This is a genomic window from Micromonospora mangrovicola, from assembly GCF_047200535.1.
Lineage (GTDB): Bacteria > Actinomycetota > Actinomycetes > Mycobacteriales > Micromonosporaceae > Micromonospora.
Genome location: NZ_JBJZOG010000036.1, coordinates 1 through 56,447, shown reverse-complemented (window position 1 = coordinate 56,447; position 56,447 = coordinate 1). Strand labels below are relative to the sequence as shown.

56 protein-coding genes (1 of these 56 running past the window's edge) are annotated in these 56,447 nt (G+C 73.9%); 43 read left to right on the top strand and 13 right to left on the bottom strand.

Going from position 1 to position 56,447, the window contains the following annotated elements; genetic code table 11:
- A protein-coding gene (locus ACL02O_RS16795; protein ID WP_412819014.1) for a DUF3040 domain-containing protein crosses the window boundary here: on the top strand, positions 1–48 show its 3' end. Its footprint begins 345 nt before the window's first position; 48 of the gene's 393 nt are visible here — the last part of the coding sequence; the start codon falls outside the window, past its left edge; its stop codon occupies positions 46–48.
- Between the two features lie 191 nt (positions 49–239).
- Here the strand turns inward: ACL02O_RS16795 and ACL02O_RS16790 are convergent, their stop codons facing one another.
- Genes ACL02O_RS16790 through ACL02O_RS16780 form a run of 3 tightly spaced genes read right to left on the bottom strand, consistent with a single transcriptional unit; the run spans position 240 to position 5,074 of the window.
- Positions 240–2,708 carry a transglutaminase TgpA family protein gene (locus ACL02O_RS16790; protein ID WP_412819013.1) on the bottom strand — a complete coding sequence of 823 codons (2,469 nt, stop codon included), beginning with the start codon at positions 2,706–2,708 and terminating at the stop codon, positions 240–242.
- Between the two features lie 16 nt (positions 2,709–2,724).
- Positions 2,725–4,023 carry a DUF58 domain-containing protein gene (locus ACL02O_RS16785; RefSeq protein ID WP_412819012.1) on the bottom strand — a complete coding sequence of 433 codons (1,299 nt, stop codon included), beginning with the start codon at positions 4,021–4,023 and terminating at the stop codon, positions 2,725–2,727.
- A 1-nt stretch (position 4,024) separates the two neighbouring features.
- On the bottom strand, positions 4,025–5,074 hold the full coding sequence (locus ACL02O_RS16780) for an AAA family ATPase (RefSeq protein ID WP_412819011.1): 1,050 nt from the start codon (positions 5,072–5,074) through the stop codon (positions 4,025–4,027).
- A 393-nt stretch (positions 5,075–5,467) separates the two neighbouring features.
- On the opposite strand from ACL02O_RS16780, the gene leuS reads away from it, so the two are divergent.
- A complete protein-coding gene (gene leuS / locus ACL02O_RS16775) occupies positions 5,468–8,308 on the top strand; it encodes a leucine--tRNA ligase (RefSeq protein WP_412819010.1) in 2,841 nt (946 codons plus the stop codon).
- Between the two features lie 178 nt (positions 8,309–8,486).
- Here leuS and ACL02O_RS16770 read toward each other — a convergent pair whose 3' ends face one another.
- From ACL02O_RS16770 to ACL02O_RS16755, 4 genes are read right to left on the bottom strand one after another with little or no spacing between them, the layout of a single operon-like run.
- The gene (locus ACL02O_RS16770; protein ID WP_412819009.1) at positions 8,487–8,696 is read right to left on the bottom strand and encodes a hypothetical protein; all 210 of its coding nucleotides are present in this window, start codon (positions 8,694–8,696) and stop codon (positions 8,487–8,489) included.
- A gap of 1 nt (position 8,697) precedes the next feature.
- The gene (locus tag ACL02O_RS16765; RefSeq protein WP_412819023.1) at positions 8,698–9,477 is read right to left on the bottom strand and encodes a TVP38/TMEM64 family protein; all 780 of its coding nucleotides are present in this window, start codon (positions 9,475–9,477) and stop codon (positions 8,698–8,700) included.
- Positions 9,417–10,139, bottom strand: coding sequence for a type 1 glutamine amidotransferase (locus tag ACL02O_RS16760; protein ID WP_412819008.1), 723 nt, complete (start codon positions 10,137–10,139; stop codon positions 9,417–9,419). The genes ACL02O_RS16765 and ACL02O_RS16760 overlap by 61 nt, the downstream gene beginning before the upstream one ends.
- The gene (locus ACL02O_RS16755) at positions 10,129–11,376 is read right to left on the bottom strand and encodes a Mur ligase family protein (RefSeq protein ID WP_412819007.1); all 1,248 of its coding nucleotides are present in this window, start codon (positions 11,374–11,376) and stop codon (positions 10,129–10,131) included. Before ACL02O_RS16755 ends, ACL02O_RS16760 begins: the two co-directional genes overlap by 11 nt.
- Between ACL02O_RS16755 and ACL02O_RS16750 the strand changes: the two genes are divergently transcribed.
- The 26 genes from ACL02O_RS16750 (at position 11,369) to ACL02O_RS16625 (ending at position 38,024) form a co-directional block, all read left to right on the top strand.
- Positions 11,369–11,515 carry a hypothetical protein gene (locus tag ACL02O_RS16750; protein ID WP_412819006.1) on the top strand — a complete coding sequence of 49 codons (147 nt, stop codon included), beginning with the start codon at positions 11,369–11,371 and terminating at the stop codon, positions 11,513–11,515. The two genes, ACL02O_RS16755 and ACL02O_RS16750, sit on opposite strands and share 8 nt — an antisense overlap.
- 216 nt (positions 11,516–11,731) lie before the next feature.
- A complete protein-coding gene (mraZ, locus tag ACL02O_RS16745) occupies positions 11,732–12,163 on the top strand; it encodes a division/cell wall cluster transcriptional repressor MraZ (protein WP_412819005.1) in 432 nt (143 codons plus the stop codon).
- Positions 12,164–12,370: 207 nt separating this feature from the next.
- The gene (gene rsmH, locus ACL02O_RS16740; protein ID WP_412819004.1) at positions 12,371–13,480 is read left to right on the top strand and encodes a 16S rRNA (cytosine(1402)-N(4))-methyltransferase RsmH; all 1,110 of its coding nucleotides are present in this window, start codon (positions 12,371–12,373) and stop codon (positions 13,478–13,480) included.
- A complete protein-coding gene (locus tag ACL02O_RS16735; protein WP_412819003.1) occupies positions 13,477–14,070 on the top strand; it encodes a hypothetical protein in 594 nt (197 codons plus the stop codon). The genes rsmH and ACL02O_RS16735 overlap by 4 nt, the downstream gene beginning before the upstream one ends.
- 3 nt (positions 14,071–14,073) lie before the next feature.
- Positions 14,074–16,284 (top strand): peptidoglycan D,D-transpeptidase FtsI family protein, encoded by a 2,211-nt coding sequence (locus ACL02O_RS16730; protein ID WP_412819002.1) that lies wholly within the window; start codon positions 14,074–14,076, stop codon positions 16,282–16,284.
- Between the two features lie 52 nt (positions 16,285–16,336).
- Entirely contained in the window at positions 16,337–17,899 is a 1,563-nt protein-coding gene (locus ACL02O_RS16725; protein ID WP_412819001.1) for a UDP-N-acetylmuramoyl-L-alanyl-D-glutamate--2,6-diaminopimelate ligase, read from the top strand.
- Positions 17,896–19,293 (top strand): UDP-N-acetylmuramoyl-tripeptide--D-alanyl-D-alanine ligase, encoded by a 1,398-nt coding sequence (locus ACL02O_RS16720; protein WP_412819000.1) that lies wholly within the window; start codon positions 17,896–17,898, stop codon positions 19,291–19,293. The genes ACL02O_RS16725 and ACL02O_RS16720 overlap by 4 nt, the downstream gene beginning before the upstream one ends.
- Positions 19,290–20,414: a phospho-N-acetylmuramoyl-pentapeptide-transferase gene (mraY, locus tag ACL02O_RS16715; protein WP_412818999.1), complete on the top strand. Its 1,125-nt coding sequence runs from the start codon at positions 19,290–19,292 to the stop codon at positions 20,412–20,414. The genes ACL02O_RS16720 and mraY overlap by 4 nt, the downstream gene beginning before the upstream one ends.
- Positions 20,415–20,653: 239 nt before the next feature.
- Entirely contained in the window at positions 20,654–22,069 is a 1,416-nt protein-coding gene (locus ACL02O_RS16710; RefSeq protein WP_412819022.1) for an FtsW/RodA/SpoVE family cell cycle protein, read from the top strand.
- Positions 22,069–23,175 (top strand): undecaprenyldiphospho-muramoylpentapeptide beta-N-acetylglucosaminyltransferase, encoded by a 1,107-nt coding sequence (gene murG, locus ACL02O_RS16705; RefSeq protein WP_412818998.1) that lies wholly within the window; start codon positions 22,069–22,071, stop codon positions 23,173–23,175. Before ACL02O_RS16710 ends, murG begins: the two co-directional genes overlap by 1 nt.
- 31 nt (positions 23,176–23,206) lie before the next feature.
- The gene (gene murC, locus ACL02O_RS16700) at positions 23,207–24,697 is read left to right on the top strand and encodes a UDP-N-acetylmuramate--L-alanine ligase (protein WP_412818997.1); all 1,491 of its coding nucleotides are present in this window, start codon (positions 23,207–23,209) and stop codon (positions 24,695–24,697) included.
- Complete coding sequence (locus tag ACL02O_RS16695; protein WP_412818996.1) at positions 24,694–25,512, top strand: cell division protein FtsQ/DivIB; 819 nt, start codon at positions 24,694–24,696, stop codon at positions 25,510–25,512. Before murC ends, ACL02O_RS16695 begins: the two co-directional genes overlap by 4 nt.
- Positions 25,513–25,773: 261 nt before the next feature.
- Positions 25,774–26,886, top strand: coding sequence for a cell division protein FtsZ (ftsZ, locus tag ACL02O_RS16690; RefSeq protein WP_412818995.1), 1,113 nt, complete (start codon positions 25,774–25,776; stop codon positions 26,884–26,886).
- Positions 26,887–26,895: 9 nt separating this feature from the next.
- On the top strand, positions 26,896–27,642 hold the full coding sequence (locus tag ACL02O_RS16685) for a YggS family pyridoxal phosphate-dependent enzyme (protein WP_412818994.1): 747 nt from the start codon (positions 26,896–26,898) through the stop codon (positions 27,640–27,642).
- A gap of 195 nt (positions 27,643–27,837) precedes the next feature.
- Positions 27,838–28,530, top strand: a complete 693-nt coding sequence (locus ACL02O_RS16680; RefSeq protein WP_412818993.1) for a cell division protein SepF — start codon at positions 27,838–27,840, stop codon at positions 28,528–28,530.
- Positions 28,531–28,557: 27 nt separating this feature from the next.
- Positions 28,558–28,863, top strand: coding sequence for a YggT family protein (locus ACL02O_RS16675; protein WP_412818992.1), 306 nt, complete (start codon positions 28,558–28,560; stop codon positions 28,861–28,863).
- A gap of 42 nt (positions 28,864–28,905) precedes the next feature.
- Positions 28,906–29,712, top strand: a complete 807-nt coding sequence (locus tag ACL02O_RS16670) for a DivIVA domain-containing protein (protein ID WP_412818991.1) — start codon at positions 28,906–28,908, stop codon at positions 29,710–29,712.
- Between the two features lie 72 nt (positions 29,713–29,784).
- On the top strand, positions 29,785–30,477 hold the full coding sequence (locus tag ACL02O_RS16665; RefSeq protein WP_412818990.1) for a hypothetical protein: 693 nt from the start codon (positions 29,785–29,787) through the stop codon (positions 30,475–30,477).
- Positions 30,474–30,779 (top strand): DUF167 domain-containing protein, encoded by a 306-nt coding sequence (locus tag ACL02O_RS16660; protein ID WP_412818989.1) that lies wholly within the window; start codon positions 30,474–30,476, stop codon positions 30,777–30,779. Before ACL02O_RS16665 ends, ACL02O_RS16660 begins: the two co-directional genes overlap by 4 nt.
- Positions 30,780–30,801: 22 nt before the next feature.
- The gene (locus tag ACL02O_RS16655; protein ID WP_412818988.1) at positions 30,802–32,304 is read left to right on the top strand and encodes a potassium/proton antiporter; all 1,503 of its coding nucleotides are present in this window, start codon (positions 30,802–30,804) and stop codon (positions 32,302–32,304) included.
- A gap of 222 nt (positions 32,305–32,526) precedes the next feature.
- Positions 32,527–32,946: a TraR/DksA family transcriptional regulator gene (locus tag ACL02O_RS16650; protein WP_412818987.1), complete on the top strand. Its 420-nt coding sequence runs from the start codon at positions 32,527–32,529 to the stop codon at positions 32,944–32,946.
- A 66-nt stretch (positions 32,947–33,012) separates the two neighbouring features.
- Positions 33,013–33,615 (top strand): signal peptidase II, encoded by a 603-nt coding sequence (gene lspA, locus ACL02O_RS16645; protein ID WP_412818986.1) that lies wholly within the window; start codon positions 33,013–33,015, stop codon positions 33,613–33,615.
- A complete protein-coding gene (locus ACL02O_RS16640; RefSeq protein WP_412818985.1) occupies positions 33,612–34,556 on the top strand; it encodes an RluA family pseudouridine synthase in 945 nt (314 codons plus the stop codon). The genes lspA and ACL02O_RS16640 overlap by 4 nt, the downstream gene beginning before the upstream one ends.
- Before the next feature lie 27 nt (positions 34,557–34,583).
- On the top strand, positions 34,584–35,450 hold the full coding sequence (locus ACL02O_RS16635) for a hypothetical protein (RefSeq protein ID WP_412818984.1): 867 nt from the start codon (positions 34,584–34,586) through the stop codon (positions 35,448–35,450).
- A 139-nt stretch (positions 35,451–35,589) separates the two neighbouring features.
- The gene (locus tag ACL02O_RS16630) at positions 35,590–37,065 is read left to right on the top strand and encodes a MinD/ParA family ATP-binding protein (protein WP_412818983.1); all 1,476 of its coding nucleotides are present in this window, start codon (positions 35,590–35,592) and stop codon (positions 37,063–37,065) included.
- Positions 37,066–37,112: 47 nt separating this feature from the next.
- A complete protein-coding gene (locus ACL02O_RS16625) occupies positions 37,113–38,024 on the top strand; it encodes a DUF2567 domain-containing protein (RefSeq protein ID WP_412818982.1) in 912 nt (303 codons plus the stop codon).
- Here the strand turns inward: ACL02O_RS16625 and ACL02O_RS16620 are convergent.
- Entirely contained in the window at positions 37,990–38,694 is a 705-nt protein-coding gene (locus tag ACL02O_RS16620; protein ID WP_412818981.1) for an LON peptidase substrate-binding domain-containing protein, read from the bottom strand. The genes ACL02O_RS16625 and ACL02O_RS16620 overlap by 35 nt on opposite strands.
- Positions 38,695–38,801: 107 nt before the next feature.
- Here ACL02O_RS16620 and hisD point away from each other — a divergent pair, with 107 nt between their 5' ends.
- From hisD to hisF, 12 genes are all read left to right on the top strand, one after another.
- Entirely contained in the window at positions 38,802–40,124 is a 1,323-nt protein-coding gene (gene hisD, locus ACL02O_RS16615) for a histidinol dehydrogenase (protein ID WP_412818980.1), read from the top strand.
- On the top strand, positions 40,121–41,197 hold the full coding sequence (locus ACL02O_RS16610) for a histidinol-phosphate transaminase (RefSeq protein ID WP_412818979.1): 1,077 nt from the start codon (positions 40,121–40,123) through the stop codon (positions 41,195–41,197). The genes hisD and ACL02O_RS16610 overlap by 4 nt, the downstream gene beginning before the upstream one ends.
- Positions 41,194–41,805 (top strand): imidazoleglycerol-phosphate dehydratase HisB, encoded by a 612-nt coding sequence (gene hisB, locus ACL02O_RS16605; RefSeq protein ID WP_412818978.1) that lies wholly within the window; start codon positions 41,194–41,196, stop codon positions 41,803–41,805. Before ACL02O_RS16610 ends, hisB begins: the two co-directional genes overlap by 4 nt.
- On the top strand, positions 41,805–41,975 hold the full coding sequence (locus ACL02O_RS16600; protein ID WP_412818977.1) for a hypothetical protein: 171 nt from the start codon (positions 41,805–41,807) through the stop codon (positions 41,973–41,975). The genes hisB and ACL02O_RS16600 overlap by 1 nt, the downstream gene beginning before the upstream one ends.
- Positions 41,975–42,598 (top strand): imidazole glycerol phosphate synthase subunit HisH, encoded by a 624-nt coding sequence (hisH, locus tag ACL02O_RS16595; protein WP_412818976.1) that lies wholly within the window; start codon positions 41,975–41,977, stop codon positions 42,596–42,598. Before ACL02O_RS16600 ends, hisH begins: the two co-directional genes overlap by 1 nt.
- A 94-nt stretch (positions 42,599–42,692) precedes the next feature.
- Positions 42,693–43,016, top strand: coding sequence for a hypothetical protein (locus ACL02O_RS16590; protein WP_412818975.1), 324 nt, complete (start codon positions 42,693–42,695; stop codon positions 43,014–43,016).
- A gap of 16 nt (positions 43,017–43,032) precedes the next feature.
- Positions 43,033–43,761, top strand: a complete 729-nt coding sequence (priA, locus tag ACL02O_RS16585) for a bifunctional 1-(5-phosphoribosyl)-5-((5-phosphoribosylamino)methylideneamino)imidazole-4-carboxamide isomerase/phosphoribosylanthranilate isomerase PriA (RefSeq protein WP_412818974.1) — start codon at positions 43,033–43,035, stop codon at positions 43,759–43,761.
- Positions 43,758–44,171 carry a RidA family protein gene (locus ACL02O_RS16580; protein WP_412818973.1) on the top strand — a complete coding sequence of 138 codons (414 nt, stop codon included), beginning with the start codon at positions 43,758–43,760 and terminating at the stop codon, positions 44,169–44,171. Before priA ends, ACL02O_RS16580 begins: the two co-directional genes overlap by 4 nt.
- 127 nt (positions 44,172–44,298) lie before the next feature.
- Positions 44,299–44,745 carry a MarR family winged helix-turn-helix transcriptional regulator gene (locus ACL02O_RS16575; protein ID WP_412818972.1) on the top strand — a complete coding sequence of 149 codons (447 nt, stop codon included), beginning with the start codon at positions 44,299–44,301 and terminating at the stop codon, positions 44,743–44,745.
- A 5-nt stretch (positions 44,746–44,750) separates the two neighbouring features.
- Positions 44,751–45,176 carry an organic hydroperoxide resistance protein gene (locus ACL02O_RS16570; RefSeq protein ID WP_412819021.1) on the top strand — a complete coding sequence of 142 codons (426 nt, stop codon included), beginning with the start codon at positions 44,751–44,753 and terminating at the stop codon, positions 45,174–45,176.
- Positions 45,173–46,171 (top strand): NADP-dependent oxidoreductase, encoded by a 999-nt coding sequence (locus tag ACL02O_RS16565; protein ID WP_412818971.1) that lies wholly within the window; start codon positions 45,173–45,175, stop codon positions 46,169–46,171. Before ACL02O_RS16570 ends, ACL02O_RS16565 begins: the two co-directional genes overlap by 4 nt.
- Positions 46,172–46,244: 73 nt before the next feature.
- Complete coding sequence (gene hisF, locus ACL02O_RS16560) at positions 46,245–47,012, top strand: imidazole glycerol phosphate synthase subunit HisF (RefSeq protein WP_412818970.1); 768 nt, start codon at positions 46,245–46,247, stop codon at positions 47,010–47,012.
- A gap of 6 nt (positions 47,013–47,018) precedes the next feature.
- On the opposite strand, the gene ACL02O_RS16555 is transcribed toward hisF, so the two are convergent.
- On the bottom strand, positions 47,019–47,480 hold the full coding sequence (locus tag ACL02O_RS16555) for a hypothetical protein (RefSeq protein ID WP_412818969.1): 462 nt from the start codon (positions 47,478–47,480) through the stop codon (positions 47,019–47,021).
- 170 nt (positions 47,481–47,650) lie between these two features.
- Positions 47,651–48,319 carry a membrane protein YczE gene (yczE, locus tag ACL02O_RS16550; protein ID WP_412818968.1) on the bottom strand — a complete coding sequence of 223 codons (669 nt, stop codon included), beginning with the start codon at positions 48,317–48,319 and terminating at the stop codon, positions 47,651–47,653.
- A 58-nt stretch (positions 48,320–48,377) separates the two neighbouring features.
- On the opposite strand from yczE, the gene yczR reads away from it, so the two are divergent.
- From yczR to ACL02O_RS16535, 3 genes are all read left to right on the top strand, one after another.
- Entirely contained in the window at positions 48,378–49,835 is a 1,458-nt protein-coding gene (gene yczR / locus ACL02O_RS16545) for a MocR-like transcription factor YczR (RefSeq protein ID WP_412818967.1), read from the top strand.
- A 75-nt stretch (positions 49,836–49,910) separates the two neighbouring features.
- Entirely contained in the window at positions 49,911–51,230 is a 1,320-nt protein-coding gene (locus ACL02O_RS16540) for a low temperature requirement protein A (protein WP_412818966.1), read from the top strand.
- A gap of 49 nt (positions 51,231–51,279) precedes the next feature.
- Entirely contained in the window at positions 51,280–52,593 is a 1,314-nt protein-coding gene (locus tag ACL02O_RS16535; RefSeq protein WP_412818965.1) for a low temperature requirement protein A, read from the top strand.
- 84 nt (positions 52,594–52,677) lie between these two features.
- Here the strand turns inward: ACL02O_RS16535 and ACL02O_RS16530 are convergent, their stop codons facing one another.
- The 3 genes from ACL02O_RS16530 to ACL02O_RS16520 all read right to left on the bottom strand — a co-directional run bounded on the left by ACL02O_RS16530 (position 52,678) and on the right by ACL02O_RS16520 (position 56,352).
- Positions 52,678–54,504: an AMP-dependent synthetase/ligase gene (locus ACL02O_RS16530; RefSeq protein ID WP_412818964.1), complete on the bottom strand. Its 1,827-nt coding sequence runs from the start codon at positions 54,502–54,504 to the stop codon at positions 52,678–52,680.
- Positions 54,505–54,645: 141 nt separating this feature from the next.
- Entirely contained in the window at positions 54,646–55,596 is a 951-nt protein-coding gene (locus tag ACL02O_RS16525; protein WP_412818963.1) for a terpene synthase family protein, read from the bottom strand.
- Positions 55,597–55,722: 126 nt separating this feature from the next.
- Positions 55,723–56,352, bottom strand: coding sequence for a TIGR03085 family metal-binding protein (locus ACL02O_RS16520; protein WP_412818962.1), 630 nt, complete (start codon positions 56,350–56,352; stop codon positions 55,723–55,725).
- Between the last annotated feature and the right edge of the window lie 95 nt (positions 56,353–56,447).

The window sequence follows — 56,447 nt, the reverse complement described above, 5'->3', positions numbered from 1 at the left end:
GACCGGATGGAGGACCGTTGGCGGCAGCGCCCGGAGGGGCACCGCTGACCACGTCCCGTCCCTGACCGAGTCGGTCCGCGCCGAGCGCCCCAGCGCGGCGCGCCGTCGCTGATCAGGCCCGGCGCCGGGCTCCGGCCTCTCCTCCGCCCTGCCCTGCCCCGAACCGTCAGCCCCGCACACCCGTCCGGGCGGCGACCGCCCGTCCGCCGGCGGGGGAGCGTCGGCGGACGGGCGGACCGTCAGCGGACCGGGCGGCCCGCCAGCAGCCGGCGCGGGTTCCAGCGCAGCAGCCGGTCCCGCACCTGCCCGGTGATGGCGACCAGCCGGGTGGACCCGTCCGCCACCGCGGTACGCCAGTGCAGCAGCACCGACGGCGGCAGCAGGGCGGCCATGATCCGGGTACGCCGGTCGGCGCGGGCGGCCAGGGTGGTGCGTACCGACCGCAGGGCCGGGTGCAGCGCCTCACCGGTGAGCGGTTCACGCGCGTACCGCGCCCGCTCCTCGGCCCGTCCGAGAAGCCGCACCCCGCTCACCGCGTCGGTGTCCTCGGCGAGGCTCTCCCGGACCAGCCGCTCGGCGGTGGTCCGCGGGGTTTCCGTCCGGTCGACGCGTACCTCGTAGTCCACCAGCGTGTCGAGCAGCTCGTCCCAGGCGGCGTGCGCGTCCGCGCGAGCCCGCTCCGCGTCCACCCCGACGGTGACGTCCCGGGCGCCGCCCCGAGGAGTCGGCACAGCGGTCAGCACGGTGGCCGCCGGCGCGGTCGCCCGTGCCCGCCGGCGCCGGCGCAACGCCGACCGGCGCAACGCCGGCACCGCGAGCAGCGCCAGCAGGACGAGCGTCCCGCCGAGCCACCACGGCCAGACCGGCGTCTGCTGATTCGGGCCGCCCGCCCCGATGCTGAGACCCTGATCGATGTCCTTGTCCAGGCGATCCGGGCCGTTCGGGCCGGCCGACGCGTCCACCCCGCCCGGGCCGGCGGAGGTGCCGGCCGACGGGCTCACCTCCTCCGGAGCGTCGGTGTCCGGCGCCCAGGCCGACCGGACCGAGCCCTGGATGCTCGTCGCCGGAGTCGCGTCGAACGGCACCCAGCCGATCCCACCGAAGTAGACCTCGGTCCACGCGTGCAGGTTTCGGTTGGTCAGCACGTACCGGCCACCGTCGGAGCTGCTGCCGTTGGTGAAGCCGAACGCCACCCGGGCCGGGATGCCGGCGGCCCGGACCAGCCAGGCCATCGCCGCGGCGTACTGCTGGCAGAAACCGACCTTGGTGTCGAGGAAGTTGGTGATGTCGTCGCCGCCGGTGCCGCCCTTGGTGGACAGCGAGTACGTGAAGCCGTTCTCCGCCGAGAAGTAGTCGTAGATCGCCCGGACCCTGTCGTAGTCGTTCTGCCGGCCCTTCACCAGTTGGGCGACCAGCTTGTCGACCGCCTGCACCGACGGGGTGACGGTCTGCCCGCGCAGCACCGGGTCGTCGGCCGGCAGGGACGGCGCCGCGCGGAGCACCGACGGGCTGTACGTCGAGCGGATGTAGTCGAACGCGTAACGCTTCCCCCGGGAGTTCTCCCGGTTGGAGAAGACGATCTGCAGGTTCGGGTCGTACAACCAGTTGCCGCTGAGGTTGTCCGTCTTCACCGGCTCGGCGTAGAACGGCAGCAGCGGCATGTTGAGGTTCTTCGACACCTCGACGGAGGCGTGGTAGCCCCGCTGGGCGACGCCCCGTCCACCGCGCCCCGTCGGGTCGGGCAGGTTCCGGGTCACCGACCGTCCGGTGGGGACGCGGACCCGGAAGCCGTCCGGGCGCAGCTCGTCGGCCACTCCGAAGCGCAGGTAGAACGGGGCCGGCTCGTTGGTGGTCACCTTGACCAGCTCGGTCTCCTCGGACTGGTTGAGCTGGCCGCTGAGCGCGGCGAAGAGGTCGATCCGGCCCGGGCTGCCGCCCTGCCCCGGCCGCCCGTTGCCCTCGCCGTTGCCGTTGGCGACCGTGTTCATCAGCCCGCCGGTCATCCCGGGCACGACCAGCGGCACCGCGACGGCGAGGACCACCCCCACCACGGCCAGCCGGCGGCCCGCCGCCGCCAGCGGCGACGCCTCCCAGACGTCCACGTCGCGGCCGTCGCCGGTGAACCGGCGGCCGAACCGGCGTACCCGGTCCACGTTGTCGGTGACCAGCAACCACAGGTAGCCGCAGGCACCCACCACGAACGGGGTGGCCGGGACGCTGTCCACGTAGACCGCCACCGGCACCGAGTAGATCGCCAGCATCGGCAGGCCCGCCAGCGCCGGCCGGCGCAGCCCGACGGCGAGCACGTCCACCACCACGGCCACGCCGCCGACGCCGAGCACGGTGAGGAAGAGCAGGGAGTCGACGTCCGGCACCTGCACGCCGTACGAGCGCATGTCCTGCACGGAGCTGCCCAACAGCTCGCCGAAGTGGGCGAACGTCGCCGGGGTCGGCACGAACGCGAGCAGCTCGGTGCCGCCCGGGAAGATCCAGGTCAGGCCGAGCGTGAGGCCCGCCAGCATGGCGAGGACCTGACCCCACAGGGGGGCGCGGGCCAGCCGGCTCAGCGCGGCGGCGCCGGCCACGATGGCGACCACGATGGCCGCCTGGACCAGCCACGTCCAGCGCTGGAAGATCGCCGACAGCGGTGCCGCAGCCAGCAGGGTCGCCGCCGCGGCGACGAAGCCGAGGTTGCGGGTTGCGGTCACGGGTCCACCCTTCCGGTCATCGCATGCCTCCGGCGACCGTCTCGGCCAGCGCCGCCCGCAGCGCGAAGCCCTGCGAGCCGCGGGCCGCCTGCGGCCAGAGCACCGGCAGCCGGCTGCCGTGCTCCACCCCGATCACCCGCCAGCCGCTCTGCATCAGCGCCAGCGCGGTGGTGCCGTGCGCGTGCTCCGCCTCGGCTCTGGCCTTGGTCGGGAGGTTGAGCCAGGTGGTGCTGTCCAACAGGAAGCCCACACAGGTGGCGCCGTTGCCGCGCAGGCTGGCCAGCAGCTCCGCCTCGGCCGTGCTCAGCGTGCCGAACAGCGCGATGATCAGGCCGCCGTCGGCCCGCTGCCGGACCCGCTGCACCAGCGAGGTGATCTCGCCGTGCCTGTCCAGGTGCACCTGGGCGAGGTGGTCGAGGAGCAGACCCTCGCCGCCCGCCTCGCTCGCGTCCACGTCCGCGCCACCGCCGGTGACCAGGCGCAGCTTGTACCCGGCCTGGCGCAGGTGCACGGCGATGCTCGCGGCGGCGGAGACCGACCACTCGAAGCTCGCCGTCGGGCCGTCGCCCCGGTGGCCGTAGGCCCGGGTGTCCAGCACGACCGTGGCCCGGCTCTCCCAGGGCTGCTCCTCCCGGCGCACCATCAGCTCACCGGTGCGGGCGGTCGACTTCCAGTGCACCCGGCGCAGGTCGTCACCCATCCGGTACTCCCGGGTGGCGGCGTCGTCCTCGCCGTGCACGGCGACCGAGCGGGCCCGGCTGTCGCCGCTGCCCGCGTACTCGCCGGGCAGGCGCACCACGGGCAGCGGGGTGACCTGCGGGATCACCGTGAGATGGTCGGTGCTGGGGAAGGACCGGCTCAGCTCGCAGAGCCCGAACGGGTCGGTCAGCCGGATCACCAGCGGCCCCACCTCGTACCGGCCGCGCACGTCGGCCCGGACGGTGTACGCCACCGAGCTGGCCTGGTGCGCGCCGAGCCGCTCCAGCACCACCCGCGGCCGGCTGCCCAGCGCGTACGGCAGCCGGTCCTCCAGCAGCAGGGTGCCGGTGGGCAGACGGGACAGGTTCTGCAGGCGCAGCACCACCCGGGAGCTGGCCCCCACCGGCACCCGGTGCGGTTCGAGGGACCGGTTGCAGGCGAGCTTGTAGCGGCTGCGCCCCACGTAGGCCGCCGCGAGCAGGGGCAGGACGGCGAGCAGGACGGCCACCCGGAGCAGATCCTTCTCACCGAGGATCGCGGCGGAGAGCGCGGCGGCGACCGCGGCCGCCAGGAAGGAGCGGCCGCGGGTGGTCAGCCCGCGCAGCCCGTCGCGCACCTCACGGCCTCCGCGGCTCGAACGGCCCGTGACCGTTGTTGCCGGGCCGGGTGTCGTACGGCGAGCGCTTGCGGTCGTGCGGCAGCGGCAGCCGGTGCACCAGCTCGGCGACGATCGCGTCGGTGGTGCGGCGGGCGAGCTGGGCGTCGGCGGTCGGGATGATCCGGTGCGCCAGCACCGGCACCGCGAGTACCTGCAGGTCGTCCGGGAGGACGTAGTCGCGTCCCTCGAGGGCGGCCACCGCGCGGGCCGTGCGCAGCAGCTGGAGGGTGGCCCGCGGAGACGCGCCGAGCCGCAGGTCGGGCGACTCGCGGGTGGCGGTGACCAGGTCGATCGCATACTGCTTGACCGCGTCGGCGACGTGCACCTGCCGAACGTGGCCGATGAGCTGGCGGACGGTGGCCGCGTCGGAGACCGGCCGCAGCCCCTGCAGCGGGTCGGTGGCCCCGTGTCCGTCCAGCATGGCCAGCTCCGCTCCCGGGTCCGGGTAGCCCATCGCGATCCGGGCGGTGAACCGGTCGCGCTGCGCCTCCGGCAGCGGGTACGTCCCCTCCATCTCGATCGGGTTCTGCGTCGCGATCACCATGAACGGGGTCTGCAGCTGGTACGTCACCCCGTCGACGGTGACCTGCCGCTCCTCCATGCACTCCAGCAGCGCCGACTGGGTCTTCGGCGAGGCCCGGTTGATCTCGTCGCCGACCACCAGGTTGGCGAAGACCGCGCCCGGACGGAACTCGAAGTCGTGCGTCTCCTGGTTGTAGACGCTGACTCCGGTGACGTCGCTGGGCAGCAGGTCGGGCGTGAACTGGATCCGGCGCACCGAACAGTCGATCGAGCGCGCGAGGGCCTTGGCGAGTTTGGTCTTGCCGACGCCGGGTACGTCCTCGATCAGCAGATGACCCTCGGCGAGCAGGACGGCCAGGGCGAGCCGGACGGTGGCCGTCTTGCCCTCGATGACCTGCTCGATGTTGGCCACGATGGCCTCGCTGGCGGCGCGGAACTCGTCGTGCGGCAGCAGACCGCCCACCTCGTCCCAGGTCTGTTGTGTCACGGGCCTCCTCCTCGTCGCCTGGACGGCAGCTCTGTATAGAGCACCTGGACCCGCCGTTGGGTTCGCGTCGCCGAGCCTCGTTTGCCGCAAAATTCTCACTGGTCTCTCAGGCTAACCATGTTTCTCGTTGTCGCCGACCCTCGCAGGCGCTCGGTCGGTTACGCCCGGAATATTCGCCGGACCGGGGGATGAGTCCCGCCCTGTGGTGCGGGGGAGCTGGCCGGCGGCCCGGCGAGGTACACTGCCGGCATGGCCGGAGTCTTCCTGCTTCTTACCGAGCCGTGCTGATGCGCTGAACGCGCGACAGCACGGCCGCCCCTCCTGCGCGAGGGGCTTTTTTGTGCCCGCAGCAGACCTCCCCATTTCCGACATGACCCGCGCCGAGGAGACGCCATGAGTGAGGCAGCCGCACCGGCGACCGACATCCCCCCGTTCCGGTACACCTCGGCCATGGCCGAGGAGATCGAGCACCGCTGGCAGGACACCTGGGAGCGGGAGGGCACCTTCCACGCGCCGAACCCGACCGGCCCGCTGGCCGACCCGGACCACCCCCGGGCGGGTGCCGAGAAGCTGTACGTGCTGGACATGTTCCCGTACCCGTCGGGCGCCGGCCTGCACGTCGGCCATCCGTTGGGCTACATCGGCACCGACTGCTACGCCCGCTACCAGCGGATGGCCGGGCGCAACGTGCTGCACGCGATGGGCTTCGACGCGTTCGGCCTGCCCGCCGAGCAGTACGCGGTGCAGACCGGCACCCACCCCCGGACCACCACCGAGGCGAACATCCAGCGGTACAAGGCGCAGTTGCGCCGGCTGGGGCTGGGCCACGACGAGCGGCGCTCGGTGGCCACCATCGACACCGACTTCTACCGCTGGACCCAGTGGATCTTCCTGCAGGTCTTCAACTCCTGGTACGACCCGCAGGCCGGCAGGGCACGGCCGGTCGCCGAGCTGATCGCCGAGTTCGAGGGGGGCACCCGGCCCACCCCGGACGGCCGTCCGTGGGCCGAGCTGACCGTGACCGAGCGTCGGGCGATCGTCGACGACCACCGGCTGGCGTACGTCTCGGAGGCGCCGGTGAACTGGTGCCCGGGGCTGGGCACCGTGCTGGCCAACGAGGAGGTCACCGCCGACGGCCGCTCCGAGCGGGGCAACTTCCCGGTCTTCAAGCGCAAGCTGAAGCAGTGGATGATGCGGATCACCGCGTACGGGGACCGGCTGCTGGCGGACCTGGAGACGCTGGACTGGCCCGAGCCGATCAAGATGATGCAGCGCAACTGGATCGGCCGGTCCACGGGCGCGCACATCGACTTCCCGACCGACGCCGCCCCGGTGCGGGTGTTCACGACCCGGCCGGACACCGTCTTCGGCGCCACCTACATGGTGCTGGCCCCCGAGCACGAACTGGTCGACGTGCTGGTCCCGGCCACCTGGCCGGAGGGGACGAGGGACGTCTGGACCGGCGGGCACGCCAGCCCGCGGGCCGCCGTCGAGGCGTACCGGAAGGCGGCCGCGGCCAAGACGGACGTGGAGCGGCAGGCGGAGACCAAGGAGAAGACCGGCGTCTTCGTCGGCGCGTACGCCACCAACCCGGTCACCGGCGGGCGTATCCCGATCTTCATCGCCGACTACGTGCTGGCCGGCTACGGCACCGGCGCGATCATGGCGGTGCCCGCCCAGGACGAGCGGGACTGGGACTTCGCCGAGGTCTTCGAGCTGCCGATCGTGCGCACCGTGCAGCCGGCCGAGGGCTTCGACGGCAAGGCGTGGATCGGGGACGGCCCGGCGATCAACAGCGCCGCGCCCGAGCACGGCCTGGACCTGAACGGCCTGTCGGTGGCCGACGCCAAGGCCCGGATCACCGAGTGGCTGGAGGCCAACGGGCACGGCGCCGGCGCGGTGACCTGGCGGCTGCGGGACTGGCTGTTCTCCCGGCAGCGTTACTGGGGCGAGCCGTTCCCGATCGTGTACGACGAGACCGGGGCGGCGATCGCGCTGCCCGAGTCGATGCTGCCCGTCGAGCTGCCCGAGGTGGACGACTTCTCGCCCAAGACGTTCGATCCGGAGGACGCCGACAGCAACCCGGAGACCCCGCTGTCCCGGCGGCGCGACTGGGTCGAGGTGGAGCTGGACCTGGGTGACGGGCCGAAGCGTTACACCCGGGAGACCAACGTGATGCCGCAGTGGGCCGGCTCCTGCTGGTACGAGCTGCGCTACCTGGACCCGGCCAACTCCGCGCGCTTCGCCGACCCGGAGAACGAGGCGTACTGGATGGGGCCCCGGGCGGCCGGCGACTGCGGGGGCACCGACCTGTACGTCGGCGGCCAGGAGCACGCCGTGCTGCACCTGCTGTACGCCCGGTTCTGGCACAAGGTGCTGTACGACCTGGGCCACGTCTCGTCGTTCGAGCCGTTCCGCCGGCTGTTCAACCAGGGCATGATCCAGGCGTACGCGTTCACCGACCCGCGCGGCGCGTACGTGCCGGCGGAGGAGATCGTCGAGGTCGACGGCCGGTACTTCCACGGCGAGACCGAGGTCCGGCGCGAGTACGGCAAGATGGGCAAGTCCCTGAAAAACGTCGTCACCCCCGACGAGATGTGCGCGGCGTACGGTGCGGACACCTTCCGGGTGTACGAGATGTCGATGGGTCCGCTGGAGGTGTCCCGCCCGTGGGAGACCCGGGCGGTGGTCGGCTCGTACCGGTTCCTGCAGCGGGTCTGGCGGGCGGTCGTCGACGAGCAGACCGGCGAGCTGCGGGTCACCGACGTGCCGGCCGACGAGGAGACCCGGCGGCTGCTGCACAAGATCATCGACGGGGTTCGCGGGGACATGGAGGCGGTCCGGTTCAACACCGCCATCGCCAAGCTGATCGAGCTGACCAACGCGCTGACCCGGTTGCCGGCCACGCCGCGCGAGGTGGCCGAGCCGCTGGTGCTGATGGTGGCGCCGTTCGCCCCGCACATCGCCGAGGAGCTGTGGCGGCGGCTGGGCCACGACAGCACGCTGGCGTACGCGGACTTCCCGACCGCCGACCCGGCGCTGCTGGTCGCCGAGACCGTCACCTACCCGGTGCAGGTCAACGGCAAGGTGCGTGGCCGGATCGAAGTGCCCGCCGACGCGGTCGAGGACGACGTCCGCGCGGCGGCGCTGGAGGCGGTCGCCGGCTCGCTGGCCGGCAAGGAGCCCCGCAAGGTCATCGTGATCAAGGGGCGGATGGTCTCCGTCGTCGCCTGACCGGTCCCGGCGACGCCGGAGGCGCCCCGTGCCCGGGGCGCCTCCGGCGTCCGGAGACCGGCGTCCGAGCGGTTCCCGGCGGCCGGGCAGGCTTCCTGCCGGACGCTACGAACTTGATGACGTGGATGACTCGCCTCCACGGGTACGGGACCGTCCGTCGGGCGAATCGTCTGTGACATCAGGTTTGTAGCAGCCCTCGGGCATCCGGCCGGTCAGCCGCACCCTGCCGGCCGGAGAAGCTTCGGTGGGCGCCGAGCGCCGCCCCGACCGCCCGCCGGTGCCGGAGCAGCCACTGTTGCCAGCTGCGCACCCTGTCGACCGCGCCCGTCGCGCGGAGCCGGCGCATGCCCGGCTCGCCCCGGGGCAGCGGCTCCTCGACGGCGGTCATCTCAGCTCGGACCGAGCCGCCGCCGCCGCTCCGCGCGCCACCACCGGTGCACGATGATCACGCTGGCGACCAGGCCGAGGCTGGCCGGGGCGGCGGCGTACCAGTTGATCTGGCCGGGGGTGCTGACCGCCGCGCCGATCGCGGCGTAGCCGAAGGCGGTCGGGGCGGCGGCGATCACACTGCCGGCCAGGAACGGCAGCAGCCGCGCCCCGGTGGTGCCGTAGCCGTAGCTGACCAGCCCGAATCCGGCGATCGGCAGCAGCCGGACGGTGATCACCCCGAACACGCTCTGCCGGGCGAACCAGCCGTCCAGCCGGGCCAGCCGCCCGCGCACCCGTTCGGCGACGAAGTCCCGGCCGAGCCGGCGGCCGACGGCGAAGCCGAGCGCCGCGGCGAGCAGCGCCGCGCCCAGGGAGTAGCCGGCGCCCGGCAGCGGCCCGAAGATCGCGCCGGTGGCCAGCGTGACGAAGGTCCGCGGGACCAGGGCCACCAGCAGCAGCGCGCCGACGACGATCGCCGCCACCGGGGCGTACCCGCCGAGGGCGTCGGCCAGCCGGGGCAGCTGCGCCGGATCCGGCCGGGGCAGCACCAGCAACGCCACGCCGAATCCGGCGAGAAGCAGCAGGAGCAGCGCGAACCGGCGCGCCGACGGCTGCCGGAGCAATCGGACGAGCCGGCGGGACGCCGGTCGTAGCCGCCGCCACAGTCGGGCGGCGCCGGTCACTGTCGGGCGGCGGCGGCCACCGCGGCGCGGCGCTCGGACCGGAGCCGGTCGGCCCAGGTGTCGTCGAGCGCGGGAAGCTGGTGGATGCCCGTCGCCCAGCGCAGCAGCAGGTCGGCCAGGGCCGGATTGCGGGCCAGCGCCGGGCCGTGCGAGTAGGTGCCGAGCAGCTTGCCCCGCCAGGCGCCCTCGGTCGCCCCGTCGTTGCCCACGCCGGCGGTCACCCGGGCCAGCGGCGACACGCCCGGACCGAGGTGGGTGCGCCCGCCGTGGTTCTCGAACCCGGTCAGGTACGGGATGCCCAGCCGCGGGTCGACCTCGCCCGCCAGCTCGCCGACCGCCCGGGTGGGACCCCGGTTCGAGGAGATGTCCAGCAGCCCCAGCCCGCCGCACTTGGTGCCCTTGGCGAAGAACGAGGTGCCGAGGAGTTGGTAGCCGGCGCACACGCCGAACACCACCGAGCCCTGGGCCACCGCCCGGTGCAGGCCGCCGTCGGCGAGAAGGCGCTGGGCGCCCAGCGCCTGCGGGCCGTCCTCACCGCCGCCGATCAGGTAGATGTCGGCGGATGCGGGCAGCGTCTGGTCGGAGCGGACCTCCAGCACCTCGACCGGCATGCCGCGCAGCTGGGCCCGGCGGGCCAGGATCAGTGCGTTGCCCCGGTCGCCGTAGGTGGAGAGCAGGTCGGGGTAGATCCAGACGATACGCAGGCTCTCAGTTGACACGGTCCAGCTCCGCTCGAATGTCCTGGAAGGCGGTGTAGTTGGCGATGACCTCCAGGCGGCCCGGCGGCACCGCCCGGATCGCCTCGTCGAAGCTCCGGACGTGCTGGAACGGCACGCCGTTGACGTCGAGCCGGACGGCCAGGTCGTACGCCCGGTCGCCGGTGATCAGCACCTGCCGGCCGCGCAGCGGGGCGAAGTCGACGTCGAAGAGCCAGGAGGTGTCCAGCCCGTCGGGGTCGCGCGCGTTGATGGAGAGCAGCGTCGGCGCCTCGTCGGCCATCTCGAACGCCTCCAGCCAGCTGGCCGGGTTCTTCGCCAGCAGCAGCCGGATGTTGCGCCCGTCCCGGTCGACCTGGGCGTAGCGGCCGGCGACCGAGGTGACCGTGCCGAGCCGGGAGACCGCGTCGACCGGCCGTGCGCCGAACTCGGCGGCCACCGCCAGCGCGGTCGCCGAGTTGCCGAGGTTGACCTTGCCGGGGAGCTGGAGCTGCACCTTGTGCCAGGCCCCGCTGGGGTCGAGCACGCCGTCGTCCTCGACGGTCCACTGCGGCTCCGGCCGGCGCAGCGGGCAGCCGGTGCACCACCACTGCTCCCCCGAGCGCTGGATGGTGGAGCCGCACTCCGGGCAGACCCAGGAGTCGTCGTGCCAGCGCTGGCCGGCGCTGAACCAGGTGACGTGCGGCGGGAAGTGGCCCTGGGCCGGGTCGGCCGGCGGGGTGGCCGCCCACACCACCATCGGGTCGTCGGCGTTGGCGACCACCCGGATCCTGGGGTGCCGGACCAGCGCGGCGCGCCAGAGCTGCGCCATCATGGCGACCTCCTTGGCCCGGTCGAGCTGGTCGCGGGAGAGGTTGAGCAGGGCCACCACGTGCGGCTCGGTGGCCTCGATCACCTGGGCGAGGTAGTGCTCGTCGACCTCCAGCACCGCGTACGGGGTGCTGCCCGCCTTGGCCAGGGCCGAGGTGTGACCGGTCGGCATGTTGGCGCCGAAGGAGTTGGTGGCCACCCGGCCGAGCACGCCGACGGCGGCGGTGGTGAGCCGGGTGGTGGTGGTCTTGCCGTTGGTGCCGGACACCAGGGCGATGGCACGACCGGCTGAGAGGTGCGCCAGCAGCTCCGGGTCGATCTTGAGGCCGATCCAACCGCCGATCACCGAGCCGTCGCCACGGCCCGCAGCCCGCGACAGCGCCGCGGCGGTCCGCGACACGGAGCTGGCCACCTTTGCACGCATGGGCATCTTCGCGTCCGTCACGCGAGCGAGGTTACCGGACCCCGGCGCCCACCAGATCGCCGCCGACGGCGATCCGTTCGGCCGGGGGCGGCCGGCGGACGGCCATCGGGCGTTCGGCCGGATGGAGTCGATCAATGTCGGGTAGCGGACCGGCGCGGGGGGCCGCCACCCCCCTCCACTCCGCCCCACCCCCTCTGACGTGCTCTTTTGCGCGTGGAAACGCCGCGCCACGCGGGCGTTTCTGGTTGCAGGTGGAGGGAAGTGGAGTAGAGTGGGGCGCGATGGTGAGGCCGGGAGGGCCACACCGGCCCGGGGGGTCAGCGGCGCCGCGAACGCCGCTCAGGGCGAGGGGGTTGGGCCGATGTTCCTCGGCACCCACACTCCGCGCCTGGACGACAAAGGCCGGTTGATCCTTCCGGCGAAGTTCCGGGATGAGCTGGCGGGGGGTGTCGTGATCACCAAAGGGCAGGAGCGCTGCCTCTACGTCTTCCCGATGCCCGAGTTCCAGCGGATCGCCGACCAGTTGCGCGCGCAGCCGATGACGAGCAAGGCGGCCCGGGCCTACAGCCGGGTCTTCTTCGCCAGCGCGCACGACGAGGTCCCGGACCGGCAGGGGCGGGTCACCATCCCCGCGCACCTGCGCTCGTACGCCGCGCTCGACCGGGATCTGGTCGTGATCGGCGCGAGCACCCGGGTGGAGATCTGGGACAAGGCGGCCTGGGAGGCGTACCTCGCGGAGAGCGAAGACGACTTCGCCGACATCGAGGAGGGGGTGCTGCCCGGCGGTCTGTAGGGCGTGACGGCGCCCGACGTACTGCGAGATCTCCAGCCGCTTTCGAGTTCCTGGCACCCCTTCCCCGGTGCCAGGCGCACGATCCGATACGGAGGGCCGCGGCCTCCGGCGGGCGAGAGCGGATGGGGATCTGGCGGTATGACGAGGCGTCGTGACGACAACGGACGCAGCACGGACGGAAGTGGGTCTGAACCAGTGGGGGTCGACATGGGGGAGCTACGCGGCACGCACGTGCCGGTGCTGCTCGAGCGGTGTCTCGAGTTGCTGTCCCCCGCGCTGGGGCGGGCCGGGCGCACCGTGCACGTCGACGCCACGCTGGGGCTGGCGGGCCACGCCGAGGCGGTGCTGGAGGCGCACCCGAACACGGTGCTGATCGGCCTGGACCGGGACACCGAGGCCCTCGCCCACGCGCGGGTCCGGCTGGCCCGGTTCGCCGACCGGATCCACCTCGAGCACGCCGTCTACGACGAGCTGCCCGAGGTGCTCGACCGGCTCGGGTACCCGGCGATCGACGGCGTCCTGTTCGACCTCGGCGTCTCGTCCCTGCAACTGGACGCGCCCGACCGCGGGTTCGCGTACGCGCAGGACGCGCCGCTGGACATGCGGATGGACCAGACCCGGGGGGTGACCGCCGAGGAGGTGGTCAACACCTACTCCCACCCGGAGCTGGCCCGGGTGCTGCGGGTGTACGGCGAGGAGAAGTTCGCCGGGCGGATCGCCTCGGCGATCATCCGGGAGCGCGAGCGGGCCCCGATCACCTCCTCGGCGCGACTGGCCGAACTGGTCCGGGAGAGCATTCCGGCACCAGCCCGGCGAACCGGGGGGCACCCGGCAAAGAGAACGTTTCAGGCTTTACGGATCGAGGTAAACAGGGAACTGGCAGCGCTGGAGACGGCGCTGCCGGCCGCTCTGGACAAGCTCACCGTGGGCGGCCGCATGGTGGTCCTGTCCTACCACTCGCTGGAGGACCGGCTCACCAAGCAGGCGCTCGCCGACCGGGTCCGCAGCAAGGGCCCGGTCGACCTCCCGGTCGAACTGCCCGGGTCGGGCCCGACGTTCCGGCTGCTCAGCCGGGGCGCCGAGCTTCCCGGGGAGGCCGAGGTCGCGGCCAACCCGCGCGCCGCCTCGGTGCGGCTGCGGGCCGCGGAGCGGCTCGACCCGGAGGCGGCCCGGCAGGGGCGTACCGACCGCGAACGGTACCGCCGCCGGGTGAAGGCGATGCACCAACCGGGGACGGGGTCACCGGGGTCCGGCAAGGGCCCGGGTTCGGCTCCGGGGGACGGGAACGGGACGGACGAAGAGGGGGAGGGGACATGAACGTCGACAAGCGCGACGGCCGCAACGCCGTCGGGCAGCGCGCACCGCGGTCGGGGGGCCGGACCACGGCGCAGCGCAGCACGCGGACCACGACGGCGGGGGCCGACCGGCCCGACCGCCGGCCGGAGACTCGCGCCCGGGGGGCGCGCGAGTTTCCCACCCAGGGCAGCGCCGCGCTGCGGCCGGCCGAGCGGACCCGGAGCACCGACGTCACGGCACCACGGCTGCGGGTCGCCCCGCCGCCGCCGGTGCGGGTGCCGCGGGCCCCGTTCGCCGGGCTGATCGTGGTGCTGGTGGTCGGCGGGGTGCTCGGCATCCTGGCGGTCAACACGAAGATCAACGAGAACGCCTTCAAGCTGGAGAAGCTGCAGCAGCAGCAGGCCAAGCTCGACGTCGACCAGCAGCAGCTGGAGAAGGAGATCGCCGAGCAGAAGGCCCCGGGCAACCTCACCGCCAACGCCCGCAAGCTCGGCCTGGTCGAGTCGGGGGACCCGGCGTACATCCGGCTGCCGGACGGGAAGATGATCGGCGTCCCGCACCCGGCGGAGGGCGCGCCGGCCATCACCAGCCAGCAGGGCAACGGGGGCTGAGCGGTGCCGCCGAGATCGGAGGATCCGCGCCGGGACGCCACGGGCTCCCGGCGCGGTTCGTCCCGGGGCGGCGAGCCCCGGGAGCCGGGCGTCGGCGGCATCTCCGACGCCCGGGCGTACACCCCCCGGGGACGGACCATCCGGGAGGGTGGCGGGGCCGCGCGTACCGGCGTGGGCGGGGGCGCCGAGCAACGGCGTACCCCGCGCAGCAGCCGCTCCGGCGACCCGTTCCGGCCGGCGTTGCAGGTGCTCGACGGCGGCCGGGTCGGGCCGACCCGCGCCGGCCGCCGGGAGACCGCCCCGGGAGGTCGGACCGGCGTGGTCCGCACCGTGTCGACCCGGCCGGCGCGGGAGCCCTTCGACGACGACGAGCCGCCGCCACCCCGGCGCCGGCCGGGCCCGCGCCGCCCGCAGCGCCCCGCCGCCCGGCGGCCGTCGCGCAAGCCGCGCCGCCCGCCGAGGCTCGGTGACCCGCGCCGGCGGCTGCGGCTCGGCACCCTGCTCGTGCTGGCGCTGTTCGCCACCATCGGCATCCGGCTGGTCTTCCTGCAGACCGTCACCACCCCGGCGTACGCCGACGGCGGGCTGCCCAGCCGGCTCGCCACGGTCGAGCTGCCGGCCCCGCGCGGGGCCATCTACGACCGCACCGGCGAACCGCTGGCGCACAGCGTGGAGGCGCGGTACGTCTACGCCGACCCGGTCCTGGTCAAGGACCGGTTCGCCACCGCGCGACTGCTCTCCCCGCTGCTCGGCGTGTCGGTCTCCGAACTGGCCGACCGGATGAGGCAGCGCACCCTGCCCGGCGGGACCACCAAGTCGCGGTTCGAGTACCTGGCCCGCGGGGTCGACGTCGACCGGGCCAAGCAGATCATGGCGCTGGACCTGGCCGGCATCGGCGTGCACCGCGACGAGCGGCGCGAGGTGCCCGGCGGCGACCTGGCCGCCAACCTGATCGGCTTCGTCAGCCAGGACATGGTCGGCCTGGAGGGCCTGGAGGCCAAGTACGACGACCTGCTGGAGGGCCAGGCCGGCAAGAAGACGTACGAGATCGGGCGGGGCGACCTGGCCGCGCCGATCCCGGGCGGCTACAGCCTGACCACCCCGGCCAAGCCCGGTGGCTCGCTGCAACTGACCATCGACCGCGACCTCCAGTTCATGACGCAGCGGATCCTGTCCACCCAGATGGCCCGGACGCGGGGCAGCGTCGGCGCCGCGGTGATCATCGACTCGCCGACCGGTGAGGTGCTGGCCCAGGCGAGCTACCCCGGCTACAACGCGGCCGACCCGGAGAAGGTCAACTCGCCGCGCGACCGGGAGGACGCGGCCACCAGCTTCATCGTCGACCCGGGCTCGATCCACAAGGCGATCACCTACGGCGCCGCGCTCCAGGAGGGCGTGATCACCCCGGACACCGCGTTCCCGGTCGCCAACAGCATCCGCGAGGGCGACACGGTCTTCCGCGACACCCATCCGGCGAACGGGCGGACGATGAGCATCCCCGGGATGCTCGCCTTCTCCTCCAACGTGGGGACCATCGAGATCGCCGACAAGCTGGGCCGGGACCGGCTGATCGACTACCAGAAGCGGTTCGGGCTCGGGCAGGCCACCGGCGAGGGGATGCCGGGCGAGGCGCCCGGCCGCCTGCTCCCCCCCGACCAGTGGAGCGGCTCGTCGTACGGCTCGGTGCCGATCGGGCACAGCGTGGACGCCACCCCGTTGCAGATGGCGGCCGCGTACAACGCGATCGCCAACGACGGCACGTACGTCCAGCCGCACCTGATCAAAGCCGTGATCGGCGCGGACGGGAAGAAGACGCCGTCCCCGCCCCCGGTCACCCGTCCGGTGCTCAGCCCGCAGAACGCGGTGGCGCTGCGCACCATGCTGGAGGCGGTCACCACGGTCGACGGTCCCGACGGGCGGGCCACCGGCGTGGCCGCCGCCGTGCCCGGCTACCGGGTGGCCGGCAAGACCGGCACCGGCCTGCGGTACGACAACGGGGTGCGGCAGCCCGGGGAGGTCGGCTCGTTCATCGGGATGGCCCCGGCGGAGAAGCCGCGGTACGTGGTCGCGGTCTTCGTCTGGAGTCCGGGCGGCGAGGGCGGCGCGGTGGCCGCGCCGGCCTTCCGGCAGATCATGGGCTTCACCCTGCAGCACTACCGGGTGCCGCCCTCGGCGACCGACCGGTCCCCGAAGTTCGAGGTCTTTCCGCGCTGAGCGGGGACGGCGGGACATCATCGGTGAGTGGCGACGAACCACCGGGGCGGCTGTGGGGTCGGAACCGGACGACCGGGTAGGGTCTGACGCCGTGCCCGGCAATCCACGTCCCCGTACCGTGAATCCCGCCCGGCTCGGCGACCTCGCCGCCCGGGTGGGCAGCGTGCCGCCCGACGGGGCCGCCGAGGTGGCGGTCACCGGGGTGACCCACGCCAGCCAGGAGGTCCGCCCCGGCGACCTGTACGCGGCCCTGCCCGGCGCCCGCCGGCACGGTGCGGAGTTCGCCGCCGGCGCGGCCGAGGCGGGTGCGGTGGCCGTGCTGACCGACCCGGCCGGCGTCGAGCTGGCCGCCCCCGCGGGCCTGCCCGTGCTGGTGGTGGACGACCCCCGGGCGGTGCTCGGCGAGATCGCCGCCACCGTCTACGGCGACCCCACCGCCGGGCTGCTGATGATCGGCGTGACCGGCACCGCCGGCAAGACCTCCACCAGCTACCTGGTCGAGTCCGGGCTGCGCGCCGCCGGTTACACCACCGGCCTGATCGGCACGGTCGAGACCCGCCTCGGCGACCTGGTCATCGACAGCGTGCGGACCACCCCGGAGGCGACCGACCTGCACGCGATGCTCGCCGTGGCCCGCGAGCGTGGGGTCGACGCGGTGGTCATGGAGGTGTCCAGCCACGCCCTGGCCATGGGCCGGGTCGGCGGGGTGCGGTTCACGGTCGGCGGCTACACCAACTTCGGCTCCGACCACCTGGACTTCCACGCCGACGAGGCCGACTACTTCGCGGCCAAGGCGAAGCTCTTCGACGGGCGCTGCCAGGTGGAGGTGCTCAACCACGACGACCCGGCGCTGCGCCCGCTGCGCAAGCCGGCGACCGTGACCTACTCGGCGGCCGGCGACCCGACCGCCACCTGGTGGGCCGACGGCATCGAGGGCGAGGGCTACGCGCAGCGCCTGACCGCGCACGGCCCGGGCGGCGTGACCCTGCCGACCGGGGTGGCGCTGCCCGGCCGGCACAACGTGGCCAACGCGCTGCTCGCCATCGCCGTCCTGGTGGCCGCCGGGGTAGACCCGGCCACCGCCGCTGCCGGGGTGGCCGCCTGCGGCGGGGTGCCCGGCCGGCTGGAGCTGGTCAGCGGCGACGCCCCGGTGCGGGGGGTGGTCGACTACGCGCACAAGGCGAACGCCATCGAGGCGGTCCTGGTGGCCCTGCGCGGCCTGACCGCCGGCCGGCTGATCTGCGTCGTGGGCGCCGGTGGCGACCGGGACCGGGGCAAGCGGCCGGTGATGGGCGCGACCGCGGCGGAGGGCGCCGACGTGGTGCTGGTGACCGACGACAATCCGCGCAACGAGGACCCGGCGGCGATCCGGGCCGAGGTGCTGGCCGGCGCGTACGGGGCGAACAGCGCCGCGCGGATCATCGAGGTGCCCGGCCGGCGGGCCGCGATCGAGGAGGCGGTCCGGGTGGCCGAACCGGGTGACGTGGTGGCGCTGCTGGGCAAGGGCCAGGAACGCGGCCAGGAGATCAACGGCGAGGTGCTGCCGTTCGACGACCGGGTGGAGCTGGCGGAGGCGCTGCGCGCCCGCTTCGGTGACCTGGTGGGGCAGCGATGATCCCGCTGAGCCTGGCCGAGGTCGCGGCGGCCGTCGGGGGCCGGCTGGTCGCCGCCGATCCGGACTCCCGGGTCACCGGCACGGTGGAGTTCGACTCCCGCAAGGTCGTCCCGGGCGGGCTCTTCGTCGCCTTCCCCGGCGAGAACGTGGACGGGCACGACTACGCGGCCGGCGCGGTGTCTGCCGGTGCGGTGGCCGTGCTCGGCACCCGCGAGGTGCCCGGCGTGCCGATGGTGCTGGTCCCGGACGCTCTCGACGCGATGGGCCGGCTGGCCCGCGCCGTGGTCGACCGGCTGCCCGGGCTGACCGTGATCGGGTTGACCGGCTCCTCCGGCAAGACCACGACCAAGGACCTGATCGCCCAGCTCGCCGTCCGGCTCGGCCCGACCGTGGCCCCGCCCGGCTCGTTCAACAACGAGCTGGGCCACCCCTACACCGCGCTGCAGGCCGGCCCGGAGAGCCGCTACCTGGTGATGGAGAAGGGCGCCCGGGGGGTGGGGCACGTCCGCTACCTGTGCGACGTGGTGCCGCCGCGGATCTCCGTGGTGCTCAACGTCGGCGTGGCGCACATCGGCGAGTTCGGCTCGGTGGAGACCATCGCCCTGGCCAAGGGGGAGCTGGTCGAGGCGCTGCCCGCCGACGGGCTGGCGGTGCTGAACGCCGACGACCCCCTCGTGGACGCGATGGCGTCGCGGACCAGCGCCCGGGTGGTCCGGTACGGCGAGTCGGAGCGGGCCGACGTGCGGGCGGTGGACGTGACGGTCGACGGGCGGGGACGCCCGTCGTACACGCTGGTGACCCCGGAGGGGAGCGCGCCGGTGCGGCTCGGGCTGACCGGGCGGCACCAGGTCTCGAACTCGCTCGCCGCCGCGGCGGTCGCCCGTGAGCTGGGGATGCCCCTGGCCGAGCTGGCCGCCGCGCTGGGCGAACTGGGCCTGGTCTCCACCCGCCGGATGGACGTCTCCGAACGCCCCGACGGGGTCACCGTGATCGACGACTCGTACAACGCCAACCCGGCTTCGATGGCGGTCGCGCTGCGGGCGCTGGCGAGCATGCGCGGGACGGGGCGTACCGTCGCGGTGCTCGGCTACATGGCCGAGTTGGGCGACTTTGAGACGGAGGGGCACCAGCAGGTCGGCCGGCTCGCGGCCGAGCTGGGTGTCGACCGGCTGCTCGTGGTGGGCGAGCCGGCGGCGCCGATCCACGAAGGCGCGACAGCGGTAGGTAATTGGGGAGGAGAGTCGGTGCTGCTCACCGATCAGGCGGCGGCCGTCGAGGTGCTGCGGAGCGAACTACGTCCGGGTGACGTGGTACTGGTGAAGGGCTCCCGGTACCGCACCTGGGAGGTGGCCGACGCACTGCGCGGGGCCACCGGGGGGAAGGTCACTCAATGAGGGCGGTCATCGTCGCCGTCGGGGTCGCCTTCCTCATCTCGCTGTTCTGCACTCCGATCGCGATCAAGGTGTTCACCCGGCTCAAGGCCGGCCAGCCGATCCGGGCCGAGGGCCCGGCCATGCACCAGGGCAAGAAGGGCACGCCGACGATGGGCGGCGTGGTCTTCATCCTGGCCACGGTGATCGCGTACGTCGCCGGCCACCTGGCCCTGACCACCCTGCCGGACGCGCAGATCGCCCAGGTCGAGCCGACCATCACCGCGCTGGTGCTGCTGGGGCTGATGGTGTTCTCCGGCGCTGTCGGCTTCATCGACGACTTTCTCAAGGTCCGCAAGCGGCACAGCGGCGGTCTGAACAAGCGGGGCAAGCTCGCCGGCCAGATCCTGGTCGGCGCGATCTTCGGCGTCATCGCGCTCTACTTCCCGAGCACGATGCAGGACATCAGCGGCAACCGGACCAACGCCGAGACGGTGGGCAGCACCACGCTGAGTTTCATCCGGGACATCCCGGCGCTGGAGATCGGCAAGATCGGTGCGGTGATCGTCATCATCATGGTGGTGATGGCGGCGACGAACGGGGTGAACCTCACCGACGGCCTGGACGGCCTGGCCACCGGCGCCTCGGTGATGGTGCTCGCGGCATACGGGCTGATCGCGTTCTGGCAGTACCGGCACTGGTGCGCCGACCCGAACTACACCGAGGCGTACTGCTACACCGTCCGGGACCCGCTGGAGATCGCGCTGATCGCCGGGGCCGCGGCCGGGGCCTGTGTCGGCTTCCTCTGGTGGAACACCTCGCCGGCCCGGATCTTCATGGGCGACACCGGCGCGCTGGGCCTCGGCGGCCTGATCGCCGGCATGGCGATGTCCACCCGGACCATCCTGCTGCTGCCGATTCTGGGCGGGCTCTTCGTGATCATCACGATGTCCGTGGTGATCCAGATCATCTCGTTCCGGACCACCGGCAAGCGGGTGTTCCGGATGTCGCCGCTGCAGCACCATTTCGAGCTGGCCGGCTGGAGCGAGGTCAACATCGTGGTCCGGTTCTGGATCATCGCCGGCATCGGCGTGGCCATCGCGCTCGGCCTGTTCTACAGCGAGTTCCTCGCCGCGGTGACCTGAGCGACGTCGGTCCGTGACGGAGGGGTCCCCCGGTGTCACCGGGGGACCCCTCCTCCGCGTTCCGACACGCCGACCGGCCGGTTGCGCCACGGGCGGGCGTGCCGAGCCGCGATGATGGGCGGGTGGGGGAGGGACGAGACACCGAGGGCACGACCGACACGCCGGCCCGGCGGCCACCCGCCGCGGCCCGGACGGCCGATCCGCCGGCCCCGTCGCTCGGGCTGGACGCGGCCGGCGGGCTGGCCGCGCTGCGCGGCCTGCTGGCCCGCCCGCTGGCCTCCTACTACCTGCTGCTCTCCAGCGCCGGCCTGCTGCTGCTCATCGGTCTGACCATGGTCTTCTCGGCGACCAGTGTCCGGGACTTCGCGCAGGACGGCGACGCCTCCGCGTCGCTGACCAAGCAGACCGTCTTCGCGGTGATCGGCATCGTGGCCTTCTGGGCCTGCCAGCGGCTGCCCGCCCGCACCTTCCGGGCGGTGAGCCGGCCGATCCTGGGCGTGGCCGTGGTGCTGCTGCTCATTCTCAACCTGCTGGTCGCGCTGGACGCGCTGTTCCGGGTCAGGTCGATCGGCCCGCTCAAGGCCCAGCTGCTCTGGCTCTACCTCGGTCCGGTCTCGGTGCAGCCGGTCGAGGTGGCGAAGTTCGCGCTGGTGCTGTGGGGCGCGCACGTGCTGGCCCGCAAGGGTGCCGCGCTGGGCTGGTGGAAGGAGCTGGCCACCCCGCTCTTCCCGGTGGTCGGCCTGCTCTTCGTGCTGGTCGGCTACAACGACCTCGGCAGCATGCTCTGCCTGCTCGCGCTGGTGATCGGGATGCTCTGGGCGGCCGGGGTGCGGTTGCAGGTGTTCGCCGTGCTCTCCACGGTCGGCCTGGCCGGCGTCGGCCTGCTGGTGGCCGCCGCGTCCCTGGGCGCCGGCTCAGGCTCCCGCGACGCGGAGAACTACCGGTTGACCCGGCTCACCTCGTTCCTCGACCCGCCCGACCCGAAGGCCTGCTTCCAGGAGCAGCTCGAGGGCTGCTACCAGCTCGTCCAGGCCCGCTACGCGGTCCAGCACGGCGGTTGGTTCGGCGTGGGTCTGGGCAAGAGCGCCCTGAAGTGGAACTGGCTGCCCGAGGCGCACAACGACTTCATCTTCGCCATCATCGCCGAGGAGCTCGGCGTGGTCGGCTGCACCGTGGTGCTGGTGCTCTTCGCCGTGCTGGCGTACAGCGGGTTGCGGATCGCCCGGCGGGTGGAGGACCCGTTCCGGCGGCTCGCCGCCGCCGGGGTCACCGCCTGGCTGGTCGGCCAGGCCGTCATCAACATCGGCGGGGTGACCGGGCTGCTGCCGCTGACCGGCGTGCCGCTGCCCTTCATCTCCGACGGCGGCAGCGCCCTGGTGGTCACCCTGGCGGCGGTCGGGATGCTTGCCTCCTTCGCCCGCGCCGAGCCGGATGCGGCCCGAGCCCTGCATGCCCGTCCACCGGCCCGCTGGGTCCGACTAGTGTGGGCCCCGTTGCCGCCGCTTCCCGGCCGGCGCCGCCGACCGGCGTCGCCCGGGGAGGACCGTGGGTCCGTGCCCCGGTCCCGCACGCGGCGGTCCGACGACCGGGCCGCGGCCCGCGACGCCCGGCCCGGCCGGACGCGCATCGGCGCGGCGAGCGAGAGGAGACGCTGATGGGTCCGCTGCGTTCGGTGGTGCTCTGCGGAGGAGGTACGGGTGGGCACATCTACCCGTTGCTCGCCTTCGCCGACTGCCTGCGCCGACACGACCCCAGCGTCCGGATCACCTGCCTGGGCACCCCCAAGGGCCTGGAGAACGAGCTGATCCCGCCGGCCGGCTACGACCTGCGGCAGATCCCCGCCTACCAGCTGCCCCGCTCGGTCAACATGAGCCTGGTCCGCACCCCGGACCGGATGTGGAAGGCGGCCCGCGCGGCGGGCAAGGTGATCGACGAGGTGCAGGCCGACGTGGTGGTCGGCTTCGGCGGGTACGTCTCCGTCCCCGGCTACCTGGCGGCCTGGCGGCGGGAGCTGCCGATCGTCATCCACGAGGTGAACGTGCCGCCGGGCGTGGCCAACCGGCTCGGGATGAAGTTCACCAAGCACGTCGCGGCGGGTTTCCCGCACCAGCCGGCGCAGGCCGAGTCGCTGCGCGACGCCCGGGTGGTCGGCGTGCCGCTGCGCCGGGGCATAGCCGGCCTGGACCGGGCCGCCATGCGCGACGCCGCCCGGGCCCACTTCGGGCTCCGCCCCGACCTGCCGGTGCTCTTCGTCGCCGGCGGCTCGCAGGGCGCCCGCTCGATCAACCTGGCGGTCTCCGGGGCGGCCAAGGAGTTGGCCCGCAACGGCGTGCAGGTGCTGCACGTGATCGGCGCCCGCAACGAGCCCGTCTCCGTCCCCACCGACCTGCCGGTGCCGTACGTGACCCTGCCCTACCTGTCCGAGATGGAGCTGGGGTACGCCGCCGCCGACCTGATGCTGGGCCGGGGCGGGGCGATGACCTGCGCCGAGGTGGCCGCGATCGGCCTGCCCACCATCTACGTGCCGTACCCGCACAGCAACCAGGAGCAGAAGCGCAACGCGCTGCCCGTGGTGGAGGCCGGTGGCGGGCTGCTCGTCGACGACGGCGAGCTCACCCCGGACTGGCTGGAGCGCACGGTGATCCCGCTGATCCGGGACCCGCAGCGGCTCGCCGCGATGGGCGCCGCCGCGGCCGCGTACGGCCGGCGCGACGGCGACGTCGCCCTGCTGAACTTCGTCTACGAGGCGGTGACCCGCTGATGCCGGCCGCCGCTACGGGAAGGTATCTGTCATGAACACCGCGCAGTTCACCCCCGCCGGCACGATGACCGCGGAGGACCTGGGCCGGATCCACCTGATCGGGGTGGGCGGGGTCGGCATGAGCGGCCTGGCCCGGCTCTTCCTCACCCGGGGCCTGCCGGTCTCCGGCAGCGAGCTGCGGGAGTGGCCGTCCCTGGCCGGTCTGCGCGCGCTCGGCGGCACCATCCACATGAGCCACGAGGTGTCGAACCTCGACGGTGTGGACACCGTGGTCTACTCGTCGGCCATCCCCCAGGATCATCTGGAGATGGTCGAGGCCCGCCGGCGCGGCCTGCGGGTGCTGCACCGCTCCGAGGCCCTCGCGGCCGCGATGACCGGCCGGCGGACGGTGGCGGTCGCCGGCACCCACGGCAAGACCACCACCACCTCGATGGTCACCATGGTGCTCCAGCAGGCCGGTACCGACCCGTCCTTCGTGATCGGCGGGGAGATCTCCGAGGTCGGCTCCGGCGCGCACCACGGCACCGGCGAGCACTTCGTGGTCGAGGCGGACGAGAGCGACCGTTCCTTCCTCATCTACCGCCCGTTCGTGTCGATCGTCACGAACATCGAGGCGGATCACCTCAACACCTACGGCGACCTGGCCAGCCTGGAGGCGGCGTTCGCCGAGTTCGCGCGGCTCACCGACCCCGAGGGGTTCATCATCACCTGCGCCGACGACGCGGGCGGCCGGCGGCTGGCCGAGGCGCTGCGCGCCGAGGGGCGCCGGGTCTGGACGTACGGCGCGTCGCCCGACGCCGACCTGCGGATGAGCGAGGTGGCCTCCTCGGCCCACGGGGTGCGCTACCTGGCCGAGGTCGAGGGCCGGTCGCTGGGTGAGATCCGGCTGCCCATCCCCGGGCGGCACATGGCGCTGAACAGCGCCGCGGCGGTGCTCACGGCGTACCTGCTGGGGTTGCCGGTCACCGCGGCCGAGGCGGCGCTCGGCGCGTTCCCCGGGGTGCGGCGGCGCTTCGAGCGCAAGGGTGTGGCGGACGGCGTGCTGGTCTACGACGAGTACGCCTACCACCCGACCTCGATGAGCCTGGCCCTGCAGACGCTGCGCGAGGTGGCCGGCGAGGGCCGACTGATCGTGGTCTTCCAGCCGTACCGGCTCTACCGCACCCGGGACCTTCAGCCGGAGATCGCCGCCGCCCTGGCCATCGCCGACGAGCTGGTGCTGCTGGAGGTCTTCGGGCCGGGCGAGCTGCGCCAGCCCGGTGAGGGCGCGGCGGCGCTGATCGAGGCGGTGCCGCTGCCGGCCGACCGGAAGGTCTTCGTCGAGGCGTGGGACGACGTGCCGGCCGAGGTGGCTCGCCGCGCGCGCCCGGGCGACGTGGTGGTGACCATGGGTGCGCCGCCGATCTCGCTGATGGGCGACCAGTTGCTCGACGCCCTGCTGGCGCGGACCGGCGAGCCGGGCGCCTCGGCGGCGATCGGCACCGGTGTCGGCCCGGACGGCGCGGCGGCCACGGCCGGATGAGCCCCGGCCCGGCCCGTGGCCGGACCCGCGGTCAGGACGGCGGGGCCGGCCGGCGCAACCCGGTGCGGCAGTGGCAGCTGGTCCGGGCGGGCGCCGACGCCGTACCGCCGTCCACCCGGCGGTTCATGGCGCGGGCCCGGCGGCGCCGGATGCGCGCGGCGCTGCCCTGGGCGGTGGCCGCCGGTGTGCTGGCGCTGGCCGGACTCGTCGCCTGGACGGTGCTCGGCACCGGGCTGTTCGGGGTGCGGGAGGTGCGGGTGGTCGGCGCGCGGCTGGTCACCCCGGTCGAGGTCCGCGAGGCCGCGGGCGTGCCGGACGACGCGCCGCTGGCCCGGGTGGACCTCGCCGCGACCGCCCGCCGGGTCGGCGCGCTCGCCCCGGTGGAACGGGCCATCGTGGCGCGGGACTGGCCGGGGACGTTGGTGATCCGGGTGGTGGAGCGGACCCCGGTGGCCGCGGTGCCGCAGGGGGACCGGTTCGCCGTGATCGACCGCGGTGGCGTGGTGTTCCAGGACCTGCCCCGGGCCCCGGCCGGGTTGCCGGTGATCCGGGTGGGCAAGCCCGCGCCGGACGACTCGGGGACACGGGCCGGGCTCGAGGTGCTGGCCGCGCTCAGCCCGCGGCTGCGGGCCGAGCTGGTCTCGGTGGACGTGGCCGGGCTGGCCCGGATCACGCTGCGGCTGCGCGGGGACCGGACGGTGTTCTGGGGTGACGCGACCCGGGGCCGGGAGAAGTCCGAAGTGGCCACCGCACTGCTCGGTCGGAAGGCCGACGCGGTCGACGTCAGCGCCCCGGACGTGGTCACCTATCAGTGATCTGCCGGTCAGCGAAGGTGCCCCGACGCGTCGGGGAATGTGTCGCCCCCCGCTCTCGGCGGCGACACGCCGGTAAGGTCCTTGGCTCATCGCGTGGCGGCGCATACGTTGCCCCGAAGAGATCAGTGGTTGACATAGCCCTAAGCCTCTAGTAGAGGGTGAGGGTTTCGGTCGAGGGACCCGTTGGGAAGTGCTCCGCCGCTGGTCTGGCCAAGCCGTGTGGGGTCGGCCCATGCCAATCTCGAAGGGAAAGGACCGGAGATGACACCTCCGCACAACTACCTGGCGGTCATCAAGGTCGTCGGCATCGGGGGCGGCGGCGTCAACGCCGTCAACCGGATGATCGAGGTTGGGCTCAAGGGCGTCGAGTTCATCGCGATCAACACCGACGCGCAGGCGCTGCTGATGAGCGACGCCGACGTCAAGCTCGACGTCGGCCGGGAGCTGACCCGGGGGCTGGGTGCGGGTGCCAACCCGGACGTCGGCAAGAACGCCGCCGAGGACCACCGCGACGAGATCGAGGAGGTGCTCAAGGGCGCCGACATGGTCTTCGTGACCTGCGGCGAGGGCGGCGGCACCGGCACCGGCGGCGCCCCGGTGGTGGCGAACATCGCCCGCAAGCTCGGCGCGCTGACCATCGGCGTGGTCACCCGGCCGTTCTCGTTCGAGGGCAAGCGCCGCCAGGTGCAGGCCGAGGCCGGCATCGAGGAGCTGCGCAACCAGTGCGACACGCTCATCGTGATCCCGAACGACCGGCTGCTCGCCCTCGGTGATCGCAACATCTCCATGATGGACGCCTTCCGGACCGCCGACCAGGTGCTCCTCTCCGGTGTCCAGGGCATCACCGATCTGATCACCACGCCGGGTCTGATCAACCTGGACTTCGCCGACGTCAAGAGCGTGATGAGCGGTGCCGGCAGCGCGCTGATGGGCATCGGCAGCGCCCGGGGCGAGAACCGCGCCGTCGAGGCGGCCGAGGCGGCCATCTCCAGCCCGCTGCTGGAGCAGAGCATGGATGGCGCGCGGGGCGTGCTGCTCTCCATCGCCGGCGGCTCCGACCTGGGCCTGTTCGAGATCAACGACGCCGCGCAGCTGGTCACCGACGCGGCCCACCCGGACGCCAACATCATCTTCGGCGCGGTCATCGACGACGCACTCGGCGACGAGGTGCGGGTGACCGTGATCGCCGCCGGCTTCGACGGGGGCGCGCCCGCGTACAAGGCGGTGGAGCCGGCCCGCAAGACCAACCAGAACCAGCCGGCCCAGGCGAACGCGCCGGTCACGCCGCCGGCCATGCCGGCCCCGCAGCAGTCGCCGCGGCGGGTGCTCTTCGACGACGTCGACGTGCCCGACTTCCTCAAGAACGGGTCCTGAGCCGCGCCGATGACCGACACTTCCGCCACGGTGCGACCGGATCGTCGCGCCGAGCTCGCGGCCGGGCTCGCCCGGGTACACGCCCGGATCGCCGACGCCTGCGCCGCGGCCGGACGGGACCGGGGTGAGGTCACCCTGGTCGCGGTGACCAAGACCTACCCGGCCGCCGACGTGGTCGCCCTCGCCGGGCTCGGGGTGACCGACGTGGGCGAGAACCGCGACCAGGAGGCGGCCCCGAAGGCGGCCGAGGCGGCGGCGGCCGGGGCGACGCCGCGCTGGCACTTCATCGGCCAGCTGCAGCGCAACAAGTGCCGCTCGGTGGTCCGGTACGCCGATGTCGTCCAGTCGGTCGACAGTGTCCGGCTCGCCGGCGCGCTGGACGCCGCGGCGGCCGGCGCCCGGGACCGGCCGCTGGACGTGCTGGTGCAGGTGAGCATCGACGGCGATCCGGCCCGCGGCGGGGCGCTGCCGGACTCGGCGGACCCGGACCGTGGGCTCGACCCGGTGGCCGGGGCGGTGGCCGGGGCCGGGGCGCTTCGGTTGGGCGGCCTGATGGCGGTGGCGCCGCTGGGTTGGGAACCGGAACGGGCGTTCGCCCGGCTGGCCGAGGTGGCACAACGGTTTTGTGATCGCTTTCCCGAGGCGACCGCGTTGTCGGCGGGGATGAGCGGCGATCTGGAAATCGCGATCGGGTACGGCGCGACACATGTCCGCGTGGGAAGCGCGTTGCTCGGAATGCGCCCCACGCTGCGGTAGCCTGACCGCGAAAGAAGCAAATTACATCAGTGTTGTTCAGGAACGGCGTTCCCGTAGCCGGGGGCCGTGGCGCGCGGATCGCGAATCGCTCGCCAGGGGATTGCCGATCCGGTCCGGTGGGCACTTGTTGTCCACTCGTGATCAAGCGACACGGCACGGGGGCGCGTGCCGCACGGCGGACGGAAGGGCGCGGGGATGGGTGCACTGCGCAAGGCGGGGGTCTGGCTCGGACTCGTCGAGGAGGATGACGAGCGGGCGTACGAGGACGGTGGCTACGACAAGGGTGGCTACCGGGACTCGCGCTACCGGTCGAGCCGGTACTCGGAGGAGTTCGCCGACGAGGAGGACGAGGAGCCCGAGGAGCCGCCGGCGAGCCGTACCCGGGTCGGTGACCGGGGTCGGCTGACCGAGCGCTCCGGCCGGGTCACCGACACCGAGCGGGCCGAGGTGGAGCGGCCGGAGCGGGTCGAGCGGTCCAGCGTCCGCTCGATCACCCGGTCCGGGTCCGGGGAGACCTCCGGCGCGCTGACCTACCACACCCGGGACAACCTCGCCCTGGCTCCGCAGGTGCAGCCGCGGGAGCGGGCGTTGGCCGCCGAGGACGAGCAGCGCTACCAGATCACCACCCTGCACCCGACGACCTACCGCGAGGCGCGCACCATCGGCGAGCACTTCCGGGACGGGGTGCCGGTGATCATCAACCTCACCGAGATGGACGAGGCGGACGCGCGCCGTCTGGTGGACTTCGCCGCCGGGCTCGCGTTCGGTCTGCGCGGTACGATCGAGCGCGTGACCAACCGGGTGTTTCTGCTCTCACCGGCCAACGTCCAGGTCACCGCGGAGGACAAGGCCAAGATCGCTGAGGGCGGCTTTTTCAGCCTGAGCTAGCCCGCTCGACCGAGGGACTCGCCTGCCGTGTTGTCGATCCTGTTCCAGGTGCTCTACCTGATCCTTTTCTTGTTCCTGATTGTGCTGTTGGCCCGATTTGTCCTTGGCGCGGTTCTGGCCTATGGTCGCCGTTGGCAACCGGGTCGGGGCGCCTCGGCGGCATTGGAATCCGTGTGGAGCGTCACTGATCCGCCCCTGCGCGCGTTGAGGCGTGTGATCCCACCACTGCGAATTGGTACCGTGAGCATCGACCTGGCCTCCCTTGTGCTCCTGGTTATCCTGTTCGTGCTGATGAGGTTTGTGTTAACGCCGCTGATCTTGGCTTTTGCCTGACCAGCGCGCTTTTCGCGGCCGCAACTGACCCGAGGAGTTTCGATGCCGCTGACCCCGGCCGACGTCCACAACGTCGCCTTCAAAAAGCCGCCGATCGGCAAGCGGGGGTATGACGAGGAGGAGGTCGACGCCTTCCTGGACGAGGTCGAGCGCGAGCTTGCCCGTCTGATCGAGGAGAACAACGAGCTGCGTGCCCAGGTGGAGCGCGGCGGTCGGGGTGGCGCTCCCGCCGGTCCCGGCGGCGACGCCCGCCTCGCCGCGGAGCTCAACGACGTCAAGGCGCAGCTCGACCGGGTGCAGCGCGACAAGGCGGCCGCCGAGCAGGCGGCCCGGGCGATGCAGGCCGAGCTGGAGCAGGTCCGCACCCAGGGCGGCCCGGCCGCCGGCCCCGACGGCGAGCAGCAGGCGCTGCGGGTGCTGATGATGGCCCAGCGGACCGCTGACGACCACGTGTCGGACGCCCGCCGTGAGGCCGACCAGCTGCTCTCCGAGGCCCGCTCGAAGGCCGAGGAGGTCACCCGCGAGGCCCGCGCCAAGGCCGACGCCCTGGAGCGGGACGCCCGCCAGCGGCACCAGGAGGCCATGGGTGGCCTGGACGCCAAGCGCACCGCGCTGCAGAAGCACATCGAGGAGCTCAAGCAGTTCGAGCGCGAGTACCGCACCCGCCTCAAGGCGTACCTGGAGAGCCAGCTGCGCGACCTCGACGGCCGCGGGCAGGGCTTGGAGGCCGAGATGAACCGGGTCGAGGGCAACCGCTCCGGTGGGGGCAGCAACGGCCTCGCCGCCGCCGGCCTCGCCGGCTCGTACGGAGGCGGCGGCCGCTCGAACTCGCTCGAGTCGGGCCGCTGATCCCGCCGTCGGCGGTCGTTTCCGGACGGCCGCCGGCGACGCAGACCCAACACGACGCGGCGGGGGTGAGCCGTGATAGTCGCCAGCATCCTGCTCATCCTCGTCGCGGTCGCGCTCCTGGTGGCCGGGCTGGCCGGTGGGTCCAGCCCGCTGCTGATCACCTCCATCGCGGCCAGCCTGCTGGCCGCCGTGGCCCTCGTCGCGGGCGCCCGCCAGGCGGCCTCGGCCCGAGCCACGGCGGACCGGAGCGACCGGCCGCGGGACCGCACCGCACCGGGTGGCCCGCCACCCGGCGAGCCGGAGATCCCGGTTCAGCACATCCCGTCGACGATCGGCACCGGTGTATCCGGGTGGCGGCAACCACCCGGATCGCCGGTGACCGACCCGTCGCGACTTCCCCCCGAGTCGTCCGCCGACGATCCGTACCTGGCGCCGGGGCCGCGTGAGTCCTTCGCCGCGGACGTCGACCCGCCGGTGGACGCCCCGGCGCCCACCTCGCCGGAGGGCGACGGCCCGATTGGCGGCGTCCCGCCCGCGGAGCGTCTGACGCAGGCGGAGACCTCCCGGCTGGTCGAGATCTTCGCCGACGTCCGGGTGGTCGACGGTCATCCCCGGTTCCACCTGCCCGACTGCCCCCAGCTGGTGGGCCGGGACGACGAGTCGCTGCCCGTCGCGGAGGCGGTCGGGCTCGGCTTCACCCCGTGCGCCGACTGCGCCCCGGCCAGCACGCTGCTCGCCGACCCACCCCGGAGGAGGTCACGGTGACCGTGGCGGACCCGCTCACCGTCGCCGTCCGGGTGAAGCCCGGGGCCTCCCGGGCCCGCGTCGGCGGGCGCTTCGACGGCCCGCACGGGCCCGCCCTGGTGATCGCCGTGAACGCGCCACCGGTGGACGGCCGGGCCACCGAGGCGGCCCGGCGCGCGCTGGCCGACGCCCTCGGCGTCCGGCCGGCGGCGGTCTCGCTGCGCACCGGTGCCGCCAGCCGGGACAAGCTCTTTCTGGTCGAGCGCCCGGCCCCTGGGCTGGCCGACGTGCTGCGCCGGCTGCGTGACGGATCGGCCGAGTGAGGACCGCCCGGGCCGGTAGCGGATGACGCCCGGGCTGGATCTCGCGCTGCTGCTCGGCGCGGCCGTCCTGCTCGTGGCGGTGGGCGCGGTGCGTTTCTCCACCCGGCTCGGTGTGCCGAGTCTCCTGGTCTACCTCGCGCTCGGGGTGGCGATCGGCGAGGCGGGGCTCGGGATCCGCTTCGACGACGTCGAGCTGACCCGGGTGCTCGGGTTCTGCGCGCTCATCGTGATCATCGCCGAGGGCGGGCTGAGCGCGCGGTGGAGCGCGCTGCGCCCGGTGCTCGGGATGGCCGCCGCGCTCTCCACGGTCGGCGTGCTGGTCAGCATCGCCGTGGTCGGGCTGGTGGTGCACCTGCTGCTCGGCCTGGACTGGCGGCTGGCGCTGCTCTACGGCGCCGTGCTCTCCTCCACCGACGCGGCGGCCGTCTTCGCCACCCTGCGCCGGCTGCGCCTGCCCCCGCGCCTGGTGGCCACCCTGGAGGCGGAGTCCGGCATGAACGACGCCCCCGTGGTGATCGTGGTGGTGCTGCTGTCCCGGGACGCCACGACCGGACACCAGTGGTGGTTCGAGGCCCTGCTGGCCGGTTACGAGCTGGGCGCCGGGGCGGCCGTCGGGGTGGCCGCCGGCATCACCGGGCGGTACGCCCTGCGCCGGGCCGCGCTGCCCGCCGCCGGCCTCTACCCGATCGCGGTGGTCGGCTTCACCGTGCTGGCGTACGCGGCCGGCTCGGTGCTGCACGCCTCCGGCTTCCTCGCCGTCTACGTCGCCGGGGTGCTGCTCGGCAACGCCCGGCTGCCGCACCGGCAGGCCATCCTCGGCTTCGCCGACGGCCTGGCCTGGCTGGCCCAGATCGGCCTCTTCGTCCTGCTGGGCCTGCTGGTGTCGCCGGGCCGGCTGGACGCCGCGGTGCTGCCGGCCGTGGTGACCGGGCTGGCCCTGCTGCTGGTCGCCCGGCCGTTGTCGGTGGCGGTCTCCGCGCTGCCGTTCCGCTTCCCCCGGCGCGAGCAGCTCTTCCTCTCCTGGGCGGGGCTGCGTGGGGCGGTGCCGATCGTGCTGGCGACCATCCCGCTCTCGCTCCGGGTGCCCGGCGCGGACCGGCTCTTCGACGCGGTCTTCGTGCTGGTGGTGATCTTCACCCTGCTCCAGGCCGGCACCCTCGCCCCGGCGGCCCGCCGGCTCGGGGTGACCGCCCCCGCCGAGGCGGCCGAGGTACGGGTCGAGACGGCCCCGCTGGAACAGATGCGCGCCGATCTCCTCCAGCTGGAGGTGCCGCCCGGGTCCCGGCTCGGCGGGGTGCACGTGGACGAGCTAAGGCTGCCGGTGGGGGCCTCGGTGACGCTGGTGCTGCGCGACGGCGCAGGCTTCGTGCCCGGCCCGGACACCCGGCTCAAGGTCGGCGACAGCCTACTCATCGTGGCCACCGCGGAGGCGCGGGACGAGGCGGAGCGGCGGCTGCGCGCGGTCAGTCGCCGGGGTCGGCTGGCCCGGTGGTTTGGCGAGTACGGCGAGGACCGCGACGCTTGATCTGCTAGCGTTCCCTTTGCCCCGATTGGTGGCTGTTCGGGGCTGAATCGCGGTGCGACGGTGCGGTACATTGTCGGACGCCTGTACGTTCCGTATTCTTGCCACCCTCCGGAGTGCGCGGGCCCTGTCGGCCGCGCGCCCGTTTCGTACCTGGGGTACCGATACCGGTGACCCTGACCAGGAACCGCCGACCGCCGCGGTACGCGGCTGAGGGAGCTGACGATGGCGAAGCCAGCCGACATCAAGACCACCGGCCGCAAGCCGGCGGCGAAGGCCACCCGCAGCGCGGCGGAGACCGAGAAGATCCGGGCGGCCCTGGCGGCGCGGCGGGACGAGCTGAATGCCGAGTACGATCAGACGCTGAGTGAGATCACCGAGCTGCAACGCGACCGGCTGACCGACTCGGCCGGGGACGACCAGGCCGACACGGGCACGAAGACGTTCGAGCGGGAGCAGGAGATCTCTCTCGCCAACAGCATCAAGGAGCGGATCACGCAGGTCGAGCGCGCCATGGAGCGGCTCGACGAGGGTGGGTACGGCTGGTGCGAGCGGTGCGGCAACCCGATCCCGGTGGAGCGGCTCGCCGCGTTCCCGTCGGCCACCCTCTGCGTGACCTGCAAGCAGCTGGAGGAGCGGCGCTGAGACCGCTCCCCGGCGGCCGTAGGTGGACGGCGCGCCAGCGCCGTCGAGAGCGTCGATGGGGAGCAGATGACCGCAGCACCGCCCACCGGGTCCGGCACCGCTGAGTCGGCCGGTGGCACGCCCCGCCGCAAGGCGGTCGGGGTCCTCCTCGGCGTCGCCCTGATCGCCCTCGTCGCCGACCTGGTGACCAAGCAGCTCGCGCTCTCGTCCCTCACCGGCCGGGGCCCGATGTCGCTGCTCGGCGGCACCGTCTACCTGACCCTGACCCGCAACAGCGGCGCGGCCTGGAGCATCGGCTCCGGCCACACCTGGGTCTTCCCGCTGATCACCATCGGCGTGATCAGCTGGATCGCCTGGATGTCGCTGCGGCTGCGCTCGCTGCCGTGGGCCGTCTCGCTCGGCCTGGTGCTGGGCGGCGCCCTGGGCAACCTCACCGACCGGATCTTCCGGGCGCCGGGGCACTTCGTCGGCCACGTGGTCGACATGGTCAGCCTCTTCGACCCGTACGGGCAGGTGTGGCCGGTGTTCAACCTGGCCGACAGCTCGCTGGTCTGCGGGGTCGTGCTCGCGGTGATCCTGGAGCTCACCGGCCGGCAGCGGGACGGCTCGCGGGCCGCCGCCGAGCGGTCCGGCGGCGACGCGCCCGCCGAGCAGCGGGAGCGGGCGTGACCTCCGTCTTCGCCGCCGGCGGCGACCACCGGTCCCTGCCCGTCCCGGACGGCCTCGACGGCATGCGCCTGGACCAGGCCGTCGCCCGGCTCTTCGGGCTCTCCCGCACCGCCGCCGCGGCGCTGGTCGACGCCGGGGACGCGCTGGTTGACGGCGCGGCCCGGCCCAACTCGCACAAGGTCAAGGCCGGCTCGTGGCTGGAGGTCACGCTGCCCGCGCCGGCCGCCCCGCCGACCGTGGTGCCGCAGGCGGTGCCGGGCCTGACCGTGGTCTACGCGGACGACGACATCGTCGTGGTGGACAAGCCGGTCGGCGTCGCCGCCCACCCCAGCCCCGGCTGGACCGGCCCGACGGTGATCGGCGGGCTGGCCGGGATCGGCCACCGGATCTCCACCAGCGGCGCCGCCGAGCGGCAGGGCGTGGTGCACCGGCTCGACGTGGGCACCACCGGGATCATGGTGGTGGCCAAGAGCGAACAGGCGTACACCGCGTTGAAGCGGGCGTTCAAGTACCGCGAGGTGGAGAAGCGCTACCACGCGGTGGTGCAGGGTCACCCGGACCCGCTGCGCGGCACCATCGACGCGCCGATCGACCGGCACCCGCACCACGACTACCGCTGGGCGGTCGTCTCCGGCGGCAAGCCGAGCATCACCCACTACGACACCCTGGAGGCGTTCCCGGCGGCCAGCCTGCTCGACGTGCGGCTGGAGACCGGGCGGACCCACCAGATCCGGGTGCACTTCTCCACGCTGCGCCACCCCTGCGTGGGTGACCTGACCTACGGCGCCGACCCGACCCTCTCGGCCCGGCTGGGGCTGGCCCGGCAGTGGCTGCACGCCCGGTCGCTGAGCTTCCTGCACCCGCGCACGGGTGACGAGGTCACCTTCGTCAGCGAGTACCCGGACGACCTGGCCCGGGCGCTGGAGATCCTCCGCGACTGAGCCCACCGAGCACCCGAGGGAAAGCACGTGCCCCCCGACGTACCGCCGCGTCCGTCCCGGTCCAACCCGCTCACCTGGATCGCGCTCGGCTGCGCGTTGCTGGTCCTGATCGTCGCCGTGCTGCAGCGGCGGGACGAGCCGGTCGGGGACCGGACGGTCGGGGAGGTCACCCGGGTGGGCGTGGCCGACGGCGACGCCATCCCGGCCTACCTGCGCACCGCCGCCGACCAGTTGGCCCGGCTCGACGCCGCGTCGCCCGGCAGTTGGGCCCTGGTCTCGTTCGCCCGGTACCTGACCCCGGCGCAGACGGCCACCGCGCTGGGCGGGACGCCGGTCTCCGCGGTGGTCGCCCGGGTGCCGCTGCCCGGGCGGCAGACGGAGATCGTCCGGCTCGCCGCGATGCGGCTGCCCGACGACGTGGTCGCCGGGATGGCCGAGCTGGCCGACCGCAAGGACCGGGAGGCCGCCGACTACCGGGCGCGCGCCGCCGCCCCGGCGGCCTCCGCCGATCCGGGGCTGCGCCGGGTGTACGGCACGGGGGCGTCGGTCTCGTCCCGGGAGGCGGCCGCCTACCGGGCGGGCTGCGCCTGCGTGTACGCCGCGGTGGTGCGGGACGCCCCGGACGCCTTGCGGGCCCTGGCCACCCGCCCCGCCGTGCGTGGGGTGGACCCGGCGCCGGAGGTCCGGCGGCTGGACCGCACGGTGTTCACGCCACCGCTGCCCGAGCAGCGGGACGTGGCCCGGCCGCCGGTCGACAGCGGGCTGGCCGAGCCGACCCCGCGCCCCGGAATGGGCGATTCGTCGGAAGCCGCACCGACGGTGAGTGGACCGTCACCGGATGGTGGTGGGCCCGTGGCGGGTGCCGGACCGCCCAACCCCGCTCCCACCTCCTGAGACGTGCCCGCCGCGGGCGGCGGCCCGATCCGGCGGTGAGGAGAGCCACCAGGCGATGTGCGAACCTGGGTGTGGTCCGAATAGGGTTTCGTTCGTAGCCTGTCAGGCGGAGATCGATGGGCTGGGGGAGGGCGAAGCCTTGGACGGCAGCGAGACCGGCTGGGGTCGGCAGGCAGAGCCGGCGCCGAGGTGGCGGGCGCTGCTCGACCGGGCGCGGCTCAGTGGCCGCGGCGCGGAGCAGGCCGAGGCGGAGCGTCGGGCCGAGGAACGCCCGCCGCCGCCCGGCGAGCCACTGCCACGGCGGGCCGCCGGCAACGGCTGGACCGGCCGGGCGCAGCCGCCCGGGCAGCCGACCGAGCCGGTGTACGGCGGCGAGCAGTCCTACCGGGTCGAGGCGACCTACCGGGTGGAGCCGGCCTACCGGCTCGAACCGGAGTATGGCGGCGAGCCGTCCTACCGGGCGGAGCCCGCGTACCGCAGCGAGCCGGAGCAGCGCGCGGACCGGCCCTGGCAGGCCGAGCCGGCCTACCGGCAGGACTACCCGGAGCCCGAGGCGCGTGGCCGGGGCACCGCCTCCGTCGACTCCCGGTACGCGCTGCTCGACAACGGCTACCGGCCGGAGCCACCGCCGGCGGAGTCCCGGTACGCGCTGCTGGAACGGGGCCGGTACCGGCCGGAAACCCTCCCGGCGCCGGAGCCGACCTACCCCGAGCCGGTCGCGCCCGTCCCGACGTACCAGCCCGCCGAGGGCTACCCGGCCCGGGTGGAGCCGGCCCGGGTCGAGTGGCGCGCCTCCGAGCCGGAGAGCGAGCTGGAGCGGGCCGTCGCGGTGCTCCGGCGCGAGCTGGGCGGCCCCCGGGTGCTCGCCTTCGCCAACCCGAAGGGCGGGGTGCACAAGACCACCGCCACCGTGCTCGGCGCCGCCACCGTGGGCAGCGTCCGCGGGCGCGGGGTGCTCGCCTGGGACGACAACGAGCTGCGCGGCACCCTCGGCCTGCGCGCCGGCAGCGCCCGGCACGCCCGCACCGTCCGGCACCTGGTCCAAGACCTCGCGCAGATCGAGATCCTGGAGGGCAACACCCTGCTGGAGCGCCTCGACGACTACCTGCGGCACGCCTCCGACGGCTCGTACGACGTGCTCGCCGGCGAGGAGAGCCCGCGGTTCGCCCAGCGGCTCGACCAGTTCACCGTCAAGCGGGTGCTGGAGCTGCTGCGGCGGACCCACGAGGTGGTCTGCGTGGACACCGGCAACAACGTGGAGAGCCCGAACTGGCGGACCGTCATGCAGGCCGCCGACCAGCTCGTGGTGACCACCGTGCCGCGCGAGGACGCCGCGTTCAGCGCGGACTGGATGCTCGACCTGCTGCACGAGGTCGGGATGGGCGAGCTGGCCGACAACGCCGTCACCCTGATCTCCTGCCCGACCCCGGGGCGCAGTGCGCTCCAGGACGACCTGGAGCGGCACTTCGCCACCCGCACACGGGCGGTCGCGGTGGTGCCCTACGACCCGGCCCTGGAGACCGGCTCGTCGATCGAGTACCACCAGCTCCAGGCCGAGACCCGGCAGGCGTGGCTCAAGGCCGCCGCGGTGATGCTGGAACCGTTCGTCCGCTGACCGCCACCGCCGCCCCGCGCCGGCCCGTCGCCTGAGAGGATCACCGGGTGAGTCCGGACACCCCTGATCCCGAGCGGGCCGCCGACCGTCCCGGCGCACCCGGTGCCGCCGACCGCCCGGCCGGCGGTCCGGAGCCCTCCGCCCGCCCCACGCCGCCGCCCGACCGGCCCGCCGCCGGGGCGGACGGGGCCGGGACCGAGCTGCCCGACTGGCCGGCCGGCCTGCCGGTGCCCGCCGGCACCCCGGTCACCGCGCCCGGCGCGGACCCGCTCGCCGGGTACCCGGGCCTGGTCGGCACGGCACCCGCCGCCGCACGGCCCACCGGCCGGCTCCGCGCGGTCGGGACCACCCTGGCCGTCGCGCTGCTGGTGAGCGTGCTGGGCGCGCCGCTGGGCCTGCTCTGGGCAAAGGTGGCACCGGACACCCCGGTGCAGAAGACCGCCGAGGGTGCGATCTACGTCACGCCGCAGCCGGAGCAGCCGATCGCCGCCGACGGCTGGTTCAGCCTGCTCGGACTCGGCTTCGGAGTGCTCGTGGCGATCGCGCTCTGGTTCCTGCTGCGTCGCCGGCGCGGGCCGCTCGGGCTGGTCGCCGGGGCCCTCGGCGGGATCGGCGCGGCGGTGGTGGCCTGGCAGGTGGGCCGCCGGATCGGGCTGGACACGTACCACCGGCTGCTGGCCGGCGCCCCGGCCGGGACAGCCTTCACCAAGCCGGCCGACCTGCGCGCCGGCGGGATCGACTGGTACGGCCTGCTGCCCGTGCCGCACGGCAACCTGCTGCTGCCGGCGTTCGGCGCGGCGGTGACGTACACCCTGCTGGCCGGCTGGTCGCGGTGGCCGTCGCTGCGCCCGGAGCCGGAACTCGACGCCGGCTGGCCGCCGCCCGGTCCGGAGTCCGGTGGCTGGCCGCCGGCCGGCCCGGGGATCAGTTCGGCGCCGGGGGACCGGCCAGCTCGCTGAGCGGCACCGGCACGGCCCGGACCTGGCGCAGCAGGGCAGCCTCCCGGCTGAGCAGCCGCAGCTCGGCGCGGAGCCGGGCGGCGGTGTCGTCGATGGCGAGCAGCCGCTGCCGGTCGGCGACGGTCAGCGCGGCGGTGGCGGCGACCAGGTGCGACAGCACGGTCGGGTCCTCCGGCAACTGCTCGGAGATCTCCTGCGGGTCCGGCCGGACGAGGCTCAGGTACTGCCGGAACACCGAGATCACCCGGGCGGCGAGCAGGTCGGCCACCTCGTCCGTGCCGGCCGGTTCGGGCAGCCACTCCACCTCGGCGGTCAGGTACGGCGCGGCACCGGAGTCGACCCCGGCGACGCGGAACCGGCGCCGCCCCACCGTGACGATGTCGTACCCGCCGTCGGCCAGCTCGGTGACCTGCCGCAGCTCGGCGGTGCAGCCCACCTCGTGCAGCGTGACCTCCCCGCCACCGAGCGTGGGCCGGCTCGGCGGCCCGGCCGGGGCCACCTCCCAGCCGGCCCGGATCGCCACCACCCCGAACTCGCGGGGCGCGCCCTCGGGCAGCCCGACCAGGTGGCGCACCAGCGCCCGGTAGCGCTCCTCGAAGATGTGCAGCGGGAGGACCAGCCCGGGAAAGAGGACCGTCCCCAGCGGGAACACCGGCAGCCGTGCGGTCACGGGTCCGAGCGTATCCCGATCTCGCCCGCCCGGCGTGTCCCGGCTCACCGTCCCGGCGTACGGGCGGCGCGGGCCGGGCGGCGGACCGGCCGCCTAGACTCGCAAGGGTGCTGAATCGGATCGACCTGCGCGGCGGGGTGCCCGACCCGCGCCGCCTGCTGCCCCGTGCCCAGCTCGACGTCTCCGTGGCCGTCGAGCGGATCCGTCCCCTCGTGGAGGCGGTCCGGGAGCATGGGTACCCGGCGATCCGGGAGGCGAGTGAACGGTTCGACGGCATCTCCCCCGAGCGCCTGCGGGTGCCGCTGGCGGCGATCAGGGCGGCCGAGGGGACGCTCGACCCGCAGGTCCGGGCGGCGTTGCTGGAGTCGATCACCCGGGCCCGCAAGGTGCACGCCGACCAGCGCAGGATCGACCACACCACCCAGGTGGTGCCCGGCGGCACGGTGACCGAGCGCTGGGTGCCGGTCGACCGGGTCGGTCTGTACGTCCCCGGCGGCCTGGCCATGTACCCGTCGACAGTGGTGATGAACGTGGTCCCCGCCCAGGTGGCCGGGGTGCGCTCGCTGGTGGTGGTCAGCCCGCCCCAGAAGGACATCGGCGGCCTGCCCGACCAGCGGGTCCTCGCCGCCTGCGCGCTGCTCGGCGTCGACGAGGTCTACGCGGTCGGCGGCGCCCAGGCGGTCGCGATGCTGGCGTACGGGTCGACCGTCGACCCGGACGGCGCCGAGCGCTGCGATCCGGTCGACATGATCACCGGCCCGGGCAACATCTGGGTCACCGCCGCCAAGCGGCTGCTGCGCGGTGTGGTCGGCATCGACGCCGAGGCCGGACCCACCGAGATCGCCATCCTCGCCGACGACACCGCCGACCCGGCGCACGTCGCCGCCGACCTGATCAGCCAGGCCGAGCACGACCCCCTCGCGGCCAGCGTGCTGGTCACCCCGTCGGTGGCGCTCGCCGACGCGGTCGACGTGGAGCTGGCCCGGCAGGTGCCGGCGGCCAAGCACACCGAGCGGATCGCCACCGCGCTCGGCGGCGAGCAGAGCGGCGTCGTCCTGGTCGACGACCTCGCGGCGGGGCTGCAGGTGGTCGACGCGTACGCGGCCGAGCACCTGGAGATCCAGACGGAGCGCGCCCGCGAGTGGGCGCTGCGGGTCCGCAACGCCGGGGCGGTCTTCGTGGGGGCCTGGTCGCCGGTGTCGCTCGGCGACTACTGCGCCGGCTCCAACCACGTGCTGCCCACCGGCGGCTGCGCCCGGCACTCCTCCGGGCTGTCGGTGCAGTCCTTCCTGCGCGGCATCCACCTGGTGGAGTACAGCCAGGACGCGCTGCGCGAGGTCGCCCCGCACGTGGTGACCCTGGCCGGGGTCGAGGACCTGCCGGCGCACGGGCGGGCGGTCAGCGTGCGCTTCCCGGGGGAGAGCTCGTGACCACCCTCGGTGACCTGCCGATCCGGGACGACCTGCGGGGCCTGAAGCCGTACGGGGCGCCGCAGCTCGACGTGCCGGTCCGGCTGAACACCAACGAGAACTCCTACCCGGTGCCCGACGCGGTGGTGGACGCCCTCGGCAAGGCCCTGGCGGCCGAGCTGCGCGACCTCAACCGTTACCCGGACCGGGACGCGGTGGCGCTCCGTGCCGACCTGGCGGCGTACCTGGGCCACGGGCTCACCGTCGACCAGGTCTGGGCGGCGAACGGCTCCAACGAGATCCAGCAGCAGCTGCTCCAGGCGTTCGGCGGCCCGGGGCGTACCGCGCTCGGCTTCACCCCGGCCTACTCGATGCACCCGCTGCTGGCGCTCGGCACCGGCACCGGTTGGATCCCGGCCGCCCGGGGCGCAGACTTCGGCCTCACCGCCGACGAGGCGGTCGCCCAGGTCCGCACGCACCGGCCCGACGTGGTCTTCCTCTGCTCGCCGAACAACCCGACCGGCACCGCGCTCGACCCGGCTGTGGTCGCCGCCGTGCTGGACGAGGCGCCCGGCATGGTCGTCGTGGACGAGGCGTACGCCGAGTTCGCCCGGCCCGGCACGGTCAGCGCGCTCGCCGTGCTGCCCGGCCACCCCCGGCTGGTGGTCACCCGGACGATGAGCAAAGCGTTCGGCTTCGCCGGCGGACGGCTCGGCTACCTGGCCGCCGACCCGGCGGTGGTGCAGGCGGTGCAGCTCGTCCGGCTGCCGTACCACCTCTCCGCGCTCACCCAGGCTGCCGCCCGCGCGGCCCTCGCGCACCGCGACGCCCTGCTCGGCGCCGTCGTCGCGATCATGGAGCAGCGGGACCGGATCGTGGCCGAGCTGCGCGCCCGGGGCCACCGGGTCGCCGACAGCGACGCCAACTTCGTGCTCTTCGAGGTCGGCGGCGACCAGGCCGGCGCCTGGCGCACCCTGCTCGACGCCGGCGTGCTGGTCCGCGACGTCGGCCTGCCCGGCTGGCTGCGGGTCACCGCCGGTACCCCCGCCGAGACCGACGCCTTCCTGTCCGCCATGGAGAAGCTGCCATCATGAGCCGTACTGCCCGGATCGAGCGGGTCACCAAGGAGACCAAGGTCCTCGTCGAGATCGACCTCGACGGCACCGGCAAGGCCGACATCGAGACCGGCGTCGGCTTCTACGACCACATGCTGAACCAGATCGCCCGGCACGGCGGCTTCGACCTGACCGTGCACACCATGGGCGACCTGGAGATCGACGCCCACCACACGATGGAGGACACCGCGCTCGCCCTGGGCGCCGCGTTCGACCGGGCGCTGGGGGACAAGGCCGGCATCCGGCGGTACGGCTCGGCCACCGTCCCGATGGACGAGGTGCTGGTCCGGGCCGCCGTCGACCTCTCCGGCCGGCCGTACGTGGTGCACGACGAGCCGGCGCTCGCGCCGTACATCGGCCCGGTCTATCCGACCAGCATGACCCGGCACATCTGGGAGTCCTTCGGCCAGGCGGCCCGGATCACCCTGCACGTGGACGTGCTGCGCGCGGCCCGTCCCGGCGGCCACCCAGACGCCCACCACGTGGTCGAGGCCCAGTTCAAGGCGGTCTCCCGGGCGCTGCGCGAGGCCAGCGGGATCGACCCGCGCAACGCGGGCGTGGTGCCCAGCACGAAGGGCGCGCTCTGATGGGCCAGATCCTGCCGATGCTGCTGCTGATCCTGGCCGGGCTGCTGGTCGGTGGCGCGTGGTCGCTGTACAAGCAGGGCGCGTCGCGCCCGGCGGTGGTGGTCACCGGGCTGCTGGCCGCGCTGGCCACCGCCGGCGGACTGCTCTGGCTGCTACCGGTGGAGGGCTGATGGGTAAGCGTGTCGTGGTGCTCGACTACGGCTCGGGCAACCTGCGGTCGGCCGAGCGCGCCCTGGAGCGGGTCGGCGCGGCCGTCACCGTCACCGACGACCTGACCGCCGCCGCCGGGGCCGAGGGCCTGGTGGTGCCGGGCGTCGGTGCCTTCGCCGCCTGCATGGCCGGGATCGAGGCGCTCGGCGCGGGCCCGGTCATCGCCGAGCGGGTCGCCGCCGGTCGCCCGGTGCTCGGCATCTGCGTCGGCATGCAGGTGCTCTTCGAACACGGCGAGGAGCACGGGGTGGTGACCAAGGGGCTCGGGCTGCTGCCCGGCGGCGTGACGAGGCTGCCCGCCGAGCGGCTACCGCACATGGGCTGGAACACCGTGCACGCCCCGGCGGGCTCGGTGCTCTTCGCCGGGCTGCCGTACGACGCCCGGTTCTACTTCGTCCACTCGTACGGGGTGACCGACTTCGCCGGCCTGACCGCCGGGGGCGCGGCGGTGACGACGGCGGAGCACGGCACCGAATTTGTCGCCGCGGTGGAGCGGGGTCCGCTCTCGGCGGCCCAGTTCCATCCGGAGAAGTCGGCCGACACCGGCGCCGTCCTGCTGCGCAACTGGCTCGCCGCCCTGTGAGCGCGAGGAGTGAGCCGGGTTTGCGAGCCCCGCAGTCGCTCACCCAGGCTGGCCCTGTGAGCGCGAGGAGTGAGCCGCCGGCCGTGGTGGTCCGGTGAGCAAGGAGCGGGCCCGACGTCGGGAGGCCCGGCAGGCCCAGGCGGCGGCCGAGCGCGCCGCCCGCGCCCGCAAGGCGGCCCGCCGGCAGCGGCGCCGTGCTCTGGTCCGCCGACTGACCCCGACGCTGCGCCGGGGGCGGACCGGCCGGCTGAACCGGCACACCCGGGGCGAGCGGGCGGCGATCGTGCTGCTCACCGGGGCGGCGCTGGCCGGCATCTGGAGTTTCGTCGACGACCTGGCGCTGCGGCTTGCGCTGGTCGTGCTGTTGCTGCTGGTCCTGCCGGCGATCGTGGTGATCGCCCTGGACCGTCGTACCTGAACCGAGGAGGAGAGTCTTGAGCCTCACCCTGTTGCCCGCCGTGGACGTCGCCGACGGCCAGGCCGTCCGGCTCGTGCAGGGCGCCGCCGGCAGCGAGACCGCGTACGGCGAACCGCTGGAGGCGGCCCTGGCCTGGCAGTCCGACGGCGCGGAGTGGATCCACCTGGTCGATCTGGACGCCGCGTTCGGTCGGGGCTCCAACGCCGCCCTGCTCGCCGACGTGGTGGGCAGGTTGGACGTCAAGGTGGAGCTCTCCGGCGGGATCCGCGACGACGCGTCGCTGCGGGCCGCCCTGGGCACCGGCGCGGCCCGGGTGAACATCGGCACCGCCGCTCTGGAGGACCCGGAGTGGTGCGACCGGATCTGTGGCGAGTACGGCGACCGGGTGGCGATCGGGCTGGACGTGCGCGGGCGTACCCTCGCCGCGCGTGGCTGGACCCGTGACGGCGGCGACCTGTACGAGGTGCTGGCGCGCCTGGACAAGGCCGGCGCCTCCCGCTACGTCGTCACGGACATCACCAAGGACGGCACCATGCGCGGCCCGAACCTGGATCTGCTGCGTGCGGTCTGCGCCGTCACCGACGCCCCGGTGATCGCCTCGGGGGGCGTCTCGACCCTGGACGACCTGCGCGCCCTGGCCACCCTGGAGCAGGTTGGCGTGGAGGGTGTGATCGCCGGCAAGGCGCTGTACGCGGGGGCCTTCACGGTCGCCGAGGCGCTCGCCGCCCTGCGGGCCGCGGCGTGACGACCGTCGAGAGTGAAGGGCCGAGCGTCGTCCGCCTCGGCTCAGGTGGCCCCTGGGAGGCCGGGTACGGCTACTCCCGGGTGGTCCGGGTGGGGAACCTGGCGATCACCGCGGGCTGCACCGCCACGGTCGACGGCGCGGTGGCGCACGTCGGGGACGCGGCGGCGCAGACCGCCCAGGCGCTGCGGATCGGCCTGGACGCGCTGGCCGAGGTGGGGGCGGGGCCGGCGGACGTGATCCGGACCCGGATGTACGTGACCGATCGGATGTACGCCGACGAGGTGGGTCGGGCGCACAACGCGGTGTTCGGGGCGGTCCGCCCGGTGGCGACCATGGTGGTGGTGGCCGGCCTGATCGACCCGGACCACCTGGTCGAGGTCGAGCTGGAGGCCTGGCTTCCCGAAGGCTGACCGACCCGGGGACCGCGCCGCGCCGCCAGCGGCGGTCGGGGTCGGAATCACCGCGGGGGTGGTGGCCGTGGTCACGTCGCGGCCGAATGAATTGTGCACAACTTAATTGTGCGCTACGGTTCGGGGCGTGACCGATGACCTGGTGCTGCGCCGGCAGGTGTGCTTCGCCCTCTACGCGGCGTCGCGCGCCCTCACCGACGTCTACCGGCCCATCCTCGACGAGTTCGGGCTGACCTACCCGCAGTACCTGGTGCTGCTGGTGCTCTGGGAGCGCGGCGACGACGCCCCCACGGTCTCCGAACTCGGCGCCCAGCTCCGGCTGGATTCCGGCACGCTCTCCCCGCTGCTCAAGCGGTTGGAGGCGGCGGGCTTCGTGGTGCGCAACCGCGCCGCGCGGGACGAGCGCCGGGTCGAGGTGGGCCTCACCACGCAGGGGCGGGCCCTGCGGGAGCGGATGGACGAGGTGCCGCTGCGGGTGGCCCGCGCGACCGGCCTCACCGAGGCCGAGCTGGTCGCCCTCCGCGACACCCTCACCCGGGTCACCGAGACGATCCACCGACAGAAGGAGCAGTGACCACCATGCAGGCGCTCTACACCGCGTCGGCCCGGGCGACCGGGGACGGCCGGGACGGCCACGTCCGTACCTCGGACGGCACCCTGGACCTTGACCTGGCCATCCCGAAGGAGATGGGCGGCGCCGGCGGCGCGGCCAACCCGGAACAGCTCTTCGCCGCCGGCTACGCGGCCTGCTTCCACTCCGCGCTGCGGCTGGTCGCCCGCCGGGCGAAGGTGGACGTCTCCGGCTCGGTCGTGGAGGCCGAGGTGGGTATCGGCCCGAACGGCAGCGGCGGCTTCGGGCTGGCCGTCACGCTGGTCGTGGACCTGCCCGCCGTCGAGCGGACCGCCGCCGAGCAGCTCGTGGAGCAGGCTCACCAGGTCTGCCCCTACTCGAACGCGACCCGGGGAAACATCGAGGTCGCCCGCACCGTCCGGGAGTCGCTGTGACCACCAACCGTGAGATCCACCTGGCGTCGCGCCCGCAGGGCTGGCCGACCGCGGACAACTTCCGCCTCGTCACCTCCGAGGTGCCGACCCCGGGTCCCGGCCAGATCGTGGTCCGCAACCGGTTCATCTCGGTCGACCCCTACATGCGCGGCCGGATGAACGACGTGAAGTCGTACGTGCCGCCGTTCCAGCTCGACGCCCCGCTCGACGGCGGCGCGATCGGCGAGGTGGTGGCCGGCGAGGCCGACGGCGTCAAGCCCGGCGACACCGTCCTGCACGGTCTCGGCTGGCGCGAGTACGCGCTGGTCGACGCCAAGGCGGCCCGCAGGGTCGACCCGAACCTGGCGCCGGTGAGCGCGTACCTGAGCGTGCTGGGTATGACCGGGCTCACCGCGTACGCCGGCCTGCTCGAGGTGGCGGCCATGAAGCCCGGCGAGACGGTCTTCGTCTCCGGCGCGGCCGGCGCGGTGGGCAGCATGGTCGGCCAGATCGCCAAGCTGCGCGGCGCGGGCCGGGTGATCGGCAGCGCCGGCTCCCCGGCCAAGGTCGAGCGGCTGAAGGCGCTCGGCTTCGACGCCGCCTTCAACTACCACGACGGCCCGGTCTCCGAGCAGCTCCGGGCCGCCGCGCCGGACGGCGTCGACGTGTACTTCGACAACGTCGGCGGCGAGCACCTGGAAGCCGCCATCGGCGCGATGAACCTGCACGGCCGGGCCGCCATCTGCGGCATGATCGCGCAGTACAACGCCACCGAGCCGCCCGCCGCACCGCGCAACCTGGCGCTGGTGATCGGCAAGCGGCTCACCCTGCGCGGCTTCCTGGTGGGTGACCACGGCCACCTGCGCGAGCAGTTCGTCCAGGAGATGGCCGGCTGGCTGCGCGACGGCAAGATCTCGTACGACGAGACGGTGGTCGACGGCATCGAGAACGCCCCGGAGGCGTTCCTCGGCATGCTGCGCGGCGAGAACCTGGGCAAGATGCTCGTCCGGGTGTGACCCCGGCCTCGTTCCCGGCGGCCGGCCCCCTCGGGCCGGCCGCCGGGCCGTACGCGTTGGATAGGCTCGCGACATGACGGTGGCGGTACGGGTGATCCCCTGTCTGGACGTGGACGCCGGACGGGTGGTCAAGGGGGTCAACTTCCTCGACCTGCGCGACGCCGGTGACCCGGTGGAGCTGGCCGCGGCCTACGACCGTGCCGGCGCCGACGAGCTGACCTTCCTCGACGTCACCGCCTCCTCGAGCGACCGGGGGACCATGCTCGACGTGGTCCGCCGCACCGCCGAGTCGGTCTTCATCCCGCTCACCGTCGGTGGCGGCATCCGGCAGGTGGCCGACGTCGACACGTTGCTGCGGGCCGGCGCGGACAAGGTCGGCGTGAACACGGCCGCCATCGCCCGTCCCGGGCTGATCGCCGAGATCGCCGACCGGTTCGGCCGGCAGGTGCTGGTGCTCTCCCTCGACGTGCGGCGGGCCCCGGCCGGCACCACGTCCAGCGGCTTCGAGGTGACCACCCACGGCGGGCGCCGGGGCACCGGCCTGGACGCGGTGCAGTGGGCGGCGCGCGGCGCCGAGCTGGGCGCGGGGGAGATCCTGCTCAACTCGATGGACGCCGACGGCACCAAGAGCGGCTTCGACCTGTCGCTGATCCAGGCCGTCCGGCAGGTCGTCGACGTGCCGGTGATCGCCAGCGGCGGGGCCGGCGAGGTGGCGCACTTCCCGCCGGCCATCGGCGCGGGCGCCGATGCGGTGCTCGCGGCCAGCGTCTTCCACTTCGGCGAGCTGACCGTCGGCGAGGTCAAGGACGCCCTGCGCAGCGCCGGCCACCCGGTCCGCTGACCGGCGTCAGGAGCCGCTGGCGCGGCCCTCGGGGGAGCGGCGTGGCATCGGGATCGAGCGGACGACATACTCCTGCACCGCGGCGGCGTGGTCGTCCTCGTCGAGGCTCCAGTCGGACTCACCCGGGATGTGCCGCCGGCTGAGCACCCCCTGCACGGTGTCCACCATGGTCCCCACCCCGGCGCTGGGCCGGGTACGCCAGAGCCGCTCGCCGTCCGGGGTGATCCGGAACCAGCCGTCGGCGACACTGACCAGACCGGCGCCGACCAGCCGACGGACCGCCGTCTCCAGCTCGTGCCGCTCGGGAATTGACCGGTTGAGGTGGTCGGCGGTGGAGAGGACGTCAGTCAGGCGTACGCCCTCGGGCCGGCGTGTGGAGGCCGATCGGCGGTGCCGGCCGGCACCGCTGGCGATCACCAGCGAGACGAAGATCCAGGCGTCGGTCCAGCGCCATCCGTTCTCCCCCATGCAGGAATGATGCCCGGCGTCGACGGCGGAGAAAACACCCGGTTTCGGCCTCGGACGTCGCCGCAGCTCAGCGGGCTGGCCGCCGTCCCACCCCGTGGCGGTCGGCTGTCCCGTCGGTCACCCTGCGTGCCCGGACCGGGTTTCGCCGGCGGCCCGGGGAGCCGCCCCGGTCAGGCCAGCTCACCGGCCGCGGGCGCGGCGCAGCCGACCACCGGCTCGGGCGTGGCCGGCCGCGGGGGCACCGCGAAGAGCGGGATGAACAGTTGCGCGAGGGGCCCGATGGCCAGCGCGTACGCGACGGTGCCGAGGCCGACCGTGCCGCCGAGCAGCCAGCCGAGGGCCAGCACGGTGACCTCGATGGCGGTCCGGACCAGCCGGATCGAGCGGCCGGGGCGGCGGGCGACGTACCCGGTCATCAGCCCGTCGCGCGGGCCGGGGCCGAGCGCCGCGCCCAGGTAGAGGCCGGTGGCGGCGCCGTTGGCGACGATCCCGACGAGCAGCAGCCCGATCCGGACCGGCAGCCCGCTCCCGGTCGGCAGCAGGGCCAGGGTGGCGTCCACCACCAGGCCGATCACCACGACGTTGCTGACCGTGCCGAGGCCGGGCCGCTGTCGCAGCGGGATCCAGAGCAGCAGGACCAGCGCGCCGACGGCGATGGTGACCGTGCCGATGGAGAGCCCGGTCTGCCGGGCCACGCCCTGGTGGAAGACGTCCCACGGGTCGAGGCCGAGCCCGGACCGCACCATCAGCGCCATGCTGACGCCGTAGAGGGTGAGTCCCGCGTAGAGCTGGGTCAGCCGCCGGGCGGGCCGGTACCGGAGATTGCCAATCGCTGCCATACATGCCACCCTAGGGGCCAATATGAGCGTCGACAGAGCCAATTCGGGAGGCGTGGCCATGACGAGTCAGGTGCGCGGCGTCCAATTGGCTCGGCTCCTCGGTCAGTGGCACGCTCTCCCGGGCCGTCGGCGCAGCCCCGACTACGCCGCGCTAGCCGCCGCCGTGCGGGGCCTGCTCGCCGACGGCCGGCTCCCCCTCGGGGTGCGACTGCCGGCCGAGCGGGAGCTGGCCGAGGCGCTGCGGATCAGCCGGACCACGGTCACCGCCGCCTACCGGGAACTGCGTGAGAGCGGCCACCTGGCCAGCCGGCGGGGTGCCGGGAGCTGGACCATGCTGCCGGGCACCCACCGGATGGCCAGCACCGGGCTCTGGACCCCGCTGGACGACCGGGACATGATCGATCTCGGGGTGGCCGCGCTCGCCGCGCCCCCGCAGCTTTTGTCGGCGGCCCGGACCGCCGCCGAGGACCTGCCGCGCTACCTGGGCGGGGCCGGCTACCACCCGACCGGCATCATCGAGCTGCGCGAGGCGGTGGCCTGCTCGTACACCGCGCGCGGGCTGCCGACCAGTCCCGAACAGATCATGGTCACCAGCGGCACCCAGCACGCACTGGACCTGGTGCTGCGGCTGGCCCTGTCGCCCGGCGGCGGGGTGCTGGTGGAGTCGCCGACCTACCCCAACGCGCTCGCCGCACTGTCGGCCCGGCGGGCCCGGATCACCACCCACGGACTCGCCACCGACGGCGTCGGCTGGGACGCCGACCTGCTGCTGGGCAGTATCCGGCAGGGCCGGCCCAAGGTGGCGTACCTGATCCCGGAGTTCCAGAACCCCACCGGGCACCTGATGGCGACCGAGCTGCGCGAGCGGCTCGTCGGCGCCGCCCACGCGGCCGGTACCGACCTGGTCATCGACGAGTCCTTCGTGGACCTGCCGCTGGACGGCACCGAGCTGCCGCCGCCGGTCGCGACGTTCGACCGGCACTCCCGGGTGATCAGCATCGGCGGGATGAGCAAGCCGTACTGGGGTGGGCTGCGGATCGGCTGGGTGCGGGCGTCCGCGCCGCAGGTGCAGCGGCTCGCCGCCGCCCGGGTTGGCGTCGACATGTCCAGCCCGGTGCTCGACCAGCTCGTCGCGGTGCACCTGCTCGCCGACGCGCCGGCCATCGTGGCCGCCCGGCGGACCCAGCTCGCCGCCCAGCGGGACGCCCTCGTCGCCGCGCTCGCCGAGCGGCTGCCCGACTGGCGGGTCACCGCGCCGCGCGGCGGCGTCACGCTCTGGGCGGAGCTGGACGGCCCGATCTCCAGTGCGCTGGCCCGCGCCGCCGAGGAGGTCGGCGTACGCCTGGCACCCGGGCCCCGGTTCGGCCTGGACGGCACCCTCGAGCGGTTCCTCCGGCTGCCCTTCACGCTGCCCGCCACGGACCTGGTCGAGGCCGTCGGGCGGCTCGCCGCAGTCCGCTACGACCTGGACCGGACCGGCCGTCCGCAGTGGCGGGAGCCCTCGGTCATCGCCTGACCGCGGCGGGGTGGGACGACGGCGCACGCCGCGCGGGGACACCGGGCGGTGCGCCGGGCTGCCACACTGTCCGCCGTGACTGACGGGACGCGGCGCGCGGCGCGGATGCGGGTGATGACCGAGGGCGCCTCGGTCACTCCCCTCGAACTCTTCTTCGACCTGGTCTTCGTCTACGCGCTCACCCAGGTGACCGCGCTGATGGCGGCCGACCTGACCGGGCCCGGGCTGGGCCGGGGCCTGCTGGTGCTGGCCCTGCTCTGGTGGTGCTGGTGCTGCTACGCCTGGCTCGGGAACACGGTCCGGGCCGACGAGGGCGTGGTCCGGGTGGTCCTGTTCGCGGTGATGGGCACCATGTTCGTGGTCGCCGCGACCATCCCGGAAGCCTTCGTCGACCTGCCCGGCGGGTTGCCCGGTCCGGTCGTCTTCGCCTCCTGCTACCTGGTCGTCCGGGTGTTGCACCTGGTCATCTACTGGCACGCCGCCCGGGGTGACGACGGCCTGCGCCGGCAGCTGCTGCGGGCCGCCCTGCCGATGCTGGGCGGGGCGCTCCTGCTGTTCACCGCGGCGCTGCTGCCCCAGCAGCTCACCGACGACCCGGGCCGGATCGTCGCGCTGCGGACCCTGCTCTGGGTGCTCGCCCTCGCCGTCGACTACGCCGGCATCATGGCCATCGGGGCGGCGGGCTGGCAGATCTACTCGGCCGCGCACTGGACCGAGCGACACGGTCTGATCATCATCGTGGCGCTGGGCGAGTCCCTGGTCGGGATCGGCGTCGGGATCACCGCGCTGCCGATCTCGTGGCCGATCATCGTGGCGTCCTTCCTCGGCGTGGCGGTGGCCGCCGCACTGTGGTGGGCGTACTTCGACGTGGTGTCGATCGCCGCCGAGCGGGTGCTGACCCGCGCGCAGGGCGCCGAACGGGCCGCGCTCGGCCGAGACTCCTACACCTACCTGCACCTGCCGATGGTCACCGGGATCATCCTGCTCGCGCTCGGGTTCAAGAAGGTGCTCGCCTACGTCGGGGACGGCACCCACCACCGGCTCGCCGATCCGCTGCACGGGCTGGGACTGCTCGCCCTCTACGGCGGGGTGATCCTCTACCTGCTCGGCCACCTGGGGTTCCGGCTGCGCAACATGGGCTCGGTCAACTGGCCCCGGCTGGTGGCCGCCGTGCTGCTGGTGGTGCTCGTGCCGGTGGCCGACCGCCTGCCGGCGCTGGCCGCCCTGGCGCTGCTCGCGCTCGTCGTCGTCGGGATGGTGGTCGCCGAGGTGGTGCTCTTCGGCGCGGCCCGCCGGTCGCTGCGCGACGACTTCCTCGACGAGCACGGCGCCGGCGGTCCACCCGGCCGCCGGGCTCCCTCCGAGGCCGGCCCACGCTCGCGGTCCGGGACCTGAGCTGCCCGGATCCGGCTTCCGCCGGGCCGCCGGCTGACAGACTGCGCGGATGGGGAACGGTGTCGGGGGGCGGTGGCCGAATCTCGTCCAGCGCGCCGCGCCCGGCTCCCGGACCACCCGGCTGGAGCTCTTCTTCGACCTGGTGTTCGTCTTCGCGTTCATCAACGTCACCAGCCTGACCGCCACCGACCCGACCCCGCTGAAGCTGTACCGCGGCCTGCTGGTGCTGGCCCTGCTCTGGTGGTGCTGGACCGGCTTCGCCCGGGCCGGCAACGCCGTCCGCGGCGACCAGGGTCTGCTGCCGGTGATCGGCTTCGTCACCGTCACCGCGACCTTCCTGCTGGTGCTGAGCATCCCGGGGTCGTTCGTCGACACTCCGGGTGGCCTGTACGGCCCGCTGGTCTTCGCCGGCTGCTACTTCGTGATCCGGGCGGTCCAGCTCACGGTCTTCGCCTGGGTGGATTGGGGCGACCCGGTCCGGCGTCGCTCCCTGCTGCCGCGGGCCGCGCTGCCGGTGACGAGCACGGCGTTGCTGGTGGCGGCGGGCACGGTGCCGCAGCGGCTAAGTGACCAGACGTTGGCCGTGGTGGTCCAGTTGGCCCTCTGGACCGTGGCGCTGCTGGTCGAGTACGTGGGCGGGGTGACGCTGGGGCGGTCCTGGTGGGTGGTGCTCTCGGCCGGGCACTGGGCGGAGCGGCACGCGCTGATGGTCCTGATCGCGCTCGGGGAGTCGATCATCGCGCTCGGCCTGGGCGCGCGGTTCTTCACCCAGCTGCCGCTGACCCTGCCGGTGGTGGTCGGGGCCGTGCTCGCCATCATGGTCATCGCGACGCTCTGGTGGGCGTACTTCGACACCCTGGCGGCCGCCATCGAGCAGACGCTGCACCACGCCCGCGACCCGGCCACCCGGCTGCGCCTGACCCGGGACGTGTACACCTTCCTGCACCTGCCGATGATCGCCGGGATCATCTTCTTCGCCCTGACCCTCAAGGACCTGCTCGCCGAGGCGGCCCAGGCGGGCAGTCCGCCGTGGGGCGTGCCGCTGGGCGGCTTCTGGGTCAGCGTCTTCTACGGCGGGGTGGCGCTCTATCTGCTCAGCATCGCCGGCTGCGCGTTCCTCGCGCTGCACGTGGTGCGCCGGCCGCTGGTGGTGGCCGTGCTGGTGCTGGTCGTCGCGGCCCCGCCGGCCGCCCTGCTGCCGGAACTGGTCGCCCTCGGCCTGCTGGCGGTCATCACCCTCGTCGCCGTGGCGGCCGAGACAATGAGCGAGAAGGGCCTGCGGCGGCGGGCGCGGCGGCTCGCGCTGGAGGAGCAGCGCGCCGCCGAGGTGGATCTGAGCCGGTGGCGTCGACGCCACCTGTGAACCGGGATCGGCCGGCGGCCCGGAAACGCACCGGCGGCCGTGCCCCGGGACGGTGGGGCACGGCCGCCGGACGGCGCGGGACCGCTACAGCTCGGCGAGGGTGCCGGTGTACATCTGCTCGATCTCGGTGGCGAAGTTGCTCTCCACGCTCCGGCGCTTGATCTTGAGCGACGGGGTGATCTCGCCGTCCTCGATGGTGAGATCGCGAGAGAGGACACTCACCTTCTTGATGGTCTCCCAGCGATTGAGCTTGGCGTTGAGCTCCGCCACGTAGCCGTCCACCATCTCCTGTGCCTGCGGCGACGTGACGATGTCGGTGTAGTCGCGGCCATCGAGGGGCCCGCCGGCGGCCCAGCCCTTGATCGCGTCCGGGTCGAGGGTGACCAGCATGGTGCAGTAGTTGCGCGCCTGCCCGATCACCACCGCCTGGGAGGTGTACGGGCAGATGGCCTTGAACATGCCCTCGATGTGCGACGGCGCGATGTACTTGCCGCCCGAGGTCTTGACCAGGTCCTTCTTCCGGTCGGTGATACGCAGGTAACCGTCGTCGTCGAGGCTGCCGATGTCCCCGGTGCGGAAGAAGCCGTCCTCGGTGAAAGCGGCGGCGGTCTCCGCGGGCAGGTTGTGGTAGCCCCGCATCACCGGGCGCCCGCGTACCAGGATCTCGCCGTCGCTGTCGATCCGGCACTCCAGGTCGCCCATCGCCCGGCCCACCGTACCGATGCGCAGCCCGTCCGGCGGGTTGACGAAGTTGCCCGCGCTGGTCTCGGTGAGGCCGTACCCCTCGGAGATGGGCAGGTTCGCGGCGGCGAAGAACGTGGCGATCTCCTTGCTCAGCGGCGCCGCCCCGGAGACCAGCACCCGGATCCGGCCGCCGAGCCGGGACTGGAGCTTGCTGAAGACCAGCTTCTCGGCCAGCGCGTACTTCAGCCGCAGCCCGGTCGGCACCGGCCTGCCCGCCTGCTCCAGCGCGACCTTCTCCTTGCCCACCGCGACGCCCCAGGCGAAGATCTTGGCCTTCGCGCCGCCGGCGTCCTGGGCCGTGGTGACCGCCCTGTTGTAGACCTTCTCGAAGACCCGGGGCGCGCCGCACATCAGCGTCGGCCGGACCACCCCGAGCAGGTCGACCAGCCTGTCCACCCGGCCGTCGACGTACGTGGGCAGGCCGACGTGGGTGGCCCCGCAGAGCAGCGTCTTGCCGAACGAGTGGGACAGCGGCAGCCAGAGGTACTGGAGGTCGTCGGGGTGCAGCAGACCCAGTTCGGCCTGCGCCACGCCCTCCCAGCACCAGCCGCCGTGCAGCAGCTCGACGCCCTTGGGGCGGCCGGTGGTGCCCGAGGTGTAGATCAGGGTGGCCAGGTGGTCCGGGCCGATGCCGGCGACCAGCATGTCGATCAGGTCGGGCTCGTTCGCCAACGCCTGCGTCCCGCGCTCGGTCAACTCGGCCAGGGTGAGCTGCGGGACGGCGGCGGCCGGGTCGGGCTCCCCGTCGAAGAGCACCACGTGGGTGAGCGCCGGCAACGTGGCGCCGGCGATCTTCGCCGCCTGGGCCGGGTTCTCCGCGAAGAGCACCTTCGACCCGGAGTCGGCGATGATGTACGTCGCGTCCTCCGGCTCGGTGGTCGGGTAGACGGTGGTGGTGGCCCCGCCGGCGCACATGATGCCGAAGTCGGCGAGCACCCAGTCCAGCCGGGTGTTCGCCAGGATCGCCACCGGGTCCTCCAGGCCGACGCCGAGCCCGTGCAGCCCGGCCGCGACCGCTTTGGCGCGCTGCCCGACCTGTGCCCAGCTCAGCCAGACCGGTCCCGAGTCGTCGGGGGCGGGGTGAGCGAACGCGGGCCGGTCGGGGGTGTCCGCCACGCGCTTGAGGAACATGTCGGGGATGGAACGGTACGGTACATCGAGAGCCATCGTTGTAGCCGCCTTCAACGGTGGAGGGACGTGACGGGGGTCACGCCATTTTGCGGTTACCGAAGGGTATTGCCTGCACCGGGGCAGCGGCTAGCCCTCGTCACCTGCGACGAACCGGCTTCCCGGGACGTGGAACGCGACTCACGCGTACCGGGAAGCGGCCAGCGACCAGTCGTACGTGGCCCGAATCCAGTTGCGCCGGGTGGTCAGAAAGGCCCGGACCCACTCGTCGCCCGTCCCGGCGAACACCGCCTCCCGCTCCGCGTAGGCGGCGAGGCCGTCGTTGAACCGGGCGGCCGCCGCGCGCAGCGCGGCCCCCTCGTCCCGGCCGTCCTCGCCCACGATCGTGGCCACCAGGTTGTGCACGTCCGACGAGCGGTCCCGCTCCTTGCCGTAGGAGAAGATGTCGTTGCACCAGCAGACGAGGTCGGCGGCGAGGGCGTCCAGTGCGGCCAGCGTCGGGTCGGCCCGCCGGCCCGGACCCGGCAGGCCGTCATGGGTCAGGTCGGTCAGGGTGAAGCTGGGCCGGACGCCGCCGGTGTGCCGGCGCATCTGCACATACTCGGCCACCCCGGGCACTCGGCCGTGCTCCCGGTTGGCCGCCTCCCAGAGCAGCGCCAGCAGGTACTCGCGCAGCTGGCTGACCAGGCGCAGCAGCAGGGTCGGCCGCTGTCGGGCGCGAACCCGGCGACACAGGTCGTCGAGCGCGACACCGAGCGGCCCGGCGTCGACCGGCGCCGGCGCGTCCGGGTCGCCGTGCCGGTCGAGGACGTCCAGCAGCAGCGCCACCGTGGGTGCGAGCCGGGTCGGGCTGGCCCCCAACCCGTCCTCGTCGCAGGCGTCGTCCATCACGAACAGCCAGGAAATCAGGTCGGTGAGCAGGCGCAGCCGCTCCACCGGCGCGTCCGGGCAGGCCCGGCCGGCGAGTTCGGCCGGGTTGGCGCCGCCCAGCCGGCGCAGTCCGGCCCGGGTGTCCAGCAGGCCCAGCTCGCGTACCCATTCCCCGCTCTCGGCGGCGACCAGGTCCACGGCGGCGTGCCGACGTGCCGGGTAGGGGGGTTCGCGCAGTGCCGAGACGGCGAAGCTCCGCATCCGTGCTCCCTTGTCCCGCCGCCCGGGGTGTGGCGGCGGGCAGGAGCGTACGGCACCGGAAATCGTCCCCTGTCGTTGGGTGATGTCCCGTTTCACATTTTCCGATGACCGGTCCCGCACACCCGGTCAGAAGCCCAGGTCGGCCGCCCGCAACCGCTCGGCCGGCGCGGCCGGCCCGTCCACCTGCACCCGGGACACCCGCTGCCGGCCGGAGAGGAAGAGGGCCAGCTCGCCGGGCGCGCCCACCAGCCGCAGCCGCTCGCCGGTGCGCCCGACGGTGAGTTCGCCGAAGCCGGGCGCCTGCACCAGCAGCGCCGCCGGGAAGCGCCGCAACGCCATCCGGGCCAGCAGCGCGGCCCGCCGCCACAGCACCGCCTGCAGGCCGTCCGGCAGGTCGCGCGGCAGCCACCCCGGCCGGGCCCGGCGCACGTCCTCGTGATGGATGAAGAACTCCACGGTGTTCACCAGCTCGTCGGTGAGCGGATTGCTCAGCGGGCTCCACGCCGGCGGGCGACGGACCCGGGCCACCAGCTCCGCGTACGGCGTGGCGGCCACCCGGCGCCGGACCGCCTCGCCGTAGCGGCGCAGCGGCGGCAGCAGGATGCCGCCCGCGGCGTCCGGCCGGCGTTCCCGGACCAGCAGGTGCGCCGCCAGGTCGCGGGTGGTCCACCCCTCGTTGACCGTCGGCGCGTCCGGTCCCAGTTCCAGCAGCAGGTCGGCGAGCGCCTCGCGCTCCGATCGGGCGTACCGCGGCATCCCCCGATCGTAGGCGTGTCGCGGCCTGCCGGCGGAACCGGGGGGGGGGGGGGGGGGGGGGGGAGGGAAAAGGGGGGGGGGGGGGGGGGAAAAGA

What these genes read in the sequence shown, in the direction of transcription:
- leuS (WP_412819010.1), top strand. Translation starts at nt 5,468, where the DNA reads ATGAGTGAGGCAGCCGCACCGGCGACCGACATCCCCCCGTTCCGGTAC.
- ACL02O_RS16770 (WP_412819009.1), bottom strand. Translation starts at nt 8,696, where the DNA reads ATGACCGCCGTCGAGGAGCCGCTGCCCCGGGGCGAGCCGGGCATGCGC.
- ACL02O_RS16750 (WP_412819006.1), top strand. Translation starts at nt 11,369, where the DNA reads ATGGGCATCTTCGCGTCCGTCACGCGAGCGAGGTTACCGGACCCCGGC.
- ACL02O_RS16755 (WP_412819007.1), bottom strand. Translation starts at nt 11,376, where the DNA reads ATGCCCATGCGTGCAAAGGTGGCCAGCTCCGTGTCGCGGACCGCCGCG.
- mraZ (WP_412819005.1), top strand. Translation starts at nt 11,732, where the DNA reads ATGTTCCTCGGCACCCACACTCCGCGCCTGGACGACAAAGGCCGGTTG.
- rsmH (WP_412819004.1), top strand. Translation starts at nt 12,371, where the DNA reads ATGGGGGAGCTACGCGGCACGCACGTGCCGGTGCTGCTCGAGCGGTGT.
- ACL02O_RS16735 (WP_412819003.1), top strand. Translation starts at nt 13,477, where the DNA reads ATGAACGTCGACAAGCGCGACGGCCGCAACGCCGTCGGGCAGCGCGCA.
- ACL02O_RS16720 (WP_412819000.1), top strand. Translation starts at nt 17,896, where the DNA reads ATGATCCCGCTGAGCCTGGCCGAGGTCGCGGCGGCCGTCGGGGGCCGG.
- mraY (WP_412818999.1), top strand. Translation starts at nt 19,290, where the DNA reads ATGAGGGCGGTCATCGTCGCCGTCGGGGTCGCCTTCCTCATCTCGCTG.
- murG (WP_412818998.1), top strand. Translation starts at nt 22,069, where the DNA reads ATGGGTCCGCTGCGTTCGGTGGTGCTCTGCGGAGGAGGTACGGGTGGG.
- murC (WP_412818997.1), top strand. Translation starts at nt 23,207, where the DNA reads ATGAACACCGCGCAGTTCACCCCCGCCGGCACGATGACCGCGGAGGAC.
- ACL02O_RS16695 (WP_412818996.1), top strand. Translation starts at nt 24,694, where the DNA reads ATGAGCCCCGGCCCGGCCCGTGGCCGGACCCGCGGTCAGGACGGCGGG.
- ftsZ (WP_412818995.1), top strand. Translation starts at nt 25,774, where the DNA reads ATGACACCTCCGCACAACTACCTGGCGGTCATCAAGGTCGTCGGCATC.
- ACL02O_RS16685 (WP_412818994.1), top strand. Translation starts at nt 26,896, where the DNA reads ATGACCGACACTTCCGCCACGGTGCGACCGGATCGTCGCGCCGAGCTC.
- ACL02O_RS16680 (WP_412818993.1), top strand. Translation starts at nt 27,838, where the DNA reads ATGGGTGCACTGCGCAAGGCGGGGGTCTGGCTCGGACTCGTCGAGGAG.
- ACL02O_RS16670 (WP_412818991.1), top strand. Translation starts at nt 28,906, where the DNA reads ATGCCGCTGACCCCGGCCGACGTCCACAACGTCGCCTTCAAAAAGCCG.
- ACL02O_RS16655 (WP_412818988.1), top strand. Translation starts at nt 30,802, where the DNA reads ATGACGCCCGGGCTGGATCTCGCGCTGCTGCTCGGCGCGGCCGTCCTG.
- ACL02O_RS16650 (WP_412818987.1), top strand. Translation starts at nt 32,527, where the DNA reads ATGGCGAAGCCAGCCGACATCAAGACCACCGGCCGCAAGCCGGCGGCG.
- lspA (WP_412818986.1), top strand. Translation starts at nt 33,013, where the DNA reads ATGACCGCAGCACCGCCCACCGGGTCCGGCACCGCTGAGTCGGCCGGT.
- hisB (WP_412818978.1), top strand. Translation starts at nt 41,194, where the DNA reads ATGAGCCGTACTGCCCGGATCGAGCGGGTCACCAAGGAGACCAAGGTC.
- ACL02O_RS16600 (WP_412818977.1), top strand. Translation starts at nt 41,805, where the DNA reads ATGGGCCAGATCCTGCCGATGCTGCTGCTGATCCTGGCCGGGCTGCTG.
- hisH (WP_412818976.1), top strand. Translation starts at nt 41,975, where the DNA reads ATGGGTAAGCGTGTCGTGGTGCTCGACTACGGCTCGGGCAACCTGCGG.
- ACL02O_RS16570 (WP_412819021.1), top strand. Translation starts at nt 44,751, where the DNA reads ATGCAGGCGCTCTACACCGCGTCGGCCCGGGCGACCGGGGACGGCCGG.
- hisF (WP_412818970.1), top strand. Translation starts at nt 46,245, where the DNA reads ATGACGGTGGCGGTACGGGTGATCCCCTGTCTGGACGTGGACGCCGGA.
- ACL02O_RS16555 (WP_412818969.1), bottom strand. Translation starts at nt 47,480, where the DNA reads ATGGGGGAGAACGGATGGCGCTGGACCGACGCCTGGATCTTCGTCTCG.
- yczE (WP_412818968.1), bottom strand. Translation starts at nt 48,319, where the DNA reads ATGGCAGCGATTGGCAATCTCCGGTACCGGCCCGCCCGGCGGCTGACC.
- yczR (WP_412818967.1), top strand. Translation starts at nt 48,378, where the DNA reads ATGACGAGTCAGGTGCGCGGCGTCCAATTGGCTCGGCTCCTCGGTCAG.
- ACL02O_RS16535 (WP_412818965.1), top strand. Translation starts at nt 51,280, where the DNA reads ATGGGGAACGGTGTCGGGGGGCGGTGGCCGAATCTCGTCCAGCGCGCC.
- ACL02O_RS16530 (WP_412818964.1), bottom strand. Translation starts at nt 54,504, where the DNA reads ATGGCTCTCGATGTACCGTACCGTTCCATCCCCGACATGTTCCTCAAG.
- ACL02O_RS16525 (WP_412818963.1), bottom strand. Translation starts at nt 55,596, where the DNA reads ATGCGGAGCTTCGCCGTCTCGGCACTGCGCGAACCCCCCTACCCGGCA.
- ACL02O_RS16520 (WP_412818962.1), bottom strand. Translation starts at nt 56,352, where the DNA reads ATGCCGCGGTACGCCCGATCGGAGCGCGAGGCGCTCGCCGACCTGCTG.